Source organism: Bifidobacterium sp. LH_449 (assembly GCF_056356755.1).
The window spans coordinates 1-57,671 of the sequence record NZ_JBKEUV010000006.1 but is presented as its reverse complement, the minus strand read 5'-3'; the positions used below and the strand labels follow the sequence as shown (position 1 = coordinate 57,671).

At 56.4% G+C, this 57,671-nt stretch carries 36 protein-coding genes, 1 tRNA gene, 1 rRNA gene and 1 other RNA gene (1 of these 39 running past the window's edge); 27 read left to right on the top strand and 12 right to left on the bottom strand.

Translation table 11 applies throughout. The features are described from left to right. A protein-coding gene (gene glf / locus AC1AX7_RS06110) for a UDP-galactopyranose mutase (protein WP_476509205.1) crosses the window boundary here: on the bottom strand, positions 1-210 show its beginning. The gene continues 969 nt to the left of window position 1, outside the view; 210 of the gene's 1,179 nt are visible here — the first part of the coding sequence; its start codon is at positions 208-210; its stop codon lies beyond the left edge, outside the window. 328 nt (positions 211-538) lie between these two features. Here glf (AC1AX7_RS06110) and ffs point away from each other — a divergent pair. The 5 genes from ffs to AC1AX7_RS06085 all read left to right on the top strand — a co-directional run bounded on the left by ffs (position 539) and on the right by AC1AX7_RS06085 (position 6,971). Then, an RNA gene (gene ffs, locus AC1AX7_RS06105) (signal recognition particle sRNA small type) lies at positions 539-635 on the top strand. 48 nt (positions 636-683) lie between these two features. After that, positions 684-1,934 carry a phosphatase PAP2 family protein gene (locus AC1AX7_RS06100; RefSeq protein ID WP_476509204.1) on the top strand — a complete coding sequence of 417 codons (1,251 nt, stop codon included), beginning with the start codon at positions 684-686 and terminating at the stop codon, positions 1,932-1,934. Between the two features lie 76 nt (positions 1,935-2,010). After that, on the top strand, positions 2,011-5,025 hold the full coding sequence (topA, locus tag AC1AX7_RS06095) for a type I DNA topoisomerase (protein WP_476509203.1): 3,015 nt from the start codon (positions 2,011-2,013) through the stop codon (positions 5,023-5,025). 114 nt (positions 5,026-5,139) lie between these two features. Beyond that, positions 5,140-5,814: a dTMP kinase gene (tmk, locus tag AC1AX7_RS06090; RefSeq protein WP_476509202.1), complete on the top strand. Its 675-nt coding sequence runs from the start codon at positions 5,140-5,142 to the stop codon at positions 5,812-5,814. After that, positions 5,811-6,971: a DNA polymerase III subunit delta' gene (locus AC1AX7_RS06085; RefSeq protein ID WP_476509201.1), complete on the top strand. Its 1,161-nt coding sequence runs from the start codon at positions 5,811-5,813 to the stop codon at positions 6,969-6,971. The genes tmk and AC1AX7_RS06085 overlap by 4 nt, the downstream gene beginning before the upstream one ends. A gap of 46 nt (positions 6,972-7,017) precedes the next feature. Here AC1AX7_RS06085 and AC1AX7_RS06080 read toward each other — a convergent pair whose 3' ends face one another. Further along, a complete protein-coding gene (locus AC1AX7_RS06080; protein ID WP_476509200.1) occupies positions 7,018-8,049 on the bottom strand; it encodes a LacI family DNA-binding transcriptional regulator in 1,032 nt (343 codons plus the stop codon). A gap of 175 nt (positions 8,050-8,224) precedes the next feature. Beyond that, positions 8,225-8,482 (bottom strand): HPr family phosphocarrier protein, encoded by a 258-nt coding sequence (locus AC1AX7_RS06075; protein WP_476509199.1) that lies wholly within the window; start codon positions 8,480-8,482, stop codon positions 8,225-8,227. A 297-nt stretch (positions 8,483-8,779) separates the two neighbouring features. Here AC1AX7_RS06075 and ptsP point away from each other — a divergent pair, with 297 nt between their 5' ends. From ptsP to AC1AX7_RS06055, 4 genes are all read left to right on the top strand, one after another. After that, the gene (gene ptsP / locus AC1AX7_RS06070; RefSeq protein ID WP_476509198.1) at positions 8,780-10,429 is read left to right on the top strand and encodes a phosphoenolpyruvate--protein phosphotransferase; all 1,650 of its coding nucleotides are present in this window, start codon (positions 8,780-8,782) and stop codon (positions 10,427-10,429) included. A gap of 117 nt (positions 10,430-10,546) precedes the next feature. Next, entirely contained in the window at positions 10,547-11,098 is a 552-nt protein-coding gene (locus AC1AX7_RS06065; protein ID WP_476509197.1) for a YbhB/YbcL family Raf kinase inhibitor-like protein, read from the top strand. A 93-nt stretch (positions 11,099-11,191) separates the two neighbouring features. Then, on the top strand, positions 11,192-12,790 hold the full coding sequence (locus tag AC1AX7_RS06060; protein WP_476509196.1) for a C69 family dipeptidase: 1,599 nt from the start codon (positions 11,192-11,194) through the stop codon (positions 12,788-12,790). Between the two features lie 212 nt (positions 12,791-13,002). Further along, a complete protein-coding gene (locus AC1AX7_RS06055) occupies positions 13,003-14,520 on the top strand; it encodes a formate--tetrahydrofolate ligase (protein WP_476509195.1) in 1,518 nt (505 codons plus the stop codon). A 340-nt stretch (positions 14,521-14,860) separates the two neighbouring features. Here the strand turns inward: AC1AX7_RS06055 and AC1AX7_RS06050 are convergent, their stop codons facing one another. Next, on the bottom strand, positions 14,861-15,208 hold the full coding sequence (locus AC1AX7_RS06050) for a phenylpyruvate tautomerase MIF-related protein (RefSeq protein WP_476509194.1): 348 nt from the start codon (positions 15,206-15,208) through the stop codon (positions 14,861-14,863). An 89-nt stretch (positions 15,209-15,297) separates the two neighbouring features. On the opposite strand from AC1AX7_RS06050, the gene AC1AX7_RS06045 reads away from it, so the two are divergent. From AC1AX7_RS06045 to AC1AX7_RS06030, 4 genes are all read left to right on the top strand, one after another. Further along, positions 15,298-15,831 carry a GtrA family protein gene (locus AC1AX7_RS06045; RefSeq protein WP_476509193.1) on the top strand — a complete coding sequence of 178 codons (534 nt, stop codon included), beginning with the start codon at positions 15,298-15,300 and terminating at the stop codon, positions 15,829-15,831. 51 nt (positions 15,832-15,882) lie between these two features. Further along, positions 15,883-16,836: a TatD family hydrolase gene (locus AC1AX7_RS06040; protein ID WP_476509192.1), complete on the top strand. Its 954-nt coding sequence runs from the start codon at positions 15,883-15,885 to the stop codon at positions 16,834-16,836. A 164-nt stretch (positions 16,837-17,000) separates the two neighbouring features. Next, positions 17,001-19,178 carry a KUP/HAK/KT family potassium transporter gene (locus AC1AX7_RS06035; protein ID WP_476509191.1) on the top strand — a complete coding sequence of 726 codons (2,178 nt, stop codon included), beginning with the start codon at positions 17,001-17,003 and terminating at the stop codon, positions 19,176-19,178. Between the two features lie 506 nt (positions 19,179-19,684). Further along, entirely contained in the window at positions 19,685-20,428 is a 744-nt protein-coding gene (locus AC1AX7_RS06030; protein WP_476509190.1) for an HD domain-containing protein, read from the top strand. Between the two features lie 210 nt (positions 20,429-20,638). Here the strand turns inward: AC1AX7_RS06030 and AC1AX7_RS06025 are convergent, their stop codons facing one another. Next, positions 20,639-21,946: an ATP-binding cassette domain-containing protein gene (locus AC1AX7_RS06025; RefSeq protein ID WP_476509258.1), complete on the bottom strand. Its 1,308-nt coding sequence runs from the start codon at positions 21,944-21,946 to the stop codon at positions 20,639-20,641. 5 nt (positions 21,947-21,951) lie between these two features. Then, a complete protein-coding gene (locus AC1AX7_RS06020; protein WP_476509189.1) occupies positions 21,952-23,325 on the bottom strand; it encodes an ABC transporter permease in 1,374 nt (457 codons plus the stop codon). A 420-nt stretch (positions 23,326-23,745) separates the two neighbouring features. Here AC1AX7_RS06020 and AC1AX7_RS06015 point away from each other — a divergent pair, with 420 nt between their 5' ends. Both AC1AX7_RS06015 and AC1AX7_RS06010 read left to right on the top strand, forming a co-directional pair. Beyond that, positions 23,746-25,152 carry a hypothetical protein gene (locus AC1AX7_RS06015; protein WP_476509188.1) on the top strand — a complete coding sequence of 469 codons (1,407 nt, stop codon included), beginning with the start codon at positions 23,746-23,748 and terminating at the stop codon, positions 25,150-25,152. A 44-nt stretch (positions 25,153-25,196) separates the two neighbouring features. Further along, positions 25,197-27,092, top strand: coding sequence for a DUF6541 family protein (locus AC1AX7_RS06010; protein WP_476509187.1), 1,896 nt, complete (start codon positions 25,197-25,199; stop codon positions 27,090-27,092). 22 nt (positions 27,093-27,114) lie between these two features. Here the strand turns inward: AC1AX7_RS06010 and AC1AX7_RS06005 are convergent, their stop codons facing one another. The 3 genes from AC1AX7_RS06005 to AC1AX7_RS05995 form a co-directional block, all read right to left on the bottom strand. Next, complete coding sequence (locus AC1AX7_RS06005) at positions 27,115-27,318, bottom strand: hypothetical protein (protein ID WP_476509186.1); 204 nt, start codon at positions 27,316-27,318, stop codon at positions 27,115-27,117. 219 nt (positions 27,319-27,537) lie between these two features. Next, positions 27,538-29,190, bottom strand: coding sequence for an ATP-binding protein (locus AC1AX7_RS06000; protein WP_476509185.1), 1,653 nt, complete (start codon positions 29,188-29,190; stop codon positions 27,538-27,540). A gap of 419 nt (positions 29,191-29,609) precedes the next feature. Further along, positions 29,610-29,697 (bottom strand) — tRNA-Ser (locus AC1AX7_RS05995). A 343-nt stretch (positions 29,698-30,040) separates the two neighbouring features. Here AC1AX7_RS05995 and AC1AX7_RS05990 point away from each other — a divergent pair. Beyond that, positions 30,041-33,196, top strand: coding sequence for an RICIN domain-containing protein (locus AC1AX7_RS05990; protein ID WP_476509184.1), 3,156 nt, complete (start codon positions 30,041-30,043; stop codon positions 33,194-33,196). A 71-nt stretch (positions 33,197-33,267) separates the two neighbouring features. On the opposite strand, the gene AC1AX7_RS05985 is transcribed toward AC1AX7_RS05990, so the two are convergent. Then, positions 33,268-34,224, bottom strand: coding sequence for a glycosyltransferase family 2 protein (locus AC1AX7_RS05985; protein WP_476509183.1), 957 nt, complete (start codon positions 34,222-34,224; stop codon positions 33,268-33,270). Between the two features lie 448 nt (positions 34,225-34,672). On the opposite strand from AC1AX7_RS05985, the gene AC1AX7_RS05980 reads away from it, so the two are divergent. From AC1AX7_RS05980 to glf (AC1AX7_RS05945), 8 genes are all read left to right on the top strand, one after another. Next, positions 34,673-36,832, top strand: coding sequence for a hypothetical protein (locus tag AC1AX7_RS05980; RefSeq protein WP_476509182.1), 2,160 nt, complete (start codon positions 34,673-34,675; stop codon positions 36,830-36,832). Positions 36,833-37,875: 1,043 nt separating this feature from the next. Then, entirely contained in the window at positions 37,876-41,706 is a 3,831-nt protein-coding gene (locus AC1AX7_RS05975; RefSeq protein WP_476509181.1) for a glycosyl hydrolase 53 family protein, read from the top strand. Between the two features lie 305 nt (positions 41,707-42,011). Next, a complete protein-coding gene (locus AC1AX7_RS05970; RefSeq protein ID WP_476509180.1) occupies positions 42,012-43,883 on the top strand; it encodes a glycosyltransferase family protein in 1,872 nt (623 codons plus the stop codon). A gap of 115 nt (positions 43,884-43,998) precedes the next feature. Beyond that, positions 43,999-45,291 carry a polysaccharide pyruvyl transferase family protein gene (locus AC1AX7_RS05965; RefSeq protein WP_476509179.1) on the top strand — a complete coding sequence of 431 codons (1,293 nt, stop codon included), beginning with the start codon at positions 43,999-44,001 and terminating at the stop codon, positions 45,289-45,291. A 32-nt stretch (positions 45,292-45,323) separates the two neighbouring features. Beyond that, positions 45,324-46,169, top strand: a complete 846-nt coding sequence (locus tag AC1AX7_RS05960; protein WP_476509257.1) for an ABC transporter permease — start codon at positions 45,324-45,326, stop codon at positions 46,167-46,169. Beyond that, entirely contained in the window at positions 46,169-47,458 is a 1,290-nt protein-coding gene (locus tag AC1AX7_RS05955; protein ID WP_476509178.1) for an ABC transporter ATP-binding protein, read from the top strand. Before AC1AX7_RS05960 ends, AC1AX7_RS05955 begins: the two co-directional genes overlap by 1 nt. Before the next feature lie 60 nt (positions 47,459-47,518). Further along, positions 47,519-49,549 (top strand): glycosyltransferase, encoded by a 2,031-nt coding sequence (locus AC1AX7_RS05950; RefSeq protein WP_476509177.1) that lies wholly within the window; start codon positions 47,519-47,521, stop codon positions 49,547-49,549. A 61-nt stretch (positions 49,550-49,610) separates the two neighbouring features. After that, entirely contained in the window at positions 49,611-50,816 is a 1,206-nt protein-coding gene (gene glf / locus AC1AX7_RS05945) for a UDP-galactopyranose mutase (protein ID WP_476509176.1), read from the top strand. Positions 50,817-50,928: 112 nt separating this feature from the next. Here the strand turns inward: glf (AC1AX7_RS05945) and AC1AX7_RS05940 are convergent, their stop codons facing one another. Together AC1AX7_RS05940 and rfbB are read right to left on the bottom strand one after the other, a co-directional pair. After that, complete coding sequence (locus AC1AX7_RS05940; RefSeq protein ID WP_476509175.1) at positions 50,929-53,217, bottom strand: LTA synthase family protein; 2,289 nt, start codon at positions 53,215-53,217, stop codon at positions 50,929-50,931. A gap of 259 nt (positions 53,218-53,476) precedes the next feature. Continuing rightward, positions 53,477-54,547, bottom strand: a complete 1,071-nt coding sequence (gene rfbB / locus AC1AX7_RS05935; RefSeq protein ID WP_476509174.1) for a dTDP-glucose 4,6-dehydratase — start codon at positions 54,545-54,547, stop codon at positions 53,477-53,479. A 93-nt stretch (positions 54,548-54,640) separates the two neighbouring features. On the opposite strand from rfbB, the gene AC1AX7_RS05930 reads away from it, so the two are divergent. From AC1AX7_RS05930 to AC1AX7_RS05920, 3 genes are all read left to right on the top strand, one after another. After that, on the top strand, positions 54,641-56,236 hold the full coding sequence (locus AC1AX7_RS05930; RefSeq protein WP_476509173.1) for a hypothetical protein: 1,596 nt from the start codon (positions 54,641-54,643) through the stop codon (positions 56,234-56,236). A gap of 39 nt (positions 56,237-56,275) precedes the next feature. Beyond that, the gene (locus tag AC1AX7_RS05925; RefSeq protein ID WP_476509172.1) at positions 56,276-56,995 is read left to right on the top strand and encodes an NUDIX hydrolase; all 720 of its coding nucleotides are present in this window, start codon (positions 56,276-56,278) and stop codon (positions 56,993-56,995) included. Between the two features lie 551 nt (positions 56,996-57,546). Next, a 16S ribosomal RNA gene (locus AC1AX7_RS05920) occupies positions 57,547-57,671 on the top strand; the annotation flags it as partial.

Here is a 57,671-nt window from a genome sequence, read left to right as displayed (position 1 = left end):
GGACGTGTGGAACAGGTGCGCGCCGTACTTGTGGATCTCGGCGCCGGTCTCCTCGTCGAAATAGCTGTACGCGTTGCCGCCGATATGGTCGCGCACGTCGATGATCCGCACGCTCACGCCCAGATGCTCGACCGCCTGCTGCGCGACCGTCAAGCCGAACAGGCCCGCGCCCACCACCACAAGATCCGGATATTCCACAGATTCAGTCATGTAAACCTCCAAAAGCAAACAGCACACCATGCATGTGCGCTTCCTCCCTTATCGTACCTGCAGGTGTATGCGAGGCCCGGCAAATGCGGGCGCTCGCGATATGTGATGATTTGCTTTGATGATTGTTCCGATGATTCGCAAGTGATGATGCGTGACGATTCGTCCGGATGATTATTGGTGATTTGTTCAGGCGATCGCTTGCGGTGATTCGTTCGGACGTTTCCATATGATTCGCGACAACGCGCCGCGTCGGCTGATGCGCGCAATGGTCGGCGTGATGTTCGAAGACCCGCATAACACGCCGGATTCGCGCCATGGTGTACACTGGTCAAAGCCTCCGCGTGGCGGTACGTCACCCAACTCCCCCAGGGCAGGAATGCAGCAAGGGTAAGTGGCCTCTGCCGGGTACGTGGAGGTTTTCTTTTTCCGCTTATCTCGGCGTTCGGCGTGGGTAGGCCGTAAAGTCGATGGATATGAGCGACGAATCCAAGCCTTTGACCAACGACATGTCTTCCCCTGAAGACTCCTCTGTGCCGCTGACCGCGCCGCAACCGGAGCGGAATTCCGAAGAGCAGGGCTTTCCGTTGACTTTCGAGCCGGTGTTCAAGCCGGTCGGACGTGATGACGCCGCTTCGGGCGTAACCATTCCGCAGACCGCCTCATATGGTGGCCGCGCGCAGAAAAAGGCCACCGCGTACCCCGCCCCCGCATCCGGTCTCGTCGCCCCGACGGCAACCCCAATCCCAGCCCCGACCCCCGCACCGCCGCAAGACCCCTCCGACGTCGACCAAGGGCTTGCCCGCCTGGATCCGCTCGCACTCCGCCCGCGCACGTCAAGCCGCATCCTATGCGTGGTTCTCGGCCTCGTCCTCATCGCCGCAGCATTCGGCGCATGGTGGCTGGGCGTGTGCACAATGGACGGCCAAAGCTATGACGATATCGTCTACACGTCGTTCACCGACGAATTGCCGGCCTGGTTCGCGCCGATCGTCCGGATCTTCACGCAATCCTGGCTGGTCCAGGCGGTCAGCATCATCGCGGGAATCGCCGCCGCCGCAATCGCAATGATTCGCCGCCGCTGGTGGCTGCTCGGCCAGCTGGCCGTATACGCGGCGGTCAATCTGCTGATCGCGTTGCTGCTCAAAGACATGCTGCCGCGTCCATTGTTGATCAACACCGAATCAAGCACGCTGAATTCCGCGCCTTCCGGCCACACCATCATGGCCGCGGCCGCCGGCATCGCAATAACCTGCGCAGTGCCGCGCGTGTGGCGCGCTCTGACGGCCGTCCTCGCATGGGCGTACGCGATGCTGGTCGGCATGTCGGTGATCGCGGGCGGCTGGCATCGCCCGACGGATGTGGTGATGTCGCTGCTGCTGTGCGGCGGCGTCGCGCTGCTGGTGCTGGCCGCGTCGCGCACGTCCGGCATGGACGCGATCGGCGGCCGCGCTTCATCGCCGTCCATTCAGATCGTCGGCAGCGTGATGCTGACGGCCGGCGTGCTCGGCTTGCTGTATGCCGCATATATCGTGTGGCAGATTCAGCCGGGGCTGCTGCTGTCCGCGGAATGGACGCGGCATGGGGCCGCGGTTTCCGCGATGATCGCGGTGTCCGCGCTGGCGTCGCTGGTGTTCGGATTGGTGTTGTCGACACGTCAATTGACGGCGTCGCCGTTGACGAAATTGGGTCTGGTCGGCGCCCCGCCGGCGCCGCCGAAGCGTTGACGGCACACGCGACGGTTATCTTTGACCTTGTCGCATGAGTATGATTGCGTTCCAAGTGCAAGGAGAAGGAGCGAACATGGCTAACGGCAGCAAGCTCGTCATTGTGGAGTCTCCCACGAAGGCAAAGAAGATCGGGGGATATCTTGGCGACGGCTACACCGTCATGGCTTCGGTGGGCCATATCCGCGACCTTGCGCAGCCCAGTCAGATCCCCGCCGAAAGCAAGGCGAATTTCGGCAAGTTCGGCGTGGACGTCAACGACGGTTTCAAGCCGTATTACATCGTCGACGCCGACAAGCGCAAAACGGTGTCGGAGCTGAAAAGCGCGTTGAAGGACGCCGACGAGCTGTATCTGGCGACTGATGAGGATCGCGAAGGCGAGGCGATCGCGTGGCATCTGGTGCAGACGCTGAAGCCGAAGGTGCCGGTCAAGCGCATGGTGTTCCACGAGATCACGCCGGAGGCGATCCGCGCGTCGCTGGACAATACGCGCGATGTCGACGGCGCGATGGTCGACGCGCAGGAGACCCGCCGCATTCTCGACCGCCTCTACGGCTACGAGCTTTCCCCCGTGCTGTGGCGCAAGGTCGGACCAGGCCTTTCCGCTGGCCGCGTGCAGTCGGTCGCGACGCGCCTGATCGTGGAGCGCGAGCGTGAGCGCATGGCGTTTGTGCGCGCGTCCTATTGGGATGTTTCCGCCACGTTGACGGCTCCTGGCGCGGACGGCGAGGATGTCGACTTTGATTCGCGCATGATCGCGCTTGACGGCCGCCGCTTGGCCGCCTCGAAGGATTTCGACACGAAGGGCGCCCTGACCGAGGCCGCCTCCCGCGAAAACGTGTGCCGCCTTGGACGGGAGCAGGCCGAAGCCATTGCACAGGCCTTGCGGCATGCGCCGTTCACGGTGATCTCGATGGAGTCGAAGCCGTATCGCCGCCGCCCGCTGCCGCCTTTTACGACGTCGACATTGCAGCAGGCCGCAGGCAACCGCCTTTCGATGAGCTCGCGTCAGACGATGCGCGCCGCGCAGGGCCTGTATGAGAACGGCTATATCACGTATATGCGTACCGATTCGGTGACGTTGAGCCAGGAGGCGATCGCCGCCGCCCGCGACGCCGTCGCCTCGCATTTCGGCAAGGCGTATCTTTCGGATGCGCCGAAGCAGTATGCGACGAAGACTGCCGGCGCGCAGGAGGCTCACGAATGCATTCGTCCGGCGGGCGCGCATTTCCGTGATCCCGCGGAGTTGGCGACGCGTGTACCGGCCGACCAGTTGAAGCTGTACACGCTGATCTGGCAGCGCACTTTGGCCTCCCAGATGGCTGATGCGACCGGTTCGACGGCGACGGTGAAGCTGTCCGCTCCGGCCGAAGGCCATGGCGAGGCGCAGTTCCAGGCTTCCGGCACGGTGATTGAATTCCCGGGCTTCATGAAGGCCACCGGCGAAGGCCGTCGCGCGGCGAAGCCGGAATCCGCGTCCGAAGAGGGGAAGAAGGCCGTAAAATCCGCGGAAGACAATGCTTCGCTGCCGCCGATGAGCGAAGGTGATGTGCTATCGGCCGGCCGCGTCGGGGCCGACGGTCATGAGACGCAGCCGCCGGCGCGTTATACGGAAGCGTCGTTGGTCAAAACGTTGGAGGCCAAGGAGATCGGCCGCCCGTCGACGTATGCCAGCATCATTTCGACGATCATCGACCGCGGATACGTGTATGAGCGCGGCCGCGCGCTGATTCCTTCATGGCTGGCCTTCGCGGTGACGAAGCTGCTTGAGACGAAGTTCACGAAATACGTCGATTATGAATTCACCGCCGATATGGAAAACGGCTTGGATCGTATCGCGCACGGCGAAGAGACGGGCCGCGACTGGCTGACGCGCTTCTATTTCGGAGCCGGCGACGGCGTCGCGCAGTCCGCTGACGATGCGCAGGCCGGCCTGCAGCAGCATGTCGCGCAGTTGGGCGAGATCGACGCCCGCATGATCAATACGATTGAGATCGGCGACGGTCTGCGCGTTCGCGTCGGCCGCTTCGGCCCATATCTGGAAGATTCGGACGATCTGGACGGCGAAGGCAACCCGAAGCGTGCGTCGCTGCCCGATACGCTGGCCCCCGATGAGCTGACCGTCGCGGTCGGCCATGATCTGATCGAGAACCATTCCGGCGGCCCTCGCGAATTGGGCAAGGATCCGGCGACCGGCGGCACGGTCGAAGTGCGCAATGGCCGTTTCGGCCCGTACGTGGCGCTTGTTCCTCCGGCCGAAGCGGGGGAGGGCGCGGCCGCCGCGGAAACGTCCAAGCCGAAGCGCGGCGCGAAGAAGAACGCCGCCGATCGTCCGAAGATGGCGTCGCTGTTCAAAACGATGAACGCCGAATCGTTGACGTTGGAAGACGCGCTGAAGCTGCTGAGCCTGCCGCGCGAACTCGGTTCCTACGAGGAGGCCGACGCGCAGACCGGCGAACTGAACACCGTGACCGTGCAGGCCAACAACGGCCGTTACGGCCCGTACCTGACGAAGACCGGCGCCGACGGCAAGTCCGATACGCGCTCGCTGGGGTCGGAGGAGGAGATCTTCACCGTCACGCTTGACCAGGCGAAGGAACTGTTCGCGCAGCCGAAGTACGGCCGTCGCCGTGGCGCCGCGAAGCCGCCGCTGCGCGAGCTGGGCATGGACCCGGAAACGAACAAGCCGGTGACGATCAAGGAAGGCTTCTACGGAGCCTACATCACCGACGGCGAGACGAATCGCACGCTGCCGAAGCAGTACGCTCCGGAGTCGATCGAGCCCGCCGAAGCGTTCCGTCTGCTTGCCGAAAAGCGCGCCGCCGGCCCGTCCAAGCGTCGCGGCGCCGCGAAGAAGTCCACGGCGAAATCGTCGAAATCCGCAAAGACGGCCAAGTCCACGAAGGCCAGCGCCCAGGAGCGGGCGCGCGCCGACCGTCGCGCGAAGGTGAAGGCATTGGCCGACCAGGGCTGGGCGAACATGCGTATCGCCAAGGAGATCGGTTCCACCGCGGCCACGGTGAAAAGCGACGTCGACTGGCTGGCCGCAAACGAAGGATACGTGCGTCCCGCCGTGGTGCCCGCCCGCTGACGGCGCCGCGCTGAAACCGTACGCATTCGCCGTCGGTTTCACGTGAAACAACGAAACATGTGAAATGCGGCATGCGAGACACGACCGCCGGAGCGTCCGGAAGGGGAGAACACGATGACGGGTTTGTTCATTTCGTTCGAAGGCCTTGACGGCGTGGGCAAAACCACGCAGGTGCGCCGTCTGAAGAAATATTGCATAGAACAGGGCCGCGAAGTCGTGGTGACGCGCGAGCCCGGCGGCACCGCTTTGGGCAAGGCAATCCGTGCGATGCTGCTGCACGGCGTCGCTGTGCAGGACGCCGATCCGCAGAGCGCCGACATCGCGTCCCGCGCCGAAGCGCTGCTGTTCGCGGCGGACCGCGCGCAGCATGTGGCCGAGGTGATCCGCCCCGCACTGGAACGCGGCGCGGTCGTGATCACGGACCGCTATCTCGATTCGTCGTTGGCATACCAGGCCGGCGGCCGCGAGCTGACGCTTGCCGAGATCCGCGCTCTGAGCATGTGGGCCACGGCGGGTCTGCTGCCGGCGCGCACCTATCTGCTTGACATGGATCCCGCCGCCTCGCATCGCCGCCTGCATCGCGACGCCGACCGCATCGAATCGGCGGGCGATGACTTCCAAAACCGCACACGTCAGGCCTTCCTGGATCTGGCGGAGCGGGAGCCGGAGCGGTTCCGCGTCATCGACGCCTCCCGCTCGGTAAAGGAAGTCTGGGAAAGCATCCGCGCCGATCTGGACGTTGTGCTGGAGCAAACGCCGGTCGCGCAGGAATCGGAGTGCGCATCATGAGCGTCTGGGATTCCATCGTCGGCCAACAGCAGGCCGTCGGCCAACTGTCGGCGATCGCAAGCGGCGACCCCAAAGCGATCGCCCAATCATGGCTGATCTGCGGCCCTCCCGGATCCGGGCGATCCAATGTGGCGCGCGCATTCGCGGCGGCGCTGCAAAGCCCCGATCACGGCATGGGCGACGTCCCCACCAAAACGACGCAGCAGATCATGGCGGGCACGCATCCCGACGTCACCGTGCTGTCGACCAACAAAGTCACCATCGGCATCGACGAGGTGCGCGAGCTCATCGGCACCTCCGAACAGATGCCGGGCACCGCGCCGTGGCGCATCATCATCATCGAAGACGTCGACCGCATGCTGGAGCGCACGACGAATGTGCTGCTCAAGGAAATCGAAGAGCCCAGCGAACATGCGATCTGGCTGCTGTGCGCGCCGAGCGCGCAGGACGTGCTGCCGACGATCCGCTCACGAACGCGCATCGTCAATCTCGCCGTTCCTTCGAACCAGGCCGTCGCGCAATTCCTGCAAAGCGACGCCGGCGTCGACGGGAACATCGCCGTGCGCGCGGCGCGCCTCGCCGAAGGCCATATCGGCATCGCGAAGCTGTATGCGACGAACGAGCGCGTCCTGTCCGACCGCGACGAGCTCATCGTCGGCGTGCTCGGCCTACGGCGCGCGTCGGATGCGGTGCTGCTCGCCGGCGATCTGATCGATAACGCGAAGTCGCAGGCCGAAGCGGACGTGGAAGTGCAGGCCGCCGCCGCTGAGGCCGATTTCCGCCGCGTCAACGGCCTTGCGCCCGGCGACAGGATCCCGCCGAAGCTGCGCGGCGCCTTCAATGCGATCGCCAAAAAGGACGAATTGAAGCGGCAGGCGACCCGTCGCAGCCGCGACGTGCTGGACCGCGCATTGAATTCGGTGGCCAGCGTCTACCGTGACGTCGCGGTGCTGCAGAACAATGCCGAGGATTCGGTCGGCCTGATCAATTTGGAGAATCGCGCCGCCATCGTGGAATTGTCGGTGCGATTGACGCGTCCTGAAGCCGTGCAGCGTTTGGAGGACATCGCCACGGCGCGCCGTCGCCTCGCCGGCAACGGCAATCCGACATTGGTGTTCGAAGCCCTGTTCTGCGCGCTGATCCCGCCGTCGCGCTGATAGCGTCATGCGTCGGCGTCACCGGCGGCGGCGCATGACTCCGCGCCTATTGCGCGACGGTCGATCCGCGCACGACCAGCTGCGGGGGCAGCGAGATGTGCGCGGGATTCTCGGGGCCTGCCGCGATCAGGCGCAGCGCCTCCGAAACGATCTGCTCGAACGGCGGGCGCACCGACGTCAGCGTCGGCATCGTCGTCATGGCGATGGGGGAATCGTTGTAGCCGATGATGCGCACATCCTGCGGCACGCGCAGATGCAGCGCGTGCAACGCCACCATCGCACCGAACGCGATCGCGTCGTCCGCGCATACCAGCGCATCCGGGCGGGTCTCCGGGCTTTCCGGGCTGCCGTCCGGCGCGGTGAACAGGCGCATGGCGCAATCGTAGCCGCGCTGTACGGTGCGGTCGCCGAAGCGGTTCCAATCGGCATAGGTGCGCAGCCGGAAGGCGCGGATCTGCGTGTGGAACATGGCGAACAGCTCCGCCGATTCGAAGGAGATCTCCTTGCCGGCGAGATAGGCGACGGACCGCGCCCCCTGATCGCGCAGATGCCTAACGGACTGCTCCATGGCCGCGCTCTCGTCGATGCCCACCAGGGATGTGCGGAAGGAGCGTTGGCGGCCTCCGACCTGCACGATGGGCAAAGACGGCGCGTGCCGTTCCAGCACGTCGGCGAGATCGATGCCCGCCGCCGCGACGACGATGATGCCGTCCGCATGGCGTGCCGCCAAAGATTCGATGCGTTCGGTCTGCGCGTCCTGCGTGCCGCCGATGCCGAGCAGCAGCTGCTGCGATTCGACGTCGATGACGGGCTCCAATTCGTCGAGCAGCCGGGCGCTGAACGTTTCCGTGGCGCTGGGGATCACCAGGCCGATGGTGTTGGTGACGTCGCTGCGCAGCGAGCTGGCGGCATAGTTGACCGAATAGTTCAGCTCTTTTGCGGCTTCCCGCACGCGACGGGCGATATCGTCGTCCTTGGCGCGTCGTCCGGACAGCACGCGGGACACGGTGGCGGTGGATACGTTGGCCAGCGCGGCGACGTCGGTGATCGAGCTGGTGCCGCTTGCTTTGCCTGCCATGTGTCCTCCGGGGCCTGACGCTCGGGCGTGCGGGGAGGCCTGCGCGCCGCGATGGATGGTGGGGTCGGCGTGGAAAACGCCTTAAGCATTGTAGATGATTGCCGCGGTATGCGAAACGGCCGGGCGCCCGAAGGCGGCCTCGGCCGTTTCGCGAAGATGTCGTCGGGCCGTTCGATTATTCGGCGACGAGGGTGGCGATCAGGTTGTCGGCCACTTCGGCGGCGTTGGCGCCGTCCACGGTGATGGTGACGGTGTCGCCCTGCTTCACGCCCAGGCCCATGATGGACAGGATCGAATTGGCGGCGACCGGGGCGGCGTCGCCCTTGGCGATGGTCACGGTGCAGCCGGATGCGGTGACGGCCTGCGCGAACGTCGCGGCCGGACGTGCGTGGATGCCGACGGGATCGTTGATGACGGTGCTACGGGTTTCCATGGAAGCGCTCCTTTGAGTCATGGTGTCTGTGATTGTTTCCGGCTGCATTACGCCTGGGCGTCCAGCCGACTACAGCATATTATAGCATCGTCGCCGACATTTCAGAAATCGTTTACCCAAGTTGCATCAACGGTTTTATTGTGTATAATATCCAAAAGGCTGAAAATGATTTACCGGCGATGAAGTCGCAGAATCATGCAACTGCCACAACGTAACGGCCAGGGTCCGAAGCGGCGCCGGCACGGCCATGGCGAATCGTCGGCGAAACACACCAGACAGCAGCAAGGAGACACACACATGGACATCAAAGGTGTTGGCATCGGTCGCTCAATCGCAGTCGGACCGGTCATTCGCATGGCGGCCCCGCTGGCGGAACCGGCGGACATGCCGCGCGCGGACGGCATCAGCGCGGAAAACGAGATCGCCCGCGTCACCGCGGCCCTCGACACCGTCAACGCCGACCTGAACGCCCGCGCCGAAGCCGCCGCCAACGGCGACGAAGGCGCCAAGCAGGCCGCGCCCATCCTGCAGGCCATCGCCATGTTCGCATCCGACCCGGCATTGGCCGAATCGATCAAGAACCTCATCAACCAGGGCAAAACCGCCGAACGGGCGGTGCTCGAAGGATTCGCCGCCGTCGAAGACATGTTCCGCGCCATCGGAGGCTACCAGGCCGAACGCGCCGCCGACCTGCACGACGTCGGCCAGCGCGTCATCGCCGACCTGATGGGCGTGCCCGCCCCCGGTCTGCCGGTCAGCGACAAGCCGTTCATCCTCGTCGCCGAAGACCTGTCCCCGGCCGACACCGCGGCCCTCGACATGAGCAAGACCCTCGCCATCGTCACCTCCCAGGGCGGCCCCACCTCCCACACCGCGATCCTCGCGCGCGCCCGCGGCATCGTCGCGGTCGTCTCCGCCACCGAAGCGGAAGGCCTGACCAACGGGGAAACCGTCATCGTCGACGCCGCCCGCGGCGTCGTCGTCACCGATCCGAGCGACGAACAGATCGCCGCCGCCGAAGCCGCCAAGGCGCAGGCCGCCAAAGCCAAGGAGCTGCGCGGCCAGCCGGGCGCCACCAAGGACGGCGCCCGCATCCCGCTGCTCGCCAACGTCGGCAAGCCTGCCGACGCCGCGAAAGCATTGGAATACGGCGCCGAAGGCGTCGGCCTGTTCCGCACCGAATTCCTCTTCATCGGCAACTCCGAGCCGCCGAGCGTCGAAGAGCAGACCAAGGCCTACACCGAACTGCTGAGCCGGTTCCCCGGCAGGAAGGTCGTCATCCGCATGCTTGACGCCGGCGCCGACAAGCCGCTGCCGTTCCTGACCCCGGAAGACGAGCCGAATCCGGCGCTCGGCCTGCGCGGCCTGCGCACCCTGAAGGCGCACATGGACGTGCTGGAAGGCCAGCTCAAAGCCTTGGCCGCGGCCGACGCCGCAACCGACGCCGACCTGTGGGTCATGGCCCCGATGGTCGCCGACCAGTACGAGGCCGACTATTTCGTCAAACTCGGCAAGAGCTTCGGCCTGAAGAAGGTCGGCGCCATGGCGGAAGTGCCGTCCATCGCATTGATGGCCGACAAGGTCGCCGAAGTGGCCGACTTCGTGTCCATCGGCACCAACGATCTGACCCAGTACACGATGGCCGCCGACCGTACGCTCGGCTCCGTGGCCAACTATCAGACCGCATGGCATCCGGCGGTGCTGCGCGCCATCAAGTTGATCTGCGACGCCGGCAACGCCAAGGGCATGCCGGTCGGCGTGTGCGGCGAAGCCGCGGCCGACCCGGCGCTCGCCGTCGTGCTGGCGGGCCTGGGCGTCAACTCCCTGTCGATGACCCCGGTCGCCTTGGACGACGTGCGCGCCGAACTCGCCTCCGTCACCATGGACGAGGCCCGCGAACGCGCCGCGGCCGCGCTCGACGGCGACTTCTACACTCCGGCCGAATAGCCCACACGTCGCGGCGCGCAAGCCGAAAGGCCGCCCGGAACGATTCGGGCGGCCTTCGCCATGTCGCGTGATGGACGGGAGGGCGCGTGCCGCGTGACGATGGTGGATACTGGAAGCATGAGGATTACAGCTGATTTCACTGTCGTGCCCGACGCATACGCGAAGGCGGCGTCGCCTGAACAGCGCGTGGACGGCACTCCTGTCGTATCGTTCCCGTTCTATATCGATGACCTCGACCCGTCCGTGCGCTACCTGCACTGGCAGTTCACGGATCCGGATTCCATTCCGGTATGCGGCTTCGAATGGATCCATTGGTCGGTGGCGAATCTGCCGGTGGACGCGTTGATGTACGACTTCAACGATTCCCACGCGCTTGCCATCCCCGCCGATTTTTCGCGCATGCTGCCCGCGATGATCCCGGAGGCCGTGCAAGGACGCACGTCGGCGGCCTCCCGTTTCGTAGGCGGCGCCGATCCCGCGGTGACGATGCGATACAACGGCCCGCAGCCGCCGGACAAGGACCACGAATATTGCCTGCAGGTGTGGGGCACGGCGAAGCCGCTGCCGGGATTGAACCAGGGCTTCTGGCTGAACGAGTTGCAGCATGCGATTCGCGCGCTCGACGACGAGCCCGATCAGGGCGGCATGTTCGTCGTCGGAAAAGCCTGACCGCATACAAGACATTAAGTCCGAACATACGAGTATCCAAGCTTGTGTTCAAGGCCGCATGACGGCCGTCATATAAGGAAAGAGGAAACATACATGGCCTGCACCACGATTCTGGTCGGCAAGGACGCGAGCTATGACGGCTCGACCATCATCGCCCGTAACGAAGACAGCGCCAACGGCGAATTCAATCCGAAGCGTTTCATCGTCGTCAAGCCGGAAGACCAGCCGCGCAAGTACCGTGCCGTCATCTCCCACGTCGAAATCGACCTGCCGGAAGAGCCGATGCAGTACACCGCTGTCCCCAACGCCGACCTCAAGGAAGGCATTTGGGGCGAAGCCGGCGTGAACGAAGCGAACGTGGCGATGAGCGCCACCGAAACCCTGACCACGAACGAGCGCGTGCTCGGCGCCGATCCGTTCGTCGAACTCGTGCCGGCCAAGGGCGACCAGCCGGAGATCCCCGGCGGCATCGGCGAAGAGGACTTCCTCACCCTGGTCCTGCCGTACATCAAGACCGCGCGCGAAGGCGTGGAACGTCTCGGCGCGCTGCTGGAAGAATACGGCACCTACGAAATGAACGGCGTCGCATTCTCCGACGTGGACGAAATCTGGTGGATGGAAACCGTCGGCGGCCATCATTGGATCGCCAAGCGCGTGCCGGACGAAGCCTACGTGACCATGCCGAACCAGCTGGGCATCGACGAATTCGACCTCGAAGACGCGCTGGGCGAGCAGGAGAACCACATGTGCTCCGAAGACCTGGCCGAATTCATCTACGACAACCATCTGGATCTCTCCGTGGAGGCGACCAGCCCGTTCAATCCGCGCGACGCCTTCGGCTCCCACTCCGACTCCGACCACGTGTACAACACGCCTCGCGCCTGGTACATGCAGCGCTTCCTCAACCCGTACGACGAAGTGTGGGACGGCCCCGACGCCGACCACAAGCCGACCAGCGACGACATTCCGTGGGCGCGCCAGCCGGAACGCAAGATCACCATCGAAGACGTGAAGTACGTGCTGAGCTCCCACTATCAGGGCACCCCGTACGATCCGTACGGAAAGCTCGGCGACGAGCACACCCGCCGCATGTTCCGCACGATCGGCATCAACCGTCAAAGCCAGCTGGCCGTCATGCAGATCCGCCCGTACCGTCCGCAGGCCAGCCGTTCCATCCAGTGGATGGCCTACGGCTCCAACCCGTTCAACACGCTGATCCCGTTCTACCCGAACGTGAACACCACGCCGAAGTATATGGAAGACACCACCACGCGCGTCACCTCCGAAAACTTCTACTGGGAGAACCGCATCATCGCCGCACTGTGCGACGCCGCATTCTCCGACACCGCCAACGCCGTCGAACGCTACCAGCAGAAGACCGGCGCCATGGGCCACCGCATCATCGCCGAAACCGACGCGCGAATCGCCGAACTGTCCTCCATCATGGACGTCCGCGCCGAAGCGGCCGTCGAAGACGAATACGACGACGCGAACGGCGTCATCGACGTGCAGCCGATGGAACCGGACGACATCATCGCGGCCACCCGCAACGACGAAGTCCGACACATCCTGAACGAAGCCAACGAAAAGATGGCGACGTTCCTGAAAGAGGAAACCGACAACCTGCTTGATTCCGTGCTGTATACGGCAAGCATGAAGATGCGGAACGGCTTCAACCGCTCCGACTTCTAAACCCAAGACGCGCCCGCGACGGCCACCAGCCGAAGCGGGCGCGCTCGATATGCAGGCATGCGCAGGGCGATGCGGGGCGACGGAAAGCGCCGCAACGCACAGGCAAATCGCTGCAGAACGGCGCGCAGTGCCGGCAATCAGATCCCCGCGAACCAACATCCGACATCCCGATACAATGTTTTCGTCCTTGAGATGAGCAGAAAGGAACCCCAATGACCACCATTGCGGATTTCACCAGCCAGTATGGCCTGGTCCAAAAGATCGACGCCTTCGGATATCTCAACTATCTGAACAATAATCCGGACGCCCCTCGCAAACACGGCAAAATCGTGCTGGTCACGGCGGACACCCCGCTCAAGGCCTCCCGCGGCGAAGGCAAGACCACCACGACGATCGCAATGATCGACGCGCTGCGCGCCCGCGGCGTCGACGCCGCCGCCGTGCTGCGCCAGCCCAGCATGGGCATCACCGCGGCCGGCTCGAAAGGCGGCGCCTCCGGCGGCGGCAAGGCGTCCCTGACCCATCCTGAACTGATCGACTGGGGCCTGTGCGGCGAAATGGCCGCCATCGAAGCCGCGCAGAATCTGCTCGTCTCCTTCGCAGAAAAGGCCGTCGACGACGGCCTCATCGACACCATTCTCGTGCCGCGCGTCTCCGAAGTGCCGTCGCGCTCGCTGCGTCAGATCGCAGTCGACCGAGGCAAGGGCGACGTCGCCGAACGCGTTGTGCTGACCCCGACCTGCGAACTGATGCAGATCGTCGTGCTGTCCCGCTCCATGGGCGAAATCGCGGACCGCGTGTCCAAGATGATCGCCGGCACCAAGGACGGCAAGGCCGTCGCCTTCGGCGAATTCGTCGACCTGTGGCGCATCACCGGCATTCTGACCGACGCGGTCAAGCCGGCCAAAACCGAAACCGTCAACGGATCCCCGGTCTACGTGCACGGCGGCCCGTTCGCCAACGTCTCCATCGGCATCCCGACACTGGTCAGCGTGGAAATGGCATGCGCGCTGCATGACGTCGTCATCGTCGAAGCCGGCTACGGCGCCGACGCGGGAGCGCAGAAGTGGCTCGACATCGCCTGCCGCGAATACGGCGCGCAGTGGCCGTCCGCCGCGATCGTCGTGACCCGCGCCTCCACCTGGCGCGACGACCCGGCATTGTCCTGGCGCTACCCGTTCCATGTGCAGCGCCTGGAAGGACTTGATATCCCGACCTTCCCGCTGGTCAACCTGTGGGAAGGCGAAGACGATCAGGTGCCGGCATTGCGCGAAACCGCCAAGGAACTGAACTTCCGCGATCCGATCATCGGCAACCTGTACCGCGATGGCGGCGACGCGCTGGCCCCGCAGCTGGACGCATTCGTCGACGCCGTCGTGAACGGTTCGATGCCGGCCCAGCCGCATTCCCACCGCGGCATGGCGCTGGTCGAAAACGTGCGTTGGGTGGCCGAACACGCCTATGGCGTGCCCGTTGACCGCGTGGTGTACAAGGACGGCTTCACCGATTCCCTCGCCGAAGCGACCGCCCTGTGCGCAAGCGCCGGCATGAGCCTGAGCGATATGGCGCTGGTGGCCGTCAAGTCCCCGGCCACCATGACCGACAACGACGCCGCGCCCGAAGAGGAGCGCACCGTGACGATGAAGAAGGTCGAAGTGCACGCCGGCGCGGGCCTGGTGCACGTCAACCTGACCACGTCGCTGACCACGCCGATGCCGAAGATCGTCTGATCTGGTGGCGACAGCGGCCTAAAGGCCCAATCGCAAACGCAGAACAGCGGAACATAAGGGCTGGATGCGCGCCCGGCGCGCGTCCAGCCCGTTTTGCGTTCTACGCGCCGAGATACGGCAACACAGCAAGGACGAGGGGCGCATCAAATGCAGAAAAGGCAAAATGCACGAAAGTGTACGAAGATGTACGAAAGTACACGAAAGTGTACGAATGTATACCGAAGCGTGTGAATATGCATGAGAACGCATCAAAAAAGCCGATTCCGCATGACAATATGACATGCGGAATCGGCGCGATATGCGAAACGTGCGCTGAATCGGCGCGATTCAGCCGCAACAATCAGAAATTGCCGCCGTTCCAGCCCCAGTCGGTGGTGGCGGTGTAGCGGATGTACGTGCGGTCCTGCGGGATGCCCAGCTCGGACTCGAGCGCGGCCATGATCTGCTCGGTCAGCTTCTCCCAAGCGGAGCCCGGCACGGAACGGCCGAACACGTTGACCTCGACATATGCGGCCGGCCTGCTGTCGTCGCCGCCGAAATAGATCGGCATATCGTCTTCGAACGGGCACATCAGCCAGCCTTCGGACTTGCCGGGAACGGCGGTGATGGCCTTGCCGTAGGCGGCCTTCAAGGCTTCGCGCTGCTCCGGGGTGGTGGAGACGGAGACGTGGGTGTGAATGACGGGCATGATTCCTCCTTGTGTTGTCCGGACGCCTGGCCACGTGTCAAAGCGCCTGTGTTCAATGGTATGACGTGAGGAAACTGATTGAGCAACTTATGAAATTCGGCATCGTCGGTGTGATCGCGTTCGTCATCGATTTCGGCCTGTTGAATCTTTTCGTCGGCGTGTTCCACTGGCACAACGTGCTTGCGGCGACGCTGTCGTTCCTGATCTCGCTGGTGTTCAACTATCTGGCCAGCATGAAATTCGTATTCACCCACCGCGACGACATGGCCCGATGGATGGAAATCCTGATCTTCGTCGTCGCCGCGGTCATCGGCCTGTTCATGAACGATGCGATCATCTGGATCTCCACATACGGCATGAACCGGGACGCCTACAACACGCAGCATCTGGAATACATGATCCGCACCAACGCCGGCAAGCTCATCGCCACGGCGATCGTGATGGTTTGGAATTTCGTCATCCGCAAATGGCTGCTCGACAACACCCGCACCAATGCGATGAACCGTCTGAAGCGCGCCGACGGCCGTCTGACGCCGGAGGAGCTGGACGCCAAATGGGAGAACAGCTTCTCCCACAAGCTGGGCGTCTGGTCGCTGAAGCACACGCCCAAAGGGTGGCGCTGAACCGAAACGGCACGCGCATGTTGTCTCTGCCATGGCCAATACACTGAAACCATGAGCAAACATCGTGACCGCAATTGGGCGCCCGCGCCGGAGCCGCTGCCGGAAGGCGCCCACACCATCGACAATCACACGCATGTCGCCTCCGTCGTGCCGTTCTCGGAAGCGATGAGTCAGGAGGCCGTCCAAAAAGGGCAGGACCCCGTCCCCGTCTACAGCGTCGACGAATTATTGCAGCAGGCCGCCGCAGTGGGCATCGACGGCGTCATCGACTGTGGCTGCGAACTGCCGAATCTGATGACCGCGATCGACATGGCGCGCGAACATCCCGAAACCGTGCACGCGGCGATCGCCATCCACCCCAACGAATCCGTGCATCACGGCCATCGCGCGGTCCCCGGCCCCGACGGCCTGCCGGTGCGGTACCAGCCATGGCATGACGTGCCGTTCGACGAAGCCATGGCCGAAGTGCATCGCCTCGCGGTCACCTATCCGAAGCAGGTCGTCGCGATCGGCGAAACGGGCATGGACCTGTTCCGCACCGGCGAAGAGGCGAAGGACATCCAGCGTGAAGCCTTCCGCGCGCATATCGCGCTCGCGAAGGAGCTGAATCTTCCGCTGCAGATCCACGACCGCGACGCGCACAGGGACGTCATCGAAACGCTGCTGGCTGACGGCGCGCCCGAACGCACCGTCTTCCACAGCTATTCCGGCGACGCGGAAATGGGTGAGATCGCGCGCGAACACGGCTGGTATCTGAGCCTGTCGGGAACGTCCAGCTACAAGGGCAATGACGGAATCCGCGAATCGGCGCGCATCGTGGGCCTCGATCACGTCATGGTCGAAACCGACGCGCCGTATCTGACGCCGATGCCGTATCGCGGCCGTACGAACGCGCCCTATATGATCCCCTACACGTTGCAGGCGTTGGCCGACTATCTGGATCTGCCCGTCGGCGACGTCGCACGCGCGACCCGCAGCACGACGCGGACCGTGTACGGCGTCTGACCTCCAGTCTTTCCGGTCTCGTCGGACCGTGTCTTTTCCTCAAGTGACACGTGACGAGTAGGTAAAATGTCAGGATTTCGTTAAGATTGGCGTGAAAGGCTTTGATATCGTCGTACGACCAGAGCCGGGACGACGGATCGATGCATCCCATTGGAGGAAACGTTATGGCGGACGAGCCTAAGGATAATGAGCCCCTGTTGCGGGCTTCGGCCTACACCAATGCGCCGAAGGTGTCTCATCAGGTGATGACCAAGGAGGAGCGCAAAGAGCTCCTGAAGCTGCATGAGCAGCGTCAGCAGGAAACGGAGAAACTCGACAAGGCGGCGAGCCGCGGTGCGATCGGCCGCTGGTGGAGCCGACTGCAGAGCAGTCCTGACAAGGTCAGCCTCGCCATGTGCATCGTGGCGCTGGGCGTCGTGTACGGCGATATCGGAACCTCGCCCCTCTACACCGCGCAGGCCTTCATCTCCGGCCAGGGCGGTATCGCCAATGCGGACCGCGAAGCCGTTCTCGGCATGCTGTCGCTGGTGTTCTGGTCGATTACGCTGATCACCACCGTCAAATATGTGCTGATCGCCATGCGCATCGACAACAAGGGCGAAGGCGGCATCTTCGCGCTGTATTCGCTGATTCGTCGTTACGGCGCATGGCTGGCCATCCCCGCCATGATCGGCGGCGCGGCGTTCCTCGCCGACTCCGTGCTGACCCCGGCCGTGTCGATCAGCTCCGCGGTCGAAGGCCTCCGCACGCTGCCATTGTTCGAGAACATCTTCGAAGAGAATCAGCAGCTGACGATGATCATCACCATCGTCATCATCGCGATCCTGTTTTCCGTGCAGTCGCGAGGCACGGAACGCATCGGCAAAGTGTTCGGCTCCGTCGTCATGGTGTGGTTCGCGTTCCTCGCCGTCGTCGGCGTCATGAACTTGAGCCAGGACTGGTCCGTATTCGCCGCATTGAACCCGTACTATGGCATCAAATTCCTGTTCAGCCCGCATAACGCCGCCGGCGTCGCGCTGATGGGCACCGTATTCCTGTCGACCACCGGTGCGGAGGCTCTGTATTCCGACATGGGCCACGTCGGCCGCGGCAACATCTACTTCACCTGGCCGTTCATCAAGATCGCGCTCGTGCTGAATTACTTCGGTCAGGGTGCGTGGATTCTGGCCAATCAGAACAATCCGGAATATGCCGGCGTCGATAGCCTGAATCCGTTCTTCCAGATGATGCCGCCGTCCCTGCGCTATGTGGCCGTCATCCTGTCGGTCGCCGCGGGCGTGATCGCCTCGCAGGCTCTGATCACGGGCGCCTTCACCATGGTGTCCGAAGCGACGCGCCTCAACTGGATGCCGCATCTGCAGGTGCGCTACCCGGCCCGTACCCGCGGCCAGCTGTACATTCCGACCATCAACTGGGTGCTGTGCGTCGCCACGCTTGCCGTGCTGCTGATTTTCCAGGATTCCGAACATATCTCGTCCGCATACGGCCTGGCCTTGACTGTCACGATGGTCACGACCACGATCCTGCTGGCCGTGCATCTGTGGCATCACAGCAAGAAGGTGTTCGCGGTGGTGTTCACCGTCATCTTCCTGGCCATTCAGATCATGTTCTTCCTGGCTTCCATGGCGAAGTTCATGCATGGCGGCTGGTTCACGGTGCTGCTGACGCTGGCCATCCTCGCCGTGATGTACACGTGGATGGAAGGCACGAAACTGGAGCGCGCGCAGCGTCGTCACATGCAGCCCACCGACTGCCTGCCGGTGCTGGAGAAGCTGCATGACGACGCGTCGATCCCGCGCTTCGCCGACAACATCGTGTACCTGACGTCCGATCAGGAGATGAAGAGATTCGATACGGACATCTTCTTCTCGATCTTCGCCGACCATCCGAAGCGCGCCCGCGCATGGTGGGCGGTGTCGGTGGAGACGACGGACGAGCCGTTCACGCGCGAATACAGCGTTGAGAACTACGGCACCGACTACTTCTTCCGCGTGCGCATCCGCTTGGGATTCAAGGTTTCCCAGTCGATTCCGGCCTACCTGCACCAGATCATGAACGATCTGTCGAAGTCGGGCGAACTGCCGCAGCAGAAGTCGATCTACCCGAAGGTCGACGCCGATCCGAATATCGGCACGATCCGCTATGTGCTGATCCACAAGACGCTGATGCCGGATTCGAAGGTGTCTTCGCGCGGCGCGCTGTCGCTGAGCATGAAGTATGCGATCCGTCACGTGGCCGGCTCCCCGGTCAAGTGGTTCGGTCTGGCCGCATACAATCCGCTGGTCGAAGTGCAGCCGCTGTTCCTCGCGACCGTGCGCCCGCCGCGCCTGAAGCGCGTGTGAGTCTGCGGCGATCAGGCAAGGGGCCACCGCGGCCATTTGGATCGCCTGAAGCGCGTGAGGCTGCGGCCGTCGGGTGACCGAGGTCATTCGCCGGCATGCGTCGACTCGAAATAGGCGTTTGGGGTTGCGTCCGGTATGGGCGCAACCCCAAAACGTTATTGTTTCGAGGCTATCTTTCGATTGTGTGCACCTCATCTGGTCGGATGGGGTTTCCGCTTGTTGGAAAATCAAGGAAAACGACGGCGAAATGGCCTTATTTCGGAAGCGAGGTGCACGCTATCGTGAAATGGTCTTGAAAACAGGCGGAAAATGATTCGCGGCCGACCGGGACCGCGAACGCATGCCGATGCTGCGTGGAACCGTCCGATATGTTGCACGGGTTTTCGGGTCCATTCGGCCCGTTGCGCCGCCGGCGCGGCCTTACAATGTGCTGTACTGCAAGACTGCAGGTCGCTGCGCGGAAATGCGCGGGGCGGAAGGACATGAAGCCACGAAAGGCGCAGGTTATGAGCGGATACATCCCCACCCTTGACCAGGTTGATGAACTGCATAGGAAGATCGCGCCTTCTCAGGCCGCATACGATTTGGTGCACACGCATTGCGTCATCGTGGCGACGATTGCCTGCCAGCTGGTGCGTCGGCAGAATGCGCTGTTCATGCGCCGTTGTACGTTGCCGGCGGATGCGTCGGAACGGGTCGGCTGCCTGGCTGCGGGGAGCCGGCCGATGGTGCCGCCGACGGATGGGGTTTCGGGTGGCATGGTGCCGCCACGACTGCTGGACGAGCATGAAGTCCTGATCGGCGGTCTGCTGCACGACATCGGCACCTATTTTGTGCTGAAACATGACGGCACGGACGGCGAGCCGCTGAAATTCAGCAAGAAGAAGTACATTCAGCACGGCATCCGCGGATACCGGTATCTGATCGGCGAAGGCGTGGACGAGTCGATCGCGCAATTCGCTCGCAACCATACCGGCGTCGGACTGACGCGCGAGCAGGTCGCCGCGCAGGAATTGCCGCTGCCGTTGGACGATTACGTGCCGATGAATCTTGAACAGGAAACCGTAATGGTCGCCGACAAATACCACAGCAAGTCGGTGCCGCCGAAATTCCTCACCGTCGACGCCTACACCGAGCGCGCCGCCCGCTTCGGCGAGGAGAACCGCCGGCGTTGGCTCGACCTCGTCGAAAAATACGGCACCCCCGACGTCGAAGCCCTCGCCCGCAAGTACGACATGCGCCTGATCTGACGCCGTTTGGCGCGTGCTTTCGGCACGCGGTTCCGTTTTCCGTTCCGATCGGCGACGTTTCGTGGAGGCCGACACGCCGGTGCGCTCCGTGTCCCGTCGCAAAAAGGCCATTTTGCGACGGGACACGGAGCATAGGGGTGCGTTGCTATCCGCAGAACGTCGCAAAATGGCCTAACAGAACGTCAACCGGCGTTGCGCCTTGATAGAACGCTACAGTTCGTAAACGGTGTCCATGGTGTTGGCCACGGATTCGCGGTCGGTGACGACGATGATGCAGCGCTTGCCGTCCGCATCGCGCTTCAGGCCGCGCAGCAGATCCAGCACGGTGTCGGCTGCGGACGCGTTGGCGCAGGTTGTCGTCGCGTCGGTTGCGGTCGTGTCGGTTGCGGTACCGGCCGCATTGCCGGCGGCCGGGCCGTCTTCAAACGCGGCGGTCGGCTCGTCGACGATGATCACTTCCGCCTCGCAGGCCAGTGCTCGGGCGATGGCCACGCGATACTGGTCGAGCGCGCTCATCGTGCCGATGGCCACGCCGGACGAGACGGCCTCGAATCCGACCTTCTTGAGCAGTTCACGCGCGATGACCGGCTTCGGCTTGAGGAAGTTACGGTTGGACGCCTCCATCGCATACAGAATGTTGCTTTCCGCATCAAGGTCGGCGCGCACTGCGTAACGCTGCGGAATGAAGCCGATGCGATGCGCGAGCACTTCGATCGGCTCCAAATCGCGCAGGTTGACGCTTTTGCTGATCACGCTGCCGCTGTTCGGCATCAGAAGGCCGGTCATCACGCCAAGCAACGCCTGACGCGTTTCCGAATCGTCCTGCGCGACCAGCACGGCATACGTGTTCCCCTTATGGAACTGCAGTGACACGTCGTCAAGAACGGCGCGGCCGGTTTTCGCGTTGCTGACGGTCACATGTTCCAGTGCCAGCGTCGGATTGGCTTTCAGCGCGTAGCTGCGGCCGCCGCGGATCTCGCGGTCCAGGCGCGTCGAAACGGCGGTCGCCGCAGTGTCGGTGACGTCGTTTGAAACGGGTGCCTTCCCGTTTTCGGCGGCCTTGCCTTCAATGGCGTCATCACGCTGCAATGCCAGTGTTTCGTTGACCTTCTGCGCATTGTCGGCCGCGACGGAAGAGTCGTCGTCTGTGATGCCGTCATTTTCGGATGATTCGTTTTCCTGATCGGAACCATCGTTATCGATGACTTCATCGGTGGCGGCGTCCGCGCTGTCGTCGGAGCCGTCGTCGAAAACGAAATTGAAGGGAAGATTGTTGATGTCTTCCGCGTCGCTTTCGGTGGCGGCGTCGGCGGCGTCGTTTTCCGCGATGTCGCCGTCCGTGGTCTCAGCCTCGGCGGCGTCGACGTTTTTAGGATTGTCGAGCGTTTCCTTGTTCATCGTATCCTCGGCGGTGTCGTTGGGATTCTGCGGTTTCGCAGTTGCGTTGCGGTCGGTTGCGTTGCTGGTGGCTGCGTTGCGGTCGGCCACGTCGCTCTCGGTCGTATTGTTTTCGGTCATGTCGCTCACGCCTCAACCTTCTTCGAATCGGCCGTCGCTCCGGCGGTTTCGTTCTTTCCCGAACCGGCGGCATACGGCGCGAACAGGTCCGGGGTCGGATAGAACGCGACGCGCAGCGCGGCGATGATGCCGATGACGAGGCAGGCGGCCAATCCGCCCCACACGATCGGCCAGATCGAAGCGGAGACGGCCGCGGTCTCATAGCCGATTAGCGCGGCACCAAGCGGCTTGGCGGTCAACGCGCCGACCAGCAGGCCGATCGCTGCGGCGGGCAGCGTGCAGATCAACGTTTCCAACAGGAACTGGCCGCCGAGACGTCCCTTGGTCACACCGCAGACCAGCGCGGTGGCGATTTCGTTGACGCGGTCGCGGATCGCATGGCACAGCGTCAACGCGATCGCCGCGATGCCGCCGACCACCAGCATCGCAATCATCGCGATGCGCGTAGCGGAAGCCGCCTGTCCAAGCGGCGCGATCGACTCCTTGTAGGCCGTCAGCGACGGGGATGTGATCTCATATTTCGAATCGAGTTTTGAACTCTTCACCGTCGAGACGAAGGTGTCGTAACTGGATGGGCTCGGCAGCGAGAAGACGATGTTCAGATCGGGCTTGGCCCAGCCCGTCGCCGCGGAATCGTCGAGTGAATTGGTGGCGAACGTGTAATACGTCGTGTATATCACGTTATCGCGGTTGTCCTTGGTGTACGCGGCGTCGTCGCCGTATCCCGCCGGCGCGTCGCCTACGTATTCGTAGACGCCGCGAACGGTCATGTCATAGGTTTTCGAAGTGTCTGTCGGGTGGCCGACCGTGATCTTGTCGCCGACCTTCAAACCGTTCGCGTCGGCCAATTCCCGTGAAATGAGCACGCCGTTGTCGGTGCCGCCCGAATACTTCAGATGCTTGCCGTCGACCACCTTGTAATCGCCGTACGGATTGTTGTTCTGCGCGGCATCCAGCGTGTAGAAGCTCTGCAACGTCAGTTCGCCGCCGGTCTTGTCGGCGTCCTCGTCGCCGGACGCACCGATCGCGGTGACGGAATCGCTTTGACGCACCGGAATGGATTCGGCCAGCGTGTATTCGAACGTCACTCCCGCGTTCTGCACGGCGGCCGCATAGGTGCTGTATTCATCCCAGGTCAGGTAATTGTCGGTGTAGCCGTCGTCGGCGCCGTCGCGCTTGGCCTGCGTCGCGGCCGTGGGGCGGATCTGCGCGGTCGCGCTCTGCGACTGGTAGTCGTCGTTGTTGGCGACGTCGTTCCTGTGGATGACGGCCAGTCCTACGGTCGAGCCAAATGAGACGAACAGGGCGATGAGGGCCGTGAAAACGCCGTACCATTTGTGGCGTTTCAACGCAGCCCACGCGTTCTTGAGAACGAACATGCTACTTCTCCAGTTCCCTTCTTGTTCACCGGCGTCACGGCCGGCGGAGTGCAGTGGCCGGGACGCGACACAGCAAGGCGCCCACAGCAGGCAGCCGCGTCCCGTAAACACCATCATTATCGCTTTATGTGTATGTTTTCTTGCGCATTACTGTTATACCCCTGCGTGAAATCTGAATGTAGCCTGAAAACGATGGGTGGATGTCGGGGCGAAGGATTCGCCGATCGATGTTCGGCGAACGGCGTTCGCGAGGCGTGCGCCGAAAGCCTTTGCCAAAGATATTCACAGAAATTCGATGACTGTTGATAAGTCGTCGCTCATCCACAAATCCACAGATTTTCCGAAACGGATGGCCCCGCCTTGCGCCGTCGTGCCACAGTTGCGAATACGCGATATCGGATTTCGCAGAAAGGACACAAGATGGGCACGTCATTTGCAATGGACAATATCGGATTCCTGCAGGCCATCAACCAGCTTGAACGCCGCTTCGATGAAGTGGTCTCGCCTGATTCCGCCGCGGCGGCGACGGATGCGGTCGATGACGACTTTGGCGGCGACGCCGGCGGCGGATCCGGCGACGTCCGCTCCGACGGCACGCGCGATCCGCTCGACCCTCGCCTCTACGGGCTCGCCCGCGACATCTTCGGCAATACCGCGTGGGCGCTCACCATCGACCTCGCCAGCATCTCCTACGACACCCAGCTCATCGGCGTCTGCCGCGACTTTCTGCATGGCTGCGCGGCCGTCGTGCGCAAATACGGCATCAGCGTATGGCTGTACGACCTGATCAACGACTCCGCGATCGCCGCGTTCACGGGCGAGCCCAGCGTCCGCATGCCGATCTGCATCCGCATGCGGCATCATGTCGATATGATGCGCCGTTTCCATATGCATGGCATCCAACGCTACGGCACGCACGAGCAGCTTGAGGCGGATATCTGGGAGCACGCGCGGCAGATGCACCGTCTTGGCGCATACAGTCTGCTGCGGTGGGGCGCGGGGGAGCCGCGAAGCGCGCCGATCGCGCTCGCATTGCTGACTGATTCCGGCATGGGCATGTGCATGCTGCGCGAGGATTCCACGGTGCTTGACGTGGGCGCCGCGCCGGATATGCGATACCGCCGCATCGTCGACTATCTGAAGGACCTGCGCGCACAGGCGGATCTGGATTATGCGCGCTCCGTCGGAAGCGCGGGCGTCGTTCAGACGCTGCCTGACCGCATTCCGGGATTCGCCGGCATCGACGCGCGGTATGTCGCCGATGCCGCCCGTCTGATACGCGCCTACCGTGATCTGTGGAACGTGCATGTCGAACGTGCGGATGATGTGCTTGCCGATATCGAACGCGACCGCGCGTTGCCGCGCGTGCCGCTGTGGGTGAACGTCGTCCACTTGCGCGACCTGGCGTATTCGCTGATGGGCACGTCGCTGTCGGCGGATCTGGTGCAAGGATTCGAAGACCATGACGCTGCACGCTTCGAAGAGGGCGTGCGCAGATTGGAACGTATGGCCGATGCGGTACGCGAGCATGGCCTGGTGATGCTGCCCGGATTGCTGCTGGAGGAGCAGGAGCCGCCGGACACGCCGCAGTCCGGCGGCTTCCGTTTGGACGAGTGGGGGAACGCCCAACGCGCCTACGGCAGAATGGGCGAAGACATGGCCGCGGTGATGCTGTATCGTATGCCGGACGAAGATCTGGCGCGTCGGTGCGCGCTTCCTTTGGTGACCTGCGATACCGGCCGCTACGCGAATGCGATCGAGCCGTTGCTGTCCGGCGACTGCGCGCGCCGGCAGGACGAATTGGAGCGTTGCGCGGTCGGTCTGTAGGACGGTGCGGGCGGGGCTGCGCGCATGTTGAATGTTTCGCTACGATGGGCAATGTGAAATTCCAGAATCTTGCGAAACGATATTCCCTGCCGGTCTGTTCCATCATCGGCGTCGTCGCCGCATTCGGCATCGTGCTGGCATGGTTTCCGCACAGCGCCGACATGTGGCGGTATCCGCTGCATCAGATCGATGCGCCGGCGCATTACTATTTCATTCGCAAGATCCTGGAGGAAGGCGTCGGCGCGGCGACCCGCCTGTGGCCGAACGACGCCTACTATCCGCCCATGTTCCACCTGATGGCGGCGGGGCTGATCAAACTATGCGAAGCGTTCGGCGTGACGGTGAACGTGTACGCCGCGCTCAACATCGTCTGGCTGGCCACATCCGGAATCGTATGGCCGGCCGGCATGCAGCTGTTCGCAAGCTATTTCACGCGTCGCGTCGACGGGAACGTCGGCGCCGATGCGGCCGCGGGCGGCGGCGCTGCGGGATCCTCCGCCGTACGGTGGCGCCCGTTCTCATGCGCCATGGCCGTCATCGTGCCGGTGCTGGCGGTGTCGTCGGCCTGCCATCCGTACCGCATGCTTGCGGCCGGCCCGCTGATCGCCTACGGATTGGCGACGTCGTTGCTGCCGTTCTGGCTGTATGTGACCTTGCGTCTTTTCGACGCGATCGGCGAACGGCATGATGTCGTGCGCTGGCTGATCGCCACGATAGCGGTCGGCGGCATCTGCCTGTTCGCGCATCCGCGCATCGCCTTCACCTGGCTGCTGCTGATGGTGCCGTTCGTGCTGCTGCGCCTGCCCTGGAAACTGATCCTCGGCATGATCATCGGCGTCGTGGTCTGCGCGGTCGCGTTCTTCTTCTTCATGGTCGCCACATACAAATCAGACCGATACCTCGATCCCGGCAGCTGGTTCCACACATATGTGCCGAATCGCACGGTGCCCGACGCCCTGCGCGTGTTCTTCACGACATTCATCGACGGGCCCGCCGGCATCTTCATGGCCGTCGTCGTGGTCGCATCGATCATCATCGGCACCGTCATGGCGATACGGCCGACCATATTCGCCGCCCAATCTGCAGACGATGCCTCCATCACGCCTCGCATGCTGCGCAAGGACGCGGTCTCCCTGCTGCTGGCCTGCTTTTTGGTCGGTCTGGTATACGTGTGTTCCACGTCGTTGACCGGATGGTTCCCCAATATCGTGGCCGCAGCCTGGTATCGCTCCGAACCCCGCCCATTGACGATGATCCCATTCGGCACGCTGCCGCTGATCGTATTCGCGGCCTGTGCGTTGGCGATGCTGCGCGGCGGCAGCGGTGACGCCGGCTCCGCCATCGCCGTGCGTAAAGGCATGGTGATCGTTGTGTTGGCCGCGCTCGCGGTAAGCTGTCAAATCGTCAATCCGACGCGTGACGAGCTAAGCGCAGGCATTCTCAATAACGTCACTTTGACCGACGAGCAGCCTGAAGAGCAGCTGACGACGACGAAATACGAGATCCTGAGCGATGTGGCGCAGCAGGTAGGCTCCGAAGCGACGGTCATCTCCGACCCGTTGAACGGATCCATGTACGGCATGACGATGTTCGGCACGAATATGCTGTATCCGATCTACAATCCGATGGCCGAAAAGAACGGCGCGATCTTCGGTGAAGTCGAGCGCGCTTTCGATTCGGGGGATTCGAACACGCTGCTGACCACGGTCTGCCCGATCAATCCGGAAGCGCCGACGTATTTCCTGAGCATGGGCCCGCAGGCGCCCAGCCTGCAATTGTTCACGTTCAAGGCCCAGTATGATCCGTTCCACAAAACCGAACTGATCGACCAGTACGCCGCCGACGGCACCATGACCAAAATCCGCGACTACGGCTCCGTCGGCGACTACGCCTCCGGCTGGGCCCTCTACCGATTCGACTGCGGCAGCATAACCCAGTGAGCGCGGCGGTCGATGGCATGCCTCATTCGACGAGGTGGTACACGGTGTCGTCGGTCGGCGCATTCGACGTGCCTTCTTCGGACTTCGCGTCCGTTTCCGTATCGTTAACGGCGGCTCGTCTGGAATTCGGCGCATCCCAAGGAATGGGCTCATGCACCGGATAGTAGGCGTTTTCGGCGGTTGGGGCGGTGTCGAAGGGAATCGGCTTGGAACCCGGCGACGGCACATACGGCCGGAAGCGGCGAAAGCGCAGAAGGCGGCAGGTCTTTTCCCGTGTCGTGGCATCAAGGGTGCCGCGGGCCGGTCGCTTTGGTCATGCGCCTGAGACCGCTGAATTTTGCACTGAATTTGCACTGAATTTTGCCAGCTAAAAAATTCAGTGCAAATTCAGCGTATTTCAGTGCAAGGCAATCGGCCTCAGTTTATGGAAACGCTGTGGAATCCCTTATTTCGCACGGGCATAGCAGGTGCGCTTTCCATGTCCGACGGTTTGCAATTTTCCGCCTTTAACAAGTTTGGACAACTGATAGTATGCTTGATTGGCGTCGATATGCAGCAGTTCCATAACATCGGCTTTTGTAATGCAATTCTGTTCTGTCGCCAACTTCATGATGAGTTCAGGCCATCGAATGCGATCGATATCTGTCTGACGTACATATTCGATGGTTTTGCCACTACGCTTATATACTTTGGGGCCCAAAGTATATGTTCTGCGAACGCCGGTGCCCGAAGCCTCGATCAAGCCGGATTCCGTAAGCTGGCCAAGCATGGCGCGAAGACGCTGCTCGTTCATATCAAGAGAAGTATGCAAGGATGCGAATGTGCAACGCCGCTCGTTCTTAAGCATATTCAGGATCAGCAATCCGTTGATTGGCATTGCTTTGCCGGTGCGTTCCTGCTCTTCGGCGAGCATTTGTATGAACGCAGGGTCGGGCGCGCTCCGCTGCAAATACACGGACACGTTGCGCTCTTTCGAAGCTTCATAATCAGGAAGCGGACGTCCATAGTGCAAGGATCCTTCATAAATGCGATCAATGCCACGCCCGGTACGTTCGGCCAATCCGCTTCGTTTCAGCGCGTCCATCAGGCAGGGATTACGTCCATGAGGCTCTGCCGTGAGTAGATTGTGAATGTTGATGCCTTCCACAAAGCCTCCGGGATTGGCGATGGTCAGACCGTCATCATCCAATTGCACGCGCACGCGCCCGAGCAGCGTGTAGTCACGGTGTCCAAAAGCATTGACCAGCGCTTCTCGGAATGCCCTGTGGTCGAAGTCCGGCACCATTGTCGAAAACAGTCCGACGGTCACTTCAACATTCTGATTCCATGGCGTGAACATATCATAGATCTGTTCGATGGCTTTCAGCAGTGGACTGCAATAATCCTGGTTGACCTTGATATCTGTGCCGGAAAGCACCTGAAAAGACACGCGATGCGTCGGCACAAGGCGTTTCAGCGACGATTCTTTACCCAATAGAAGCAGGCCCGTCAAAGTTGGCATGGTCTTACCGTCGACGGTTGTCGTCAATTGCAGGGATTGCTCGAGCTCCTCATCGGTCAGTTCCAGCAGATTGCGGTCGCTTGATTGATAGGTGTCGATGATGCGACGTAGTCGCGCGCGTTCAAGTGGATCGAAATCATCGCGCGTCGCGTCCGGAATTGGCTGGGCTGAAAAATCTAGTCGTCCTAAGTCGGACAGTCGTGTGGCGATTTCGTACGGATACATCGGCACGCTTTCCGGGGTGCCGTCCACTTTCATGCGCCGTCGTAATACTTTACCGGATTTTGTTGAGGTGACGCTGCGTGATTTTGGCACGTCGATTTGCATTATAGGCGTTTCGGGAGTTCCGACGATTTGCGCGCGTACGGAGATTGGCGGAACCGTGCGATTGGCGATCATTGCGGACAGTCCGATTGTGTCCTGATGTTTTTTGTGCAGGCCGGTTGGTGTGCCATCATCTTCGACGCCTAGATAGACGGTGCCGCCTTCCGAGTTTGTCAGCGCCACGATGGCGTCGAGCAGATCGTCGTCCGGCAGGCATTTCAGATCGCTTTTAAATTCCTGCGACAGTGTTTCTTTGCCGTATTCGTGCGTCATTGCAGGCTCCAATTCCTCTGTAAGTTTACTGATGCACTGAATTTTACACTGAATTTGCACTGAATTTTTTAGCCGACAAAATTCAGTGCAAATTCAGCGTATTTCAGTGCAATGGCCGCCGTTTCTGATTCCCATGCTGCCGCTGGTTACGATGAAAACCGCCAGCAATGTCCAAAAGTGCCGTTTTTAACGGGACCACTGCGCAAAAGCGGACGTTTCAGGCATCTTAAACGTCCGCTTTTGCGCAGTGCCTTCGTGCAGGATGGCGGTTTTGGACGTTCGCAAGAGACGCAAACACAAGGAAGCCTGAAATCCGCTGTGGCCTACATCCCCCTATATGTCAGCACTTTGTTGCCTGCGTCGGAATTCCGCCGTTTCGGAAAGCAAAAAGGGTTTCCGGAAATCTCCGAAAACCCTGCTGGCGGAGGATACGAGATTCGAACTCGTGAGGCTGTTACACCAACACGCTTTCCAAGCGTGCGCCATAGACCACTAGGCGAATCCTCCATTTGTTTTCCGCATGGAATCTTGCGACACCCGCAGACAACTCGTTTAAGATACCTCAGATACGGGAAAAAATGAAATTCCGCGTGTCGCACGCATATTCGTAGCTGAGTTTCGCGGCATATCGACGGCATGTTCACGGGCATAGTGCATGGCACGACGATGTTGTTGATAATTGGTAAGGGATGCCGGATTGCGGCATTACGCCGCCATTGCTCCGCCATATACTGATACGTTGACGGTACGCCGAATAGAAGGCTGATTTTGCCGGAATGCGGTTGGCGCAGGGCTTGCGCACAGCCAATATCTGGGCAGGTATGCAAATACGGGAAACGGAGAGGACACTATGCGACATCGCAATGTTTCGACCATGGTCACGGCGATTGCCGTATCCGCTATAGTGCTGGGATTGTCTGCGGCGCCCTCTTATGCGTTGCGTGACACGATAGTGGATGCCGGCAACGCCTCTGCAGGCAATTCCGATGTGACGATGGCGAATTCGTTGGGAAACCAGGAAATCGCAGATGATGCCGCGATGCCGGATAATCCGAATGTCGACCTGCCGGAAACCTTGTCGGAGGATATTCCGGACGATGCCGTATTCGTTTCCTCCGATCTGGTGGCGCTGCCTTCCGGCGAAGTGCAGGATGCCGTCACGGGCGAGGCCGTCACCGATCCGGAATTGGTGGGTACGCAGGAAGCGCCGGCCGATCCTTTGGCGAAGACCGATGGCGAATCGTTCATCCCGGTATCTGCAGACGAAGTGAAATCATCGATGATCGACGTGTACGGCGAGGACGCCGTCACAGGCAATGCGGACAATGATGCGGAAGACGCCGCAGAAGAGGACGTGTCAAATAATGAGGCGGCCAATGATGATGCCGTTGTAGAGCCGGCATCGTTTGGCGGCAATCAATACGGCGCATATTGGGGCACCTACAATGGCACGAAGGCTTTCTTCGAAAGCGGCGGAACACTGTTCGCGCAGCAGGCGAAAGGCGTGATCGACGTTTCCGTATGGCAGGGCACGATCGATTGGTCCGCGGCAAAAGCGGACGGTGTGGAAGGCGCGATCATCCGCATCGGGTATGGCGCCGGCAATGCCATCGACGCGCAGGCGAAACGTAACGTGAGCGAATGCAAACGCCTCGGCATCCCGTTCGGCGTGTACCTGTATTCCTACGCCGATACCGCAGCGTTGGGAGCGGAAGAAGGCTCGGATACCGTGCGGTTGTTGAAGGAAGCCGGCGTCAATCCGGGAGATTTGAGCTATCCGGTGTATTACGACCTCGAAAAGTGGACGTGGACCGGGCATACGCCGCCGACCAGCCCAAACGTGTACGACGGCATCGTGAACGCCTGGTGGGCGAAGCTTACGGCAGCCGGATACAACAATCTGGCGGTGTATTCATACACCAGCTACCTGAACGGCCCTCTGAACAGCAGCAACATCCACTCCAAAACACAGTGGGTGGCCAGCTACGGCGCCCGCACCGGATTCAACTATTCCACCAACTATCGCGGCTGGCAGTACACATCCGCCGGCAGCGTGAAGGGTATTTCCGGCAGCGTGGACATGAATGCGTTCGGGTATAGGACGGCGGTGAATAATGGCGGTGGCAATGGCGGCGGTTCCGCACAGGGGCTCGACGTTACCGTCTTGCCGAAAGTGTCCATTCCCAACGGCAAGTATTACATCAACGCGTATGCGAAGGATTCCTCCAGCGTTGACATTTCCGGCGGCAGCACGGCAAACGGCGCTCGCACGCAACTGTATTCGTACAACAATTCCGGTGCGCAGCAGTTTGCATTCACCAAGCAGACGGACGGCAGTTATGTGATTACGAATGTGAAATCCGGGAAAGCCTTGGATGTGCTATCGGCGACGCCAGGGAACAATGCGATTGTGCAGCAGTATGACGTCAACGGCACGTTGGCGCAACGCTGGTTTTTGAGGGATGCGGGAGCTGGCTACTATATCCAATCCGCGCTGGGAAATTGGGTTTTGGATATCAATGGTGGAGTCACTGCTGATAAAACCAGCATTGCTTTGTATACGCCTAACGGGTCTGGAGCACAGAAGTTTCTGATATCGTCGGCGGACGTTTCCATTCCGACCTCAACCACTGTGAAAATCGCATCAGGGTTGAATTCGAGTCTCGTAATGGATATCACGGGAGCTTCTGCGGCCAATGGTGCGGCGGCCCAACTGTATTCGTGGAATGCCACGAAGGCACAGCTGTATCGCTTTAGGACAGTGGGCAATGGCGTATTTCAGATTGCCAGCGAGTCTTCCGGCAAGATGGTTGAAGTGGCAGGCGGATCGTTGAATAACAGCGCATCCATCCAGCAGTACTCCTCTAACGGTACTCAGGCGCAGCGGTGGCTTGTCCGTTCCGTGAACGGACGAGTTGCTTTGCTGAATAGTAAATCGAATAAGGCGATTGATGTTCCGGGAGCGGATGCTCGTTCCGGCGTTGCATTGAAAACATATTCCAGCAATGGTACTGCGGCGCAGCAGTGGGTGATTTCCGAAGCGAAGACGATGCGTGATACGTTGAATGATTTGGCTGCGGCGCACAAGAATGACTTGAAGGATGGAACTTATTCGATTGGCAGTGCGCTGAAGGCTTCCATGAAGCTGGATATATCTGGAGCTTCCACTTCCAACGGAGGTAACGCGCAGCTTTATCAGTCGAATAATACCGATGCGCAGGTGTGGAACGTATCTCATGATGCGAAGGGATACGTGATTCTTTCCAATGCTAACTCGGGCAAAGTGTTGGATGTGAGCGGTGCATCCACTTCGTCGGGAGCTAATGTGCAACAGTATTCTTCCAACGGCAGCTGGGCTCAGCGTTGGATCGCCGTAAAAAATTCCGATAATACTTATACGTTCTATTCGGCTTTGGTGGAGAATTTGGTGTTGGACGTCAGCGCAGGCGTCGCCAAGAACGGTTCCAATGTGCAAATTTATTCGTCTAATTCCACTAAGGCGCAACGTTGGCAGGTGAAAACGACGACCACTAGGCGCCAACGGCTGAATGCTCTCGCCAAAGAGCATAAAAGCGATGTGAAAGACGGCGTGTATGTGATTGCATCTTCCGGCAATCAGAATATGGTCCTTGATGTTTCTGCCGGCTCTGTTGCAAGTGGAGCGAATGTGCAGCTGTATGCTTCTAATGGGACGAATGCGCAACGTTGGCGAATCACACATGATTCACAGGGGTATGTGACCATGACGAATGTCGGGTCCGGAAAGCGTCTGGACGTTAACGGCGGGTCCGCTGCGAACGGTACGAACATACAGCAATACGCGGCGAACGGAACTTGGGCGCAGAAATGGATTGCGATTCAAAATGCGGACGGCAAAGTGACGTTGCAATCCGCGCTGTCTGAGGATTCGGTGTTGGATGTGGCCGGCGGCGTTTGGCGTAATGGAACGAATGTGCAGCTGTACGGTTCGAACGGGACTGCAGCGCAACATTGGACTATGCGATGAGTAGATGAATGATTTGAGGGTGCGGTTCTGAACTGAACCGCACCCTCAAATCATTTTCAGGCTTCTTCTGGTTACTTGCGATTTGTATGCCTATATATATATGCGAATTTATTAGTGTCGACGATGAATGTTTTGCGGTTGTTCTTTGCGATGACATCTAGTAGTATTCCGGCAACGATGAGCAGCAATCCGGCGACGATGAGCATTACGGATCCGATGAGTGTCGGGAAATGTGTTACAACTCCCGTATGCCAGAATTCAAACATTACAGATAGTGTCAGAATAAGTCCGATAAGGCCTACAATTAGACCGGAAATACCGAAGAACGGCAGCGGTTTATATTCGCGAATCATGCGGAAAATCGTGGACATGACTTTGATGCCGTCGCCAACGGTGTCGAGTTTGCTAACGGAACCTTCGGGGCGATCACGGTACTGAATAGGAAGCTCGTACAGTCGCAGATTGTTGTTCAGGCTGTGGATTGTCATTTCTGTCTCTACCTCGAAGCCACGAGAAAGAACAGGATAGGTCTTGACGAAGGCAAAAGAGAATGCGCGGTATCCAGTCATGATATCAGTGACATGCGCTCCGAAAAGGCCGTTGATGGAACCTCGTACCAGACGATTGCCGAAGTTATGGAATGGTCTTTTGTTTTCCTGGAAATATGTGGAGCTGAGACGATCGCCGATGACCATGTCATAACCTTCAAGAATCTTTTTCACCATTTCCGGAGCGGCGTCGGCTGGGTAAGTATCGTCTCCGTCGGCCATGATGTACACGTCGGCGTCAATATCTTCAAACATGGCACGGATGACGTTGCCTTTGCCCTGCCTCGGCTCTTTGCGGACTACTGCACCTTCGGCGGCAGCGATTTCAGCGGTTCGATCCGTGGAATTGTTGTCATACACATATACGACGGCGCTGGGGAGTGCGACGCGGAAGTCGCGTACTACCTTTCCGATGGTTACTTCTTCGTTGTAGCAGGGAAGCAGCACTGCAATTGTGGGCTCGGAAATCTCAATTGACATACGCATCACTATAGCGGATTCGTTTCGCATGTGTGGAAACACTTAATTTTTAACAGGCAAGATGGCTTTTGACATCCAACGTGATGACTTAAAGAACGATGAATGCCGCATGTGTGGTTGCGACATATACGGCATTAATTTGTCTTATGCTGGACCTGTGTTAAAATTTAACAGGGTTAATTCGTTATTGTCTTAGTGGTTTCCTGTTGCAAGATAACGTATATTACTTAGGATTCTTGTACGCTGTGATTTTTCTATGCTTGCATCATTAGTCCTCTTTGGCGAATATGTTGTGATGTTGATACTGCGACATGGTAAGTCTAGTGATAAAGTGGCGATGGTTGCTTTATTACCATGACAGGTGGTTTTGGCATGGTCTCGATTTATACGAGCCAGGTACAAAATTGGTATTTTTAGAATAATAAATTGTTTGAAAAGTTGGAAGTCGGTGATTAGTAGCTTGATTAAAGCAAAAAATTATTTGGAGGGTGGGCTTCTCCGAAATTTGGTGATGCCGGCGGCTGTAGGTATTGCTTTCGTACTGTTTTTTGAATTGTTTGTTTTTAATTTGCCTTTTTGGAGCACAAGAGATTCGCAATCGGAATCTGTGTCCGCATATTCATTAGGCGCAGGAATGGTGCGCGACGATTCGGGAACTCTTGTTATAGAAAATAGTCAAGAGGAAACATATGTTGAGATAAATGTCAAGCAAAAGATTGAGTATTTGTATCTTGATACGGGAGATGCGCTTGAGGATAAAGACATACAATACAAGGTTTATACCCAACAAGTAGGTAATACAGGATGGTATGGTGGAGACTCTCAGCGTACTTTGCCATTAGCTGTTTCCGGTGGTCGATATGTTCATATCAATGGAAATGCTGACGGGGTAAGACTGGATTTCAGTGGGGACACTGGAACAGTAATTCCGATAAAGCGGATTATTGTAAATCCAAGAATTCCTTTTAGAGTGGATGCGATACGGGTTGCAATCATGCTGTTGAGCGTGCTGCTGGTTGTGATGTTCCGGCCAAAATCTCCTTTCTATAGAGTGCAATTGTCTTCGTCAAATAGAATTTTCAGTGCGCAAGGTGGGCTTTTCATCGGGTGCGTTGCAGTACAAGCGTTGGTTGTACTAGGAGTTTGGTGCGCGTCTGGTGGATCTTGGTCTATGGATGCATGGCCGAAGCAAGCTTTCGCATTTACGAAAGACTATGACCAGTATGCTCGATTGGGTGATGCTTTAATTCATGGCAGACTCTCGTTAGATTTGCCCGTTGCTGACTCGTTGGCTGCAATGAGTAATCCATATGATTCAGATTTACGGGCTATAGCCAGCAGTGAGAGCAGTACCCCTATTTACTGGGATCATGCGTTCTTTGAGGGTAAGTATTATACTTATTTCGGTGTGGTTCCGGCTATTTTATTTTTTGTACCGTACCAAATTTTGACAGGCAGCTGGCTTTCGTCTACGGTGGTGGTGCTTGTCATGGGGGTTCTTTCCTCAATGCTGTCTCTCGTTCTATGCCTTGAGATTGCACGCGTTTATTTCAAGCGCAGAGTGAGTGTCGGATCCGTTATGCTTGCTGCTGCCATTTTCAATATGTGCTCTAGTATTTACTATCAGGTTTTCACTCCTGATTTTTATGCGGTTCCTGGTGCCGCATCTCTGGTTTTTACGCAGATGGCATTGCTTTGTTGGTTGCATGCGAAGAACGGGGAGGGGAAATCCGTGTCAAGGGTGTGGCTTGTTATAGGCTCGTTTTTCATGGCGTTGAATTTGGGAACTCGTCCACAGTTTATTTTGGCTGCAGTGTTAGCTCTCCCTCTTTTTTGGGATGAACTGGTTAAATATAGGCTGTTTTTCTCTGTTAAAGGTCTATCCAATACTGCGGCGGCATTGTTACCTTTTGCTGTGGTCTTTGCTCCGTTGCTTGGCTATAACTATGCGCGTTTTGGCAACCCGTTAGATTTTGGAGCTTCTTATAATTTAACTGGTTTTGATATGAATGTTATGAAAACGCCGGTCAGGAATTTGATTCCGATGTTTTTTGATTACTTGTTACAGCCAGTTTCTTTGACGAGCCAATTTCCTTTTGTACAGCTGGCCTCTACTCCGTTGCCTTTATGGTCTCCTGACGAACCGACTGTCGGTGGTGTGTTGATGATGAGCCCATGCTTATTCCTCTTATTATTTATTTTCCGCTCAGTGTTTAAAGGAAAAAAGGATTTCAATATTACTTTCTTGTCTTATTTTTGTATATTTTTATCCTTAATAATTTTAGCAGTTGATGCTTATTCGTGTGGTATTGCATGGCGATATTATCTCGATTTCTCGTGGCTAATCTGTCTAGTTTCTATTTTTGCTTTATTTGGATTTGATCAGCTTCTTAAGGAAAAGAAGGTCCAATATGATTCTGCGCGTGATGATATTGGGTATGATTCCTTGGTGTTTCAAATGGTTTGGAAATTGGTAATTATCGGATTCTTTGCTGCTTTAGCGGTGCAGTTTTTTTGTTTGCTGATTCCATCTCGCATGACTTCCATGGAGCAGGTTAGTCCTAATCTTTTCTATAGAATTTCTGATTGGTTTTTGGTTTTCGAATAAAGCAATAGGAAGCTTCTGATGGATTATGTGAGTCGTCAGGAGCTTCCGCATGTTTGATTTCTGGGCGGAATATGCAGTATTTCGTATATTTTGATTTTGTTCAACTTTTGTTGTAGTTGTAGTATTGGTGTTGCTTGAATATATTTCCTTAGTAAAGTTTTTCCGAATAATAATGATTAAAAATGTCCATTTTATCTAAGTCGGAGGTGAATGGGTCGCGCCCTGAAATCTTGCGCGCGTTCGGTTGTGCTCCGCCATCGGCGACGATCTCAATTTGTTGACCGCATGATGCCAGCGAGCCGGGGCATATCGAGATGGCGACAGTCCACCCACCCGTTCGAGGTGACGTGGCGGTCACGCGTGCAGACGACGTCAACGTGCTTCCCCGTCCGGGAACGCGTCGATGGGGCGCGGCCTCGCCCATGCCCCTCGCGCAGGCGAGACGCAGCCGATCCCGTCGGCCTCGGCATCGAGCATCCGGCTGGGGACCCGTTCGGCCTTCCGCGAGATGAGCCCGCCGGGTTTCGTCTTGAGCGTGTCCTCGTCGACCTGCGGAACCCGGTCGGGCATGATCCGCCGCCCCCTTTGCATCGGTCCTTGTTTTGGTGGATGAAACCGTACAGCGGTGGCGGATCATGCCTCTTCCCGTCCGGACGTCAACCCAAAGCGCGCAACTTTTCGAGCGCTATCGGCGAATGTTGTCTTTATCTGAAGAAGCGTCTAATTCTTATAGATTGCAATCCATGTACCCCCACCTCCGCTCCGTGATGTCAGGTATCAGCCAGAAATTTATTCTTTTTGCTGGTTGTAGGATAGTAGAGATATACTTCTGAAGCTAGCTCTTTGATGTTGGCGTTGTTGTTGCCGATGTGAGCAGCGAGGAGACTGTGGGGATGTTTCTGCGTTGGTGTGTGAGTTTTACGCATCTGCAGGGATGAATAGGAGGTGCCGGTGGTGCCAGTACAGCTGATTCGTGGTGCCGTTCGTGCTGATTGTCGTTATCAAATGCCTCATCTATTCAAAGAACAGGGAGAGGAGAAAACATGCTAGGGGAGCGAAAACGATTCTCTGTTGTAAAAAAAGTGAAAGGAATGGTCGTTGCGGTGGCAGTGTTTGCCGCTTGCAGCATGTCGGTTGTCGCGCCTGCAACAGGTTGGGCGGAGCAGACTGATACCTCCGTGGAGCAAGCGTATCAGGACGGGTCTGACACAGGGGCATCTAAGTTGTCGTCTTTTGTCGCGGGTGCATCATCCGTAGGAGACGGCACGATTCGTGGCGTAGACCTCACCAGTTACCAGGCTGAACGTGAAGCGGGAGTCACTTACAGGGATTTTGATGGTAACACCGTTGACGATGCCGGTTTTATGCAGCTGCTCAAAGAATCCGGCGTCAATTCCGTTATGCTTAAGATCGCGGTAGATCCGACGGACGGGAACGGTAATAGCTATGGCGGGGGTGCTCCTACTCTTGACCATGCTGTCCAGACCGCGGTGCTCGCTAAGCAGGCGGGTCTTAAAGTGAATGCCCAGTTCTTGTTCTCTGACTTTCATACTTCCAAGGCTGAGCAGCTTCTTCCCAAAAACTGGAGTGCTGATGTCGAACCCCTTAAAATTCAAGTGCCCACTTATCTTAAGGACAGCATTGCTCGTTTTGAAGAGGCCGGAGCTGTTCCTGACATGATTACGCTCGGCAATGAGATTCAGGACACTTTCTTGGGACAGTCGGATTGGCAGAACATCGCGACCCTTATGAAAGCGGGCGTTGCTCAGGTCCGTGCAAGCGCTCCACAGGCTGAGATTGTGCTTGGCTTTGCTAACGTTACGCCAGCATGGATTACCACTTATCTCGACATGATGAAGTACTACGATGTTGACTATGACGCAATTGGTACTCGCGTTTATCCAGTGTATGACAGTTTGGATGATCTTGCTCAGTCACGTCAGATTGTCAGTGAGCAGTATGGTAAGAAGCTTCTTGTACTTGGTCTGTTGTACCCGTTCACTCCATATGATTCCGACGGCTATCTTGGTGACTCCAGTGCCGATGATCTTGTCAAGCAGGGCCTCGAGGTGAGTCCTCAGGGGCAGGCCTCTTACGTGCGTCGTGTGTTTAAAGCCATCGTTGCCGAAGGCAACAATGATGGAGCAGGCGTTTTTTATGGTGACGCCGCTTGGATTGCTGTCAAGGCTGGCTCCTGGTATTGGACAGAGAATGACATAGCCTCGAATAAGTATGGCACTGGTTGGATCACCAAAGCCGCCAGCGATTATTCGGCCAATGCGCAGTACGCCAACAATAACAACCAGGATCAGATGGCGTTGTTTGACGACCTTGGCCAGCCGCTTCAGTCGTTGAAGATGTTCGGCCAACTTGCTGCCGTCAATTCCTCCGACACTGATTTGATACCCGAGTCTGGCGATCCCTATGCTACTGGCGCTGATACAGGAGCTACCAAGTTGCCTGCATCTATTCAGCCTGTACAGACGGTGACCGCAGATACGATTCGTGGTGCTGATGTATCCAGCTATCAGGCGTTGTATAACGTGGGTGTGCGTTTCAAGAATGATGACGGACAGGAAGAGTCCCTATTCAAGATTCTTAAGGATCATGGGATTAATTGGGTACGACTGCGTTTGTATGTTGATCCATATGATTCTGAAGGACATGCTTATGGCAGTGGTGTCTGTGATTTGCCGATTGTTACGCAGATGGCTCGAGAAGCTACCGATAACGGGCAGAAGGTTCTTCTCGATCTGCATTACAACGATTTCAACGCTTCATCTTGGCGTATACCTAAGGCTTGGAATGGGCATAGCTACGAGCAGCTCAAGAAAGATATGTATTCCTACACCAAGAATGTCATGAACACCATGAAACAAGCTGGCGTGGAACTTGGCATGGTGCAGATCGGCAATGAGTCTAATTCCGGCTTGTTGGGTGTGACGCTCGGCGATCATGGTCAGTCTTACGCGCAGGATTCTAACTGGCCTAAGGTCGTTGCGCTTATGAATGAAGGGGCTCGCGCTATCCGTGAATCGATGCCCTCTGCCAAGGTTGCCGCGCATTTTATGTATACGGATTCAGGGACACTCAGATCGGCACTCGCACAGTTCCGGAAGTATGACCTTGATTACGATGTATTCGGCATGACCTACTACCCGTTCTGGAGTTCGGGAAGCGACTCTACGGATGCCATGAAGGATCCCATGGGCGCGCTTGCCAAGTGCGAGAAGGTGGTGACTGAGGAGTTCGGCAAGGAATTTGCAGTTGTCGAGTTTAGCTACCCCTATACTGAGAAAGACAGTGACGGACAAGCGAATAATGTTGGTGGTCCGGATGCTGATAAGAACCAGTATCCATATGATTTGTCGCCACAAGGTCAAGCGGACGTCATCCATGACACGCTTCAGACCGTCACCGCGGCGGGAAGTAAGGGACTTGGCGCGTTCTGGTGGGAACCTGCTTGGATTGGCGTTGTGCCTGGAAACAATCATTGGCAGGTTAATAAGACCTATGCAAACGACCATGCCACTGGTTGGGCAAGCTCATACGCTAAGAGTATAGACCTGACTACTACTGAATATGACCAGTGGGGTGGAAGTGGCTGGGATAATCAGGCATTGTTCGATTCCCGAGGCTATCCACTTCAGTCACTCAAGGCATTCGAACAAGTTGTTGGCGGTACCAAGCCTGCCTTTAGTGATGTGACAGCACAGACACCGCATGCCACAGAGATTCGGTGGCTTGCTTCTGCCGGTATCACGACTGGCTACGACGATGGTACCTTCCAGCCTTTCGGTAATGTGACGCGTTGGCAGATGGCTGCGTTCATGTACCGTTTGGCTGGTTCCCCGGACTACACGCCTACGGACGAGGACAAGGCGCGGTTCAGCGACGTCGATGAGAATAGCACTCCGTTCGCCAAGGAGATTATGTGGATGGGGTCTACGGGCGTTTCCACTGGCTATGCCGATGGCACGTATCGTCCGGACGACGAGGTGACGCGAGCCGACATGGCTGCGTTCCTGCGACGCCTGTCAAATCTAAGTTTCGACAAGGCGTCATCTTCATGGGAGCCCACTGCTGTTCAGAAGAAGGTATTTAGCGATGTGAAACGCACCACCCCACATGCACAGGATATTTGGTGGCTTGCTGCGAAAGGCGTCTCGACCGGTTTTGATGATGGTACTTTTGCCCCGTACAATCTGGTGACACGAGCCGACATGGCCGCGTTCCTGTACCGCCTAACTAACCTTCCGAGCTACTCGCCGACGAATAATGACCGTATGCGTTTTTCGGATGTAGATGCGGGCACCCCTCACAACACCGAAGTGTGGTGGCTTGCTTCTGCCGGTATCACGACTGGCTACGACGATGGTACCTTCCAGCCTTTCGGTAATGTGACGCGTTGGCAGATGGCTGCGTTCATGTACCGTTTGGCTGGTTCCCCGGACTACACGCCTACGGACGAGGACAAGGCGCGGTTCAGCGACGTCGATGAGAATAGCACTCCGTTCGCCAAGGAGATTATGTGGATGGGGTCTACGGGCGTTTCCACTGGCTATGCCGATGGCACGTATCGTCCGGACGACGAGGTGACGCGAGCCGACATGGCTGCGTTCCTGCGACGCCTTTATGACTATCTGACGGATGGCGGATCTAAAGATTGGAAACCCACTGATGCAGCGAAAGCACATTTTATCGACGTTGCGGCAACAACCGCGCACGCTGATGATGTTTGGTGGCTCGGTGCTCAAGGAATCTCCACTGGTTATGATGACGGCAGATATGGTCCTGATACGTCAATTAACCGTTGCGACATGGCGGCTTTCTTGTATCGTCTGTCTATCAGAGCAGAGCGTTTGAATAGCTAACACGATTTGATAGCTGTAGTGCCGGAATGACGCTAGGCTGGATATGCGCCGGTGATGTGCTGGCCGATTCGAAGAATCGGCCAGCACATCACCGGCGTTGCCATATTCGGACATGGATCATGTGTTGAAACGATTGTTTTGTTGTCGACCGTTTATATAATGCTCTTTCATAGTATTCGAAATAATTAATGGCCGACTGGTTTGCTGGTATTGACTACGAATAAAATAGGCTGGGTAGGGTAACCTATTATCGTTGCTTCTGTAGTCCCGGTCTTTCTGGAGTAATTGAGTTTAGAGGTGTATGTATGCCTGTCGTGAAATTTGCCAACGTGTTATTGGAAACGAATCCTCGTTCGGTGAGTTATCCTGCTTTGTATTGTCGTTCGGATTATCCGGTCGTGTTTGATGATGCGGCGCAGACTTGGACGATGTTGAACGCGGGAACTTTTGATTTTACAACGTACTTCAACGCCTTGTCGGTTGCTAAATTGCGTAAATATACAAAAACTGTAGGGTTTGTCTTGCATTTGGAGACGCGTGGTGCATCCTGCATATTTCACCAGACCATGGGTGATGCTTTTGCTGCTCATCCCATCGTTGTCGAAAACAGCAGGCGGCAGTTCGAATCTTCCGAGGATTGGCGGGTCGTTGATATTCCCCTGATTGTGACCGATCAGATGGTACTGACGGGCTTTACGATTGAAACGCAGGGACGGGTTGATATTCGTAATAGCTATTACTCTTTAGACGTTGATGGTGAATTCCAAGATGTCGAATTGGTGCTTTCCACTACCACGTTCAAGAAAGAGACGTTTATCGAGAACAATATTCGACTAGTCCGAGAGCAGATCGTTAATTCGAACGATGACATCGCTGACCACTTCCATATGTATGTCATGGATAACGGGCGTACTTTGGACGCTGAGAAACTGAGCGGCGAACGCATTACAGTCGTTCCTAATGATAATGTCGGTGGTGCTGGCGGTTTTACCCGCGGCATGATTACCGCTATGGAACAGACGCCGAAGGCCACGAACATCCTGCTCATGGATGATGACGTGGCGGTGTCCCCGGAGAGCATTAAGCGCACCTACAATTTGCTTCGTATTCTTAAAGATGAATATTCGGAGCGTATGATTAGTGGCGCCATGTTGAACTATGAGATTGGAGAAGATCAATGGGAAGACATCGGCAACATGACCCCGCAGGGGACATTTGCTGGCTGTAAGCCGCCGATGCGTATGACCTTGTTCAACGATCTCGTATACAACGAGCTGTACACGCCGAATGAATGGCAGCGAAGCAATATGTATGCTGCTTGGTGGTACTGCTGCATTCCGATTTCCGTTATTGAGAAGAACGGTCTGCCTTTGCCTGTGTTCGTCCGTTGCGATGATGCCGAGTATGGCATTCGTTGCAAGACTGGTTTTATCACGATGAATAGCTTGTGCGTGTGGCACATGTCGTTCCACGAACGTTACAATGCGGCTGTCGAACGATACCAAACGACACGTAACACGATGATCGCCCAAGCGACGTGCGGCATGGCTCCGAAGGCCGACTTCATGTATGAGATGCGCAACAACATCCGTCTTGAGTTGAAGAAGTTCGGTTATGAGAATGCGGAATTATGTCTGGACGCTTTTGAAGATTTCCTGAAAGGACCGAAGTTCATCGGAACTCCCGGTCAAGCTGAGAAGAGCTTTATGGCGGCTAATCGAAATAAGGAAAAGCTGGTCGATTTCGATGAGTTGCAGCGTCGGGCGTCGGCTGACCCGGACCTTGCCGGATTTGACATTACGAAGGTTGATCGTCAGCTTGTTGACGGAGATAAGCCTCGTACTAAGTTTGAACGTTTGACTGATTTGATTACTGATAATGGGCAGCGCTATGTCAAGACCAGCGGTGAAGGCTATGCGATTATCCCGATGCAGGGATGGGTGTATCCAGCGGGTGTGATTCGTGGCAAAAAGAAGCTCGTCATCATTGATTGGTACAACCGCAAGGGAACAATCCGCACTAAGGATCCGAAACGCTATGCTGCTATAAAGAAGCGTTACGAGAAGGATATGAAGTATTACAAGGCCAATATTGAGAGGCTGCGTAAGGAATATAGGGCGGCGCGTAGTACACTGACGTCGTTGTCTTTCTGGAAAAACTATCTGAAGATGGATTAGACGCAGCTTTGTGTGACCAATAGGAATTCGTGTTGCATAATATTGTGATGCGAGGTTTGCCATCGTTGACAAGCCCCGCATCATGTGCTTTTGCGCGGAAAGAAATGGTATTCGGATGACGATCAAAGATCTGGCAAGGAAGATTTTCCCTGTATCGGCTCGCTCCTTTCATAGAAGTATGGGATATTTGGATAATCAATTGCATGGGATTCGTGCAGAGCTTGATTCCCTGTCTTACGGGACTATTGATCAGCGTGCTTTTTATCTGGTTTGTGAAGCTGGATATCCTAATTTTGGAGATGAACTGATAGCTCGAGAATGGTTACGGTATTTGGCTGCTACGCATCCGGACATACCGGTGATTATGGATTGCGCACGCCCAGGTCCTGCAACCTGTCTATTGAGAAAAGAACATCCGCATGTATCGGTAGTCGATACGTTGTATCGGTTGACGGTGGAGAACGTATATGCCGAGCAGGATGTACATGCGATGTCTCGATCAGCAAAATACATTCATTCTGCATTGAACGATGAAGGCATTGCTGCGCGATATTCATCGGGCATCCGTTTGCTGCATCGGGACGTGCGTGCAGTGCATTATCTTGGTGGTGGATACATGAATGGGAATTGGTTCACCACCTTAACTCGATTGGAGCTTGCTTTCTGGTGTGCCGAGCAGGAAAGGCACATTCCCCTCATTGCCACCGGAGCGGGATTGGCTCCTCTTTATGATGAAGATGGGACGTTGGAGTACGCTCAAAGCAGGGTGAGTAAGTTCGATGCGGTTGTTGTGCGAGATGAAGTTTCGCAAAGTCTGCTTAAAGGCTCGGGTAATGTGCGGTTGGGGCCCGATGATTGCTTCGTCAATGGTCTGACGAATTGCTATTCCGCTGAGGGGGACTTGCCGGATGTCATGGTATGTATTCAGACGGATCTGGTAGACGATGTTGATGTTTTATATCGTCATGTTTTAGAGGTTCTGATTGCATGGGATGTTGATTTCCAAGCCACAATCGGCGTAGTTGAGTGTGTTCCCTATACGGATTTTCCGATTCTCAAGGTATTGGAATCGGCAGGGTACAAAACTCGTTTATTCCCAGCGGCTGACCTTTTGGAGCAGGGATTCCCGGCACGACCTGGACAAAGGTGGCTGACTACTCGTTATCATCCTCATATTCTTGCTGCAGCGCGTGGCTGCGAAGGATCGTATATTGTAGTCAACAAAAACTACTATGGCACGAAACATGATGCGGTCCAACGCATGGGCTCGCACTGGACACAGAGTCAGATCGGTCGTCCCGTTCCTCAGCCGGGTGCTGGTTTTACTGACATGGCGTTGCCGCATCGATACGCGGATCAAATTAGGGAATCTGCAAGCATTCTTTATGGTTTCACGCCAATTTCATAGTCACTGTTTGCCTATTCGGCATCGCTGATATGATGTGGTGCGTGACGAATTTTATACAGAGAATGCGGTCCCGCTATGGTTATGCATGGGTGGTTTTGCGGGGCTTGGTGAAAACGGACTTCCGCTTGCGTTACCAAGGTTCGTTCCTCGGAATTGCATGGTCGGTCTTGAAACCGTTGATGATGTTCTGCGTCATGTACATTGTTTTCGGCAAGTTTTTGCGCATGTCCGACGGTACATCGACCTACCCGGTCGTTCTTCTTCTTGGTATTTGCTCGTGGCAGTTCGTGACGGAATCGACGAATGTGGGGCTTCGAGCAGTCGTAGACAGAGGCGACCTGCTTCGTAAAATCCATTTTCCGAACTATATTGTGGTGGTTTCCGCTACTGTCGGTGCAATGATCAGCTACGCCATCAACTTGTGCGTTGTGTTGGTGTTCGCATTTTTCGCTCATGTTGAATTTACTTGGCGAGTGGTTCTTCTTCCATTGAATATTGCGGAACTATACGCCATAACTTTGGCGTTGACGCTTCTCATGTCTACCATGTATGTCTATTTCCGTGATATCGCGCACATTTGGGAAGTGCTGCAGCAGCTTGTTTTTTATGCCATGCCGATCATTTACCCGCTGTCTTATGTCACTGATCGCGGAGGTTTGCTTGCCGATCTGGCCAGAATGGAGCTGTTGAATCCTATCGCGCAGGCAATCCAGGATATTCGACACAACTTCATTGCTCCGGCGACCCAACCCACAATATGGAATCAGTTCAATAATTGGGGGCTGCGTTTGCTACCGATTTTGCTTACCGTGGTTTTGCTGTGGCTGGGCATCTCGCTGTTCCGCCGTCATAGCCGCAAATTTGCAGAGGTAATGTAATGGTTCAATCTGATTATGATTCAGTACAGAAGACGGATTATTCACAACGTCCCGTTGTCCTTTCCGCTTCCCATATATCCAAAAGCTTCAAATTGCCCACCGAACAGACCACCGGTCTGAAACAGTCCTTCGTTAATTGGACCCGCGGTATCAAAGGGTATAAGAAGCAAGAAGTCCTTAAAGACGTTAGCTTTGAAGTGCATCAAGGCGAATTCTTCGGCATCGTTGGACGCAATGGCGGCGGAAAATCCACATTGCTGAAGTTGATTTCTCAAATCTATTATCCGGAATCCGGAGATATTTCAGTTAAAGGCAAGCTTGTGCCTTTTATTGAATTGGGTGTCGGCTTTAATCCAGAACTTACCGGTCGTGAGAATGTGTATTTGAACGGTGCGTTGCTTGGTTTTACCCGCGAAGAAATCGATGATATGTATGACGACATCGTCGAATTTGCCGAGCTCGATGAATTCATGGACCAGAAGCTGAAGAATTATTCTTCCGGCATGCAAGTGAGGCTGGCTTTCTCTGTGGCCATTAAAGCTCAGGGAGACATTCTCGTACTTGATGAAGTCCTTGCAGTGGGTGATGAGGCATTTCAACGTAAGTGCGATGATTTCTTCACGGAGATCAAGTCGGATCCCAGTAAGACCGTGATTCTGGTTACCCATGACATGAATTCCGTGAAGCGTTATTGCTCGCGCGCTATGATGATTGCCGATGGCAGAGTGGAGGCGATTGGCGATCCGGAAACCGTGTCCCAACAGTACACTCTGGCTAATCTGGAAGCAGAGAAAAAAGACGAGAAGAAACGTCGTGAAGAGCGCGGCGGCTATGCCAATGGCCTGAATGAGCGCTGTCCGATTTTGAAGACCACGGCGGTTTCTTCAAAGATTTGCACAAGCGATGACACGTTCATTTTTGATGTGGAATACCAATATGACGAGCCGGGTGATTTCTATTTGGCTGTCGCTTTGCATGATATTCGACGCGGCGGCATCACGTACGATACGGGATGTAAAGTGATGAAAATGCTGAAGCACGGGCATCATACGGTTCGTTTTGCTATGCCGCTATCACTGTTCAATAACGGTGAATTCCGTCTGATTGCTTCGCTTCGAATTCCGAGCACTACTCGTCCGAACATTACTGACGCGGTCGCAGTGGCATTGGACGAAAATGCATGTGATTTCGTGATTCGTGACAGCAGGAATACGGAATATGCCCTATTGAGCGATAGAGCAATGACCATGCAGCCCCTTGATAGCTCGTTAGTATGTGTTGAACACTGACATGGGGCAAACGGCATTGTTTTAGATTAGTGAAGTGATACCTCGCATTGCGCTGAATCAATGACCCGAGTGAACGTGGAGGAACTAGTGGTGGAAGATACATGGGAAGACGTGGTTCGCATCGTATACCCGGATTGCGATGCTGAACTTACCGCGCCGTTGTATGCGGTGGATTGGACTCCATCGATTGTTCCGGAAACGGTGTTGGATTCGCGCATTGATACGAAGCCTGTGAAATTTGAAACGCTGAATCAAACCCAAGCGAGTCAGCTAATCCGTAGGAGTACTGCAGCAGGTGCGGTGAGCACGAATGCAGTGGTGATGAACGGACGTCGGACCGCGCAAGTAAAACCTGGACGACGAGCTTCGTGGTGCACGTATTTCAATGCGTTCCCGGCTGGTTATTGGAGGCGTTGGACAGATGTACGCACCGTGCGTTTCTGTGCTAAGGTGCAGGGGCATGGTCGAATTCTTCTATATAAGAGCGACGGCCGTGGAATCATTACACCTGCTGGCGTATATGTCGTGGATTCCGCAGAACCAGAAAACCTTTCACTGGACGTGTTGATGGTCGGCTTCATGGATGGCGGCTACATTTGGTTTGACGCAGAATCGGCGGAAGACGGCACATTAGTCATTACGGATGCAGCTTGGAAAGTGCCTTCGGAAGCACGTAGGGTAAAGAAAACTTCCACGTTGTCAATTGCCATCGCCACGTTTAACAGGCCTAGCTATTGCCTTCGCCAGCTGCGAGCGATTAGTGGCGCTGCCGAGCTGCGGAAGCGTTTGGATACGGTGTATTGCACTGATCAGGGAACTGATTTGGTGCGGAATCAGGATGGTTTCGCTGAAGTTAGTGACGATCTTGGCTCACAATTGACGTACATTCGTCAACGCAATTTGGGCGGGTCCGGCGGTTTCTCTCGCGGTATGTATGAGACCGTGCAGGCTGGTAAGAGCGACTACACCTTGTTGTTGGATGATGATGCGATTTCTGAAACTGAGGCCATTCTCCGTGCCCTGCAGTTTGCGGATTACACGCATAAACCTGCGCTGGTAGGCGGAGGTATGTTGCATTTGGATAACCGCACGATTTTGTATACGCAGGGTGAGCGTGTTGATCCCGCCACGTTATGGATGCATCCTTCTGCTGGTTCTGATTACAATCATGACTTTGCGGTGGAGCCATTGCGTGATTCACCGCAATTGCATCGTCGCATCGATGAGGATTTCAACGGCTGGTGGATGTGTCTTATTCCAGTTGAAGTGATGCGGAAGATCGGCTTGTCGTTACCTGTGTTCATCAAATTCGACGATGTGGAATATGGTTTGCGTGCCAAAAAAGCTGGATATCCTACGGTGTGTCTTCCGGGCGTCGCCGTCTGGCACCAGGCATGGCACGGCAAGGATAATGCCCGCACTTGGGAGGAATATTTCACGAATCGCAATCGTTGGCTGGCGGCATTGATTACTGGAGACGAAATGATAGCCAAGCATATCGTGACGGAACACCTCGCGTCCAATATCAGTTTGGGCGTGCGTTTCATGTATTCCGGATTGGTGCTGCGCAATTTGGCGTTGCACGATATTTTGCGTGGTCCACAATACATCGTTGATTGCTTGCCGACAAAGCTTGGCGAGGTGCGGGAACTACGTTCCATGTTTGTGGATGCGCAGACGAAGCGAAACTTTGACGATTTCCCAGATCCTCGTCGCGAAGCTGTTATTCCTCGGTTTCATCCATTGTCGGATAAGATGCGGCGCAAGATTGGTTTGCATAATGCATGTAGGAGTTTTTTCGGGCACGTGGATGCGTCTCATGCTGATGCGCCGGATATTGCCATTACTGCGCAGGACACAGCTTGGACGTGGCTTGCATTCGACAACATTGATTCTGCGCTTGTTACTGGGCCTGATGGCGATTCCGTGGCATGGGTGAAACGCAACGACCGCCTGTTCCGTAGGGAGATCCTTAAGGGCATTCGTTTGTCGTATAAGATCAGTCGTCAGTGGAAACAGATTGCTGCGCGATATCGTTCTTACGACATGGCGTCCTTAAAGACATGGACGAAGATTTTTTCGCAAGAATAATACACCTGGGGCTATTTTTCCCCCATACGACATAACCATTCCATAGAGGAAGGCGAAGATTATGAGTAAGGAATCCGTGGAGTATCCGGATCTTGTTGTCGTCGGCGCCGGTCTGTTCGGCCTGACCGTCGCACAGCAGGCGGTTGAACATCTCGGCGTCAACGTGCGCATCATCGACGTGCGTGATCATATCGGCGGCAACGCGTACAGCTACTTCGACGAAGAGACCGGCGCCGAGATCCACAAGTACGGCGCGCATCTGTTCCACACGTCCAACAAGCGCGTGTGGGACTACGTAAATCGCTTCACCTCATTCACCGACTATGTGCACCGCGTCTACACCACGCATGACGGCGAAGTGTACCCGCTGCCGGTCAATCTTGGCACCATCAACCAGTTCTTCCGCGCGCACTATACGCCCGCCGAAGCGAAGGCGCTTATCGACGAGCAGGCCGGCGAATTGGCGGGCACCGATCCGCAGAATCTCAACGATAAGGGCATCTCCCTGATCGGGCGCCCATTGTATGAGGCGTTTATCAAGAACTACACCGGCAAGCAGTGGCAGACCGATCCGAGCGAACTGCCGGCCGGTATCATCAATCGTCTGCCCGTACGATTCAATTACGACAACCGCTACTTCAAGGACACATGGGAAGGCCTGCCGACCGACGGCTACACCGCCTGGATGCAGCGCATGATCGACGACCCGCGTATTGAAGTGTCGCTTGGCGTGGACTTCTTCGACGAATCCCAGCCATATAACAGGACCGCCCTGGCCGCAGCCGGCGTGCCGGTCGTATATACGGGCCCGGTCGACCGCTACTTCGACTATTCACTGGGTGAACTCAAGTGGCGTACCGTCGACTTCAAGGAGGTCCGCTACGACGAGGGCGATCATTTCGGCTGCCCGGTTATGAATTTCGCGGACGCGGACGTGCCGTACACGCGCGCCATCGAATTCAAGAACTTCAACCCGGAGCGCCGCGGATCCCAGAACCCGGACCGCACCGTGGTGTGGGAGGAATACAGCCGATTCGCCACGCGCGACGACGAGCCGTACTATCCGGTCAACACCGACGCGGACAAGGCCCTGTACGAGCGTTACGCCGCGCTGGCCGAGGCCGAGCCGAACACCGTGTTCGGCGGGCGCCTGGGCACGTACAGGTATTACGACATGCATAACGTGATCGACGCGGCCCTGACCGCATACGAAGCGCAGGTCGAACCCCTGCTCAAGAGCAAGCGTGCCGACACCCAAGCTGACTAAGTTTCATTGGACGCAAATGCATTCCATTGAGTGTTGCGGCTGACTGGCATTTTGGTACTAGAATGCCAGTCAGCCGTTTGATTGAGTAACGCCATGATTCTGTGCTATCAAATTATATTCCAGTGAAATCAGTATCTTTCAAATAATTCTTTCCTGCGGTGAGATCATATTGGATGAGCTGATAATCATGCAATAGTTGTGCCGCTTCCTCTGATAGCTCATTCGTCGGTATAATTTCCCCCTCAGAATCTAAGTATGTGGCTTCCTGCTCGAGCGCACCTGATGATGACAGTGACATAGCCGGAAGCGCGGCGTGCATTTGCGTCAAAAACGCAAGGTATGGTGACACTTTTGCATTCATATGTTCCGCAGCCTGGGCCATGAAATAATTCGACGATGTATATCCCGTGTTCGAGACATCAAGTTTTGTGGCATTTGACGGCGATGCACTATTTGACCAGATGAAATAGTCCGTCTCATGCAAAACCGTTGTGTTATCTGGATTGCTGGACGCAGTCGAATAAATACCCGGCAAATGGTCGCCATAAAAAATCACGGTAATGGGGCGATTTATGGCATCTAATTGAGCGAGGAAATCGGCGGTCTCCTGATCGGTTATATTCACACCTTTCGCGTAAGTATCAATGGAAATGCGTTCCGAGTCACTTAAATCCTGCGATGTGTTCGTTGTCTGAAACTGATTATTCCGATACCAGTCGTTATAAGGCATGTGATTTTGCATCGTTACGACCTGAATGAACTGGTTGTCAGTTGTGTCCTGTACATAATCCAATACGTTGGCATATGTGGAATGATCTGACGCATACCACGCTGAATCCAAAGGAGTTAGATTCGTCATTTGGTCGTCGCCATCCGCTGCATAGAACTTGGCAAATCCAAATTTCTTATAATTAACGTCACGGAAATACATATTACGATTGAATGAATGGAATGCCACCGAATTGGAATTCCCATTTTCGTCATCCCACAATTGATTGAATGTCGGGGTCCATTGCTGCTTTGGTACTAGCTGTTGGTATGCGATTGACAGCGAAGCATCATAGGTGGCCACATTAAGGCCGGTCAACGCTTGATATTCGATGTTCGCAGTGCCGCCGCCATAACCTGGAGACAGCATCAATCCAGAGGTCGTCTGCTCTTTCAATTGCCGGATAAACGGCATCGGATCTTCGGAATATGTAACGCCGGGAACGCGCGTCGGGTCGGAAAAGCTTTCGGAAAGCAGCAGGATTACCGTGCTGTCGGAAAGGTTGTATTCGCGAGTTTGATTCATCGTTCCGGCAATGTCCGCGTATTTTGCGGCCAATTCCTGCATGGTGTTTTGGCTGTAGTCTTCCGGCTTATCCATGATTTTCGTATGGGCGAGACGCAGAAAATTCATTGCCGGGCCATTGTTCATTGCATCGCCCAAACTATTCCACAATTGTGGTGAATCACCCAATCTATTCGCGAACTGCTTAGCCCAAGATTCATTGACATTGAGATTCCAAGTAAAGGAAAACAGCAACGAAGCACTGGCAATGAGCGCGGCAATGCGGCCGGCGAAAGCAGCGATATTTTTTGCACGCAAGAACGGGCGTCGATAATGGAATACAAAAATGCCGTTACGGCGGTCGACGAATTGCAAAATAATGCAGACAATAACAAGTGTAATGAGCAGCATGATGGCCTGCTGCACCATGTCCGCATATTCTTCCGGTATGAACGACATAAGTTCGCCGGTATTACCGCCGAAAACAAAATTGAGGTCAGCGGGAATGATCGGCTCGTTGCGTGATTGTACTTTAATGAAATTGGCGCCGCTAAACACCGCCATCGTGGTACCGAAAACTGCTGTGGCAATCCAGAACCGGTTGAACAAAAAAATGAGCACTAAATACATTAATCCCAAAACAAGGAAATTCAGAAGCGCTACATATTGGTGTTGCAACCATATTTGCGATATAAATTTGGTGACTTGTCCGGCTACACTGTTCCAAGCACGCGTCGTGTCGTCCACAACAGCGTCATCGGCATATACCGGTTCGCTATATACGCTCCATTGCAGGGCGATGACCGAAGCTGCCGTCAGTAGCACGAAAACTATCACATAGAGCACGTAGGAGAATTTCAAGCGTTTTTGCCATACGCGGGTGGAGATGTCCCTAATCTTATACAATGCGTTTTGCGGAGATGAATTACCGTGCGTCGTTGTATCGGTCGTGGATTCGATTGATGAACTGTCCGCATTGGCGGCATCGACGGCTAAGGTGTTGATTTTAACGCTTAATGCACGAGCTGCGGCAGCGTCGAAACGTGCATCACTAGGGGAGTCGTCCCTCCCCTTAGTCTGGTTGGAATCGTTTTTATCTGAAGCCAGACGAATATCGTGTTGCTGCATCTCTGCCCTACTTTCAATGGCCTGCTCTGCAATGGGCGTGATCTTATGCGAAACAAAAATACGGATGCATATTAATTACACGGGCAAGACAGTTGTGTTTACCATGCCGTAAGTTTTACATAATCCGCCGTTAACCTTTAGACGTGTCTGTAAAGGTCTTTCTTTGCAGACAAACAAGTGAAAATGGAGATGGCTGTGATTTTTAAAGAATCAAAGAACGCCAAGTTAAGTTCAGCCGATTCTCCATGAAAGTAGGGAATCAGTGCCCCTGCCTTGCATACTTCTCTTCCGTCGCCTGTTTGTCCGGTTCCCACCATTCACGGTGTGCCGCATACCATTCAATGGTCTGGTCGAGTCCCCGCGAAAAGTCATCATATTGGGGGCTCCATCCGAGCTGTTCACGAATCTTCGATGCATCAATCGCATAGCGGCGATCGGCGCCTGGTCTGTCATGCACCCAATCGAATGCGTCTTCCGGCTGCCCCATCTGTTGCAGAATCATGCGCAGCACATCAATGTTGCTGTGCTCGCCGTTTGCGCCGATAAGATAGGTCTCTCCGATAGCGCCACGTTCGAGAATCGCCCAGATGGCGCTGCATTGGTCCTGCACGTTGATCCAATCGCGTACGGCTTTTCCATCGCCATACAATTTCGGGCGTATGCCGGAAAGGATGTTCGTGATCTGCCGTGGAATAAATTTTTCCACGTGCTGGTATGGTCCGTAATTGTTGGAACAGTTGGAAATGGTGGCCCTTACTCCATATGTGCGGTGCCATGCGCGCACTAGATGGTCGCTGGCGGCTTTTGATGCGGAATATGGGCTGGATGGTCGGTATGGGGAGTGTTCGGTAAAACGGTGTGGATCATCCAACGTTAAATCGCCGTACACTTCGTCGGTGGAAATGTGGTGGAATCGAATATCATATTTGCGGGCGGCTTCCAGCAGCACGTAAGTGCCATTCACGTTGGTACGTAGAAAAGGCGTCGCGTCCATAATGGAATTGTCATTATGCGATTCGGCGGCGAAATGTACGATGGCGTCAATCGGAGCGGTGAATTTGCCGACTTGGCCTTTTCCACCGGCCAGTTTGTCGACCAGCTCGGCATCACAAATATCGCCGTGCACAAAATCGACCTGTTCTCCCAGAACGTCGGTGATGTTGCTCTTTTTGCCGGCATAGGTGAGCGCATCAATAACGGTGACCAGTGTGCCGGGATGATGCCGCACAACCCAATGCACGAAATTGCTGCCGATGAATCCTGCGCCGCCGGTGACGAGAATATGCTGCGGCGTCTGCGCCGCGTCGCTTTGCCTAACCTGAGAAGTCATGATTCAGCATCGTAAAAGCTTGCATGGAATTTGCGGCCGCAATGTCTACACTGGACGTATGCGCTCAGGAGGCGTAAGGGGAGGAACGTTGCGATGTCAGACGGTAACAACAGGGTGTTGTTTGCGAATTTCGATTCGACGGAGCAGCGTCGTCTGTGGGACAAGATTATCGATGAGGACAATGATGTGCTTGCGAGGAATTCTGCAGCGCAGCATGTTTGGTTTGAAGACGACACGCATCATATCGGTGAAAAAATTTTGAATATGGTTCCACGTCTGGCCTCCGAATTCGCGGGTATTCTTCGAACCGCATATCTGTGGTCTCCTCAAATCGTTTTGACAGATGCGCAATTATTTGACGGCATATTTTTCTTGGCGTTTGGCCCGAAAGCTGTGATTGACATGTTGGGGCAGTCATATAAGGATAGTCCTGCAATCGTCGTCTCCGGACGCCAGGATTCATTGGAAGAATGTTTAGTGGACTTTACGACAAGGACTGTCAAAGCGTTGCGCGAGAAATCGGAAAATAAGGATTTAGCCACCGCGTGCAAGGCTGCCGACGATCAGTCGACCGTACGTCCCCTGATTTATAGTGCGCTGAACGTGACGGTAACCGAGAAGATGTCGTTTCAGTACGCGGAGAAATGTCAAGATTTTTCAATGAGGTTGAAGCAATGTGATGCAATCAATGATGGGCGTGAATCGAAGGCCGATGTTATTGCACAAATGTTGGCCGACATCCTGTCTGAAGGCAATGATTGCCCGGCTGATGCGGCATGCCGGTATCGTTTTCTTGCTCGCCGTTGGCAGGAGTGGATTGACGCCGAGCGTAGGGGTCTGATCCGATATGAGAATCAGAAAAAGATGGCTTCGTGTGTGGACTTTAATACGCGATTTAAACAGTATGCCATAGAAAATGCCGTATTTCTTTGCAGACGATATGGATTTAAATGCCCTTGTGAAAAAGACGCTGCTGCGCTAGTTCCGCATGACAACGAAGATCGCTTATTGTTTTGGAAGACGTTATGGGAGATTACCAAGAAGCCGGAACGTTCTAAGGCGTTCGAATGCATTGAGCAGAGCGGGCTGCCGAAGATGGCTTTGTATTCTGTGGATAATCGTGAACATGAGTATTCGCAAAGGATGCTACATGACTGGTATCAGTTCGTATACCAGCAGACCTTGGCTCATCACATCGGAGCTCAATTAATCGCGGTGAATGTCGGCTCAAATACATATGCCAATCTTGTGGGCAAGAGGTCGCGCGGTGCGGCGCTGAGATTGGAGGGGAAGGCAACGGAGCTTTTAGGAGAGATGACATTCACCCAATTTTCCGTGTTTCTCTACCAATGCCGTTCGGTGATCGATTCGTGGCGTCGATGCGGTGTCAATACCGAGAAAAATCTGAACAGGCGCAGGACGCAGGCTGTGGCGTATGCGATCGGGCAGGCTGCGGAGGAACATGGTTTGTCAGATGATTTGAAGAGCGTCGGCTTCGGTTTTATCTTGGCTGCGGCGTTGGCTGTGCTTTCGGCTTGGTTGGATGCGACGATTTTTGCCGGAAAAATGCCGGTGGAGATTGTGGTTTTGGTGACTGCATCCATCACGATCGTTCCCAATATCATCGAGATCGGTCAATGGCTGTTGTCGGTGCGTTCCAGTTCGAAAACCGTTGTGTATTTGCAGTAGTAGGCATGTGCAGTGGCGGAATAGTGATGCGGGGTGGATATGAAAAGTGTTAATGGTGGCGGTCCGGCTGGCGGTATTGCTGATGATGTGAATGATGTTCCGGTTTTTCCCATCGCTATTACGGATGGTGAGCCGCCGCTGCTGGTTGACGGTTTTTGTACGGTGTTTCAGGAGCAGGGAGGCGCGGATTTCAAGGTTGAAGCGTTGTCTGCTCGTGTGCGGGCTACGGGTGATGCACTTACGTTGCATGTTGCTTCGGTGAGGAATGCGCAGACAGGTGCGGTGTGTCTCGCTGTGCGGCGTTGCTGCGGCGTGGTCGATGTTGGAAGTGTTGAAGCCGAGCAATTTTTGTTGGCGCGCCATTGGCGTGCTTCGTTGAATGCGTGGTGTTGGGAGCTGCCGCGTGGAATGGGCGCGCCGGGGGAGCGTGCGGTTGAGACGGCTATCCGTGAATTGCGGGAAGAAGTGGGGATTGCTGTTTCGCCTGATTGCGTGCATATTGTGCAGCACATGCACGCTGATTCCGGTGTACTGAGAGATGATATTGCTGTCGCAATGATGCTGGTTGATGATGTTGCTGCTGACGACTACGCACTTTGTGAGCGAGTCGCTGGTGTTGACGATGCCAATGATTGGGAATTGCGCAATGCATTTTGGGTGGATTCGCGCATTGTTTTGAAAATGATTGCGTCCGGCGAAATCACTGATGGAATTACATTGGCGGCTTTGGGCGTGTACGGTGCCCGTCAGCTTAGATAATGGATGTCTGCTTTTCGACCGATGACTCGGAATTTTGAAATGACGGGCAGATGAATTGTGGTGGCATTGGGGATGAAATACGGTGAGCAATGCTGATGTATAGGTGTTATGCGGCGTAGTGTTGACAGTGACGGTGTAGTCGCAGGATAACGGTTTGTTGGAGATGATTTTGCCGCTGTTGCGACACGCCGTGGGATGCGTGTGTTTTCAACGTGTCCCGGGTTCTTTCGTGCCTTTTGGTTTGCGCGTTCGGCCGATGGGGTGTAAGTTTACCTCTTGCTGCCGCACGGTACGGCGTCGGGTTCTTCCGGCCGGCCGGTCTCGTTGCGTGTGGTGGTGGTTTGAGAACTCAAGAGCGTGTCTGTACTACTTATGCTTTATGCAAGTCAATGATTGCCAGTCCGATTCCCGCTTCCCGAGTGTTCGGGGAGTCGCCGAGGGGCGTTGATGGGGGTCGGGGTTTTTGTGAGCGGCGTCCTTCCTTATAGGACGTGCTCGTCTTTTTCTTAATTTTTTGGAGTCATCTATTCGGATGCTCTTCATGAAGTTTTTTTGTGGAGGGTTCGATTCTGGCTCAGGATGAACGCTGGCGGCGTGCTTAACACATGCAAGTCGAACGGGATCCGATGCAGCTTGCTGGATCGGTGAGAGTGGCGAACGGGTGAGTAATGCGTGA

Coding starts and splice junctions, on each gene's coding strand:
- AC1AX7_RS06060 (WP_476509196.1), top strand. CDS start 11,192: ATGGCCTGCACCACGATTCTGGTCGGCAAGGACGCGAGCTATGACGGC.
- AC1AX7_RS05930 (WP_476509173.1), top strand. CDS start 54,641: ATGTCAGACGGTAACAACAGGGTGTTGTTTGCGAATTTCGATTCGACG.
- glf (WP_476509176.1), top strand. CDS start 49,611: ATGAGTAAGGAATCCGTGGAGTATCCGGATCTTGTTGTCGTCGGCGCC.
- AC1AX7_RS06050 (WP_476509194.1), bottom strand. CDS start 15,208: ATGCCCGTCATTCACACCCACGTCTCCGTCTCCACCACCCCGGAGCAG.
- AC1AX7_RS05970 (WP_476509180.1), top strand. CDS start 42,012: ATGCCTGTCGTGAAATTTGCCAACGTGTTATTGGAAACGAATCCTCGT.
- AC1AX7_RS06080 (WP_476509200.1), bottom strand. CDS start 8,049: ATGGCAGGCAAAGCAAGCGGCACCAGCTCGATCACCGACGTCGCCGCG.
- AC1AX7_RS06015 (WP_476509188.1), top strand. CDS start 23,746: ATGGGCACGTCATTTGCAATGGACAATATCGGATTCCTGCAGGCCATC.
- AC1AX7_RS05940 (WP_476509175.1), bottom strand. CDS start 53,217: ATGCAGCAACACGATATTCGTCTGGCTTCAGATAAAAACGATTCCAAC.
- rfbB (WP_476509174.1), bottom strand. CDS start 54,547: ATGACTTCTCAGGTTAGGCAAAGCGACGCGGCGCAGACGCCGCAGCAT.
- tmk (WP_476509202.1), top strand. CDS start 5,140: ATGACGGGTTTGTTCATTTCGTTCGAAGGCCTTGACGGCGTGGGCAAA.
- AC1AX7_RS05985 (WP_476509183.1), bottom strand. CDS start 34,224: ATGTCAATTGAGATTTCCGAGCCCACAATTGCAGTGCTGCTTCCCTGC.
- AC1AX7_RS05955 (WP_476509178.1), top strand. CDS start 46,169: ATGGTTCAATCTGATTATGATTCAGTACAGAAGACGGATTATTCACAA.
- AC1AX7_RS06035 (WP_476509191.1), top strand. CDS start 17,001: ATGGCGGACGAGCCTAAGGATAATGAGCCCCTGTTGCGGGCTTCGGCC.
- AC1AX7_RS06075 (WP_476509199.1), bottom strand. CDS start 8,482: ATGGAAACCCGTAGCACCGTCATCAACGATCCCGTCGGCATCCACGCA.
- AC1AX7_RS06065 (WP_476509197.1), top strand. CDS start 10,547: ATGAGGATTACAGCTGATTTCACTGTCGTGCCCGACGCATACGCGAAG.
- AC1AX7_RS06040 (WP_476509192.1), top strand. CDS start 15,883: ATGAGCAAACATCGTGACCGCAATTGGGCGCCCGCGCCGGAGCCGCTG.
- AC1AX7_RS05950 (WP_476509177.1), top strand. CDS start 47,519: ATGACCCGAGTGAACGTGGAGGAACTAGTGGTGGAAGATACATGGGAA.
- AC1AX7_RS05960 (WP_476509257.1), top strand. CDS start 45,324: ATGTGGTGCGTGACGAATTTTATACAGAGAATGCGGTCCCGCTATGGT.
- AC1AX7_RS06055 (WP_476509195.1), top strand. CDS start 13,003: ATGACCACCATTGCGGATTTCACCAGCCAGTATGGCCTGGTCCAAAAG.
- AC1AX7_RS06045 (WP_476509193.1), top strand. CDS start 15,298: ATGAAATTCGGCATCGTCGGTGTGATCGCGTTCGTCATCGATTTCGGC.
- AC1AX7_RS06000 (WP_476509185.1), bottom strand. CDS start 29,190: ATGACGCACGAATACGGCAAAGAAACACTGTCGCAGGAATTTAAAAGC.
- AC1AX7_RS05925 (WP_476509172.1), top strand. CDS start 56,276: ATGAAAAGTGTTAATGGTGGCGGTCCGGCTGGCGGTATTGCTGATGAT.
- AC1AX7_RS06085 (WP_476509201.1), top strand. CDS start 5,811: ATGAGCGTCTGGGATTCCATCGTCGGCCAACAGCAGGCCGTCGGCCAA.
- AC1AX7_RS06010 (WP_476509187.1), top strand. CDS start 25,197: ATGGGCAATGTGAAATTCCAGAATCTTGCGAAACGATATTCCCTGCCG.
- AC1AX7_RS06025 (WP_476509258.1), bottom strand. CDS start 21,946: ATGACCGAAAACAATACGACCGAGAGCGACGTGGCCGACCGCAACGCA.
- AC1AX7_RS06030 (WP_476509190.1), top strand. CDS start 19,685: ATGAGCGGATACATCCCCACCCTTGACCAGGTTGATGAACTGCATAGG.
- ptsP (WP_476509198.1), top strand. CDS start 8,780: ATGGACATCAAAGGTGTTGGCATCGGTCGCTCAATCGCAGTCGGACCG.
- AC1AX7_RS05975 (WP_476509181.1), top strand. CDS start 37,876: ATGCTAGGGGAGCGAAAACGATTCTCTGTTGTAAAAAAAGTGAAAGGA.
- AC1AX7_RS05965 (WP_476509179.1), top strand. CDS start 43,999: ATGACGATCAAAGATCTGGCAAGGAAGATTTTCCCTGTATCGGCTCGC.
- AC1AX7_RS05990 (WP_476509184.1), top strand. CDS start 30,041: ATGCGACATCGCAATGTTTCGACCATGGTCACGGCGATTGCCGTATCC.
- AC1AX7_RS06020 (WP_476509189.1), bottom strand. CDS start 23,325: ATGTTCGTTCTCAAGAACGCGTGGGCTGCGTTGAAACGCCACAAATGG.
- topA (WP_476509203.1), top strand. CDS start 2,011: ATGGCTAACGGCAGCAAGCTCGTCATTGTGGAGTCTCCCACGAAGGCA.
- AC1AX7_RS06100 (WP_476509204.1), top strand. CDS start 684: ATGAGCGACGAATCCAAGCCTTTGACCAACGACATGTCTTCCCCTGAA.